The organism is Comamonas sp. Z1 (assembly GCF_008121555.1).
In the GTDB taxonomy this organism is placed as follows: Bacteria; Pseudomonadota; Gammaproteobacteria; order Burkholderiales; family Burkholderiaceae_C; genus Comamonas; species Comamonas thiooxydans.
In genome coordinates this window covers 340,910-395,797 of record NZ_VOQT01000002.1, presented here as the reverse complement: position 1 = coordinate 395,797, position 54,888 = coordinate 340,910, and the positions used below count along the sequence as shown (strand labels likewise).

Genomic DNA, 54,888 nt, shown 5'->3' with positions numbered 1-54,888 from the left:
CGCTGGTTTGCCGTCCAGGCCCTGGTGCTGTGCCCCACGCGCGAACTGGCCGACCAGGTCGCCACCGAAATCCGCCGCCTGGCGCGTGCGCAGGACAACATCAAGGTCGTCACCGTCTATGGCGGCGTGCCCTCGCGCAACCAGATCGCTTCGCTGGAAAACGGCGCGCACATCGTCGTCGGTACACCCGGGCGCGTGATGGATCTTATGGAGCGCGGCAAGCTCGACATCGGCAACCTCAAGACCCTGGTGCTGGACGAGGCCGATCGCATGCTGGACATGGGCTTTCTCGGCGACATCGAAACCGTGGTGCGCCAATGCCCGGCGGATCGTCAGACCTTGCTGTTCTCGGCGACCTACCCCGAAGGCATTGCCTCGCTGGCCAGCCGCTTCATGCGCGATCCTCAGACCGTCAAGGTCGCGACCCAGCACAGCGCCGGCAAGATCGCACAGCGCTGGTACGAGGTTGGCGCTCGTGACAAGGTGGACACCGTTGCCAAGCTGCTGGCGCACTTCCGCCCCGAGTCGAGCATTGCCTTTTGCAATACCAAGCAGCAATGCCGCGATGTGGTGAGCGAGCTGCAGGCCCAGGGCTTCAGCGCTCTGGCCCTGTTCGGCGAGCTGGAGCAGCGCGAGCGCGACGAGGTGCTGGTGCAGTTTGCCAACAAGAGCTGCAGCGTGCTGGTCGCTACCGATGTGGCGGCGCGTGGCCTGGACATCGCCGACCTGTCTGCAGTCATCAATGTAGATGTCACGTCCGACCCCGAGGTCCATATCCACCGTATCGGCCGCACGGGCCGTGGCGATGCCGAAGGCCTGGCGCTGAATCTGGTCAGCATGGACGAGATGGGCAGCGTGGGAAAGATCGAGCAGCTGCAAGGCCGTGCTTCGCAATTCTTCCCCGTTGACGAACTCACGCCTGCCGCCGGTGGCGAGCTGCTGCCACCCATGATGACCATCCAGATCATTGGCGGGCGCAAGGAAAAGATCCGCGCCGGCGACGTGATGGGCGCCATGTGCGCGGACTTCGGCTACAGCCGCGAGCAGATCGGCAAGATCAGCGTCAACGACTTTTCCACCTATGTGGCCGTGGATCGCAAGATTGCCTCGGCGGCCTGCGCCAGGCTCAATGCAGGCAAGGTCAAGGGCAAGACCGTCAAGGCGCGGCTGCTCTAAGCACGTCAACACGTTCTAAGCACCGTCCATCAAATTGATCTCCAGCGCTTTCCCACAAAGCGCGGGATGCTCACAAAAAAGCCTTCTCGGTCACGAGAAGGCTTTTTGCTTTGGACGCCGCTTCAGCCTTTGGCGAAGAACAGCCCTGCCATCACGAGTCCCGTGGCCACAATGCCCCAGCGCAGGACATGGGGCGCAATCTTGCGCGCCACGCGCGCTCCCAGATAGCCGCCCAGGGTGGCGGCCGCCATCATGACCAGGGCCAGCTTCCACTCCACAATGCCGCCCACGGCGTAGATCACCACGGCAATCGCCGTCAGCAGGGCCGAGACCAGGTTCTTCATGCCGTTCATGGCGTTGAGCGAGGTCTGGCCCAGCAGGCCGAACAAGGCCAGCAGCAAAATGCCCAGGCCGCCGTTGAAGTAGCCGCCATAGATGGCCACGATCAGCATGCCTGCAGCGGCCTTGGCCATCGATGGGGTGGCATGAGCGGAATTCTTGCCCGCAGCCCAGGCGCGCAGCTGCGGGCCGAAGGCGAACATGGCGGTGGCGGCCAGCAGCAGCCAGGGCACGACCTTGCGGAAGGTGGCGTCGGGCGTGAACAGCAGCAGCGCCGCACCGGCGGAGCCGCCGATCAGGGACAGAGCCACCACCTGCTTCATGGACAGTCCAGGCGGGGATTGCATATCGTCCTTGAAACCCCAGGCGCCCGCCATATAGCCTGGCAGCAGGGCCACGGTTCCCGTGGCATTGGCAATCACGGGTGGCACGCCGGTGAAGACTAGTGCGGGAAGGGTCAGAAAGCTGCCGCCACCGGCGACGGCGTTGAGCGCGCCGGCCGTGAAAGCGGCGGCCAGCAAAAGGGCGAGGTGGCCCAGGTTCTCCATGTTCTTGTCTCCTGATTTTCTCTATCGGCATTGCGCCTTGTGGTTGGGGTCGATCTTAGGCGCTGGCTCGCGTCACCTCTTTTCTTTTTCTTGCGTAGTTAATTATTTTTGGAAATAAAAGAATGTGAAAACAGTATTTTGAGGAATAAGTGATTGTTTTGACAATCAACTCCTTAGTTAAGGAGTTTTGCCGTGAATCTGCCCCGTTTCTTCTCCCGCACCGCCTGGGCCATGCTGGCTGCAAGCTGTGTATCGGGCGCAGCCATGGCCCAGCAGCCGGAGTTTCCGGCGCGCTCCGTCAAGCTGGTGGTGGCCAACGGTCCGGGCAGCGCTCCGGATCTGCTGGCCCGTCAGGTGGGCAATCTGGTGGGCAGGGACTGGAAGCAGGCCATCGTGGTGGAAAACAAGGGCGCGGCCGGCGGTGTCTCGGCCGTGGATGCCGTGGTCAAGGCCCAGCCCGACGGCTACACCCTGCTGGTGGGCGGCGACAGCGCCATCACCATCATGCCCAATGTGCAGCGCAATCTTCCCTATGACGTCAAGAACGATCTGGTGCCGGTGACCAAGCTGGGCCAGTCCGACTTTGTGCTGGTGGCCAATCCCAGGAAGGGCTTCAAGACCTTGCAGGACTTTGTGGCTTATGCCAAGACCCACCCGGGCAAGATCAACTACGCCTCCTCGGGCACGGGCGGCGCCCAGCATCTGGCCATGGAGCAGTTCAAGCAGCGCGCAGGCTTTTTCGCCACGCATATTCCCTATCGCGGCGGTCCTCAGGGCCTGCAGGATGTGCTGGCCGGCCAGGTCGATGTGATGCTGATTGCGATTGCTCCGGCGCTTACCCAGATCCAGAGCGGCAAGCTCACGGCGCTGGCCGTGTCCGGCCTGCAGCGCCATGCACTGCTGCCCCAGGTGCAGACCCTGGCCGAGAGTTACAAGGGCTTTGAGGCCGGTGCCTGGTTCGGTTTGTTCGCACCCAAGGGCACGCCCGCTGCCGTGGTTCAGGCCATTGCCCAGGACACGGACAAGGCGCTCAGGGACCCCGAGCTGCGCAAGAGTCTGCTGCAGCAGGGCATCACCCCCGTGGGTGAGGGCCAACAAGTGTTTGCCAAACAGATCAGGACCGAAGATGTGCGCGTTGCCCAACTGGTGCGCAGCATTGGCCTGAGCGTCGAGTAAACGGCTTTAGGCACCAGCAGAAAAAGCGGCCGAGGGCCGCTTTTTCTTTGCTCTAGAGGACTGGGTCAGAAGCTGTAACGCAGGCCGATGGAGATTTCGCTGGCCGTCAGCTTGGCACGCATCTGCTCGTCTTGCAGGCCGCGGACGTTGGCGAAGTTGTTGGCACCGCTCTTGGCCTTGCCCATGTCGACATAGCGCCAGCCCAGATCGATGCTGAGCTTCTGGACGGGCGAATAGCTGACGCCAAAACCCACGGAATACGCCAGATTGTTCTGGGTGTCGCTGATGTACTGACGGCCCGGATTGCCCTGCCAGCCGCTGGACTCCAGACGTGCCAGGCCCAGGCCGGCCATTCCGTACAGCGAGAACTGGGAGTTCAGGGGGAAATCCTTGTATGCATTGACCATCAGGCGCTGCGAGCGGATCTGGTGGTGGTTGAAGCTGGTGGGGAAGCGGGTAGAGCCGCTGGTGAACTCGTTGTTCTTGGGCAGGGTGTACTCAGCTTCCACGCGCCAGTTCGACGGGAGCTGATAACCAAGGGCCAGAGAGCCACCTGTGGCGGTATTCGACTCGTCGCCAGGCACGAACTGGCCCAGGCCGGGGCGGGCGCTGGAGTCCATGTCGTGGGCCTGGTAGCGTGCGGAATTGATCCGCAGGGCGCCGTAGTAGCTATCGTCGGCAAAAGCGCTGCCTGCGGCAGCCAGGATCAGCAGGGGGGCAAGGCGTTGAAATTTCACGAAAAATCCTAGATCCGATTACTTCAGCAGGTCCTGCACCTTGGCCAGGGCGGCCTGTGCGCATTGGTCGTCTAGATGACCGCCGGGCGCACCGGCCACGCCCACGGCACCGATCACCTCATTGCCCACCTTCACGGGCACGCCGCCGCCCAGCAGCAGGAAGCCGGGGATGTCCTTGAGGTTGGCTGCGCCGGCGTTCTTCTGGGAGTTTTCCATGATGGCAAGCGTTGGCGCCTTGGCCGATGCCGAGGTGAAGGCCTTTTCGCGGCTGGCTGCCACGGTGTGTGGGCCGGCGTTGTCGGCACGCTGCACGGCGCGCACGCCGCCGGCGCGATCGACCACGGTGGCGGTCACGGCATAGCTGCTGGCGGCGCAGGCCGAGACGGACTGGGTGGCGATCTGGTTGGCCAGCTCCAGCGACATATTCTTTTCCGTGCGCACGGCCTGGGCGTTGGCGGTGCCGGCGGTCAGCATGGCCAGAGTCAGGGCGGCAAGTGTCAGAGTGTGTTTCATACGTTTTTCCGGGGGATGGGTATGAACGCAACTGTAGAAAAACGCCACTCGGGCGTCCATGCGGCAGGCTACGCGCCTACCTCCGTAGAACTACGGAGCGGCGTCCTCGACCAGGGCCGCGTAGCGCCGGATGAGCATGGCCAGCGAGTCGGTCTCCAGCTTGGCGAAGAGGTTGGCGCGGTGGGTCTCCACCGTGCGCGGCGAGAGCGACAGCGCGCGGCCGATCTCCTTGTTGGTGAGCCCCTCCACGATCAGGCCCAGCACCTCGCATTCGCGGCTCGAGAGCTGTGCATAACGCTCGCGAGCCTGCCGGTCGGCCTGGTGGCGCTCGCGCGAGCGCACATGCTGGCGCACGGAGGCCTGCAGCGCCTCGATGAGCAGCTCGTCATCGACCGGCTTCTCAAGGAATTCCGCAGCCCCGGCCTTGAAGGCGCGGCGGCACATCTCCACGGTTCCATGGCCCGTGAGCATGATCACAGGCTGATCCACCCCTTGCGCCACCAGCCTGTCCAGCACCGCCAGCCCGCTGGTGCCGGGCATGCGCACGTCGAGCACGATGGCGCCCACGTCGCTGCGGTCGAACTCGGCGAGAAAGACATGCGGGTCGGACCAGGTTTGGACGCGCAGGCCTACCGTGCCTATGAGCAGTGCCAGGCTGTCGCGCACGGCGGCATCGTCGTCCACAAGGTGAATCAGGGGCGAGAGGGAAGAGGTCATGTCGCGTTCAAGGCAGGTGTGCCAGCGGGAGCTGCAGATGGAATTCGGCCCCAGGCCCGTCGGCAGGCGAAGGAGAGGGGGGCGCCAAAGTGAGCTCGCCTCCCATCGCCTGCGCCAGGCTTTCCGACAGCGACAGGCCCAATCCCAGGCCGCCGGAGCGTGTGGTGTAGAACGGGGTGAACAGGCGCGCTCGCGCCTCGGGCGCCACGCCGGGGCCGGTGTCGCGCACGCTCAGCAGGACTCGCGCGCCCTGGGGGCTAAGCGTGAGGCGCAAGCGGCGCTGGCCGGGCTCGGTCTGCTCCATGGCCTGCAGCGCGTTCATCACCAAGTTGTGGATGATCTGCTGCAAGGCCACAGGCTCGGCGCGCACGGCCGGCAGGTCTGCGGGAGCATCCACCTGCACGGCAATGCTGCGGCGGCGCAGCTCGGGCTCCAGCAGGTGCAGTGCATCATGCACGGCGGTGGACAGGGGCAGAGCCTGGACCTGGCCCGACAGATCGGGCCGCTCGACCACGCGGCGCAGGCGCCCCACGACGGCACTGGCGCGCCTTGCCTGGGCCACGGCCTGACTCATGGCATGGCGCGCCATGTCCAGATCTGGCTCCTCATCGCCCAGCAGGCGCTGTGCCGCCTGGGTATTGGCCAGCAGCGCGGTCAGCGGCTGGTTGAGTTCATGCGCCATACCCGCGGCCAGTTCGCCGAGCTGGTTGAGACGGGCGACCTGGCCCAGACGCAGCAGCTCTTCTGCCCGGCGTGCGGCCACGCGCTGGCGCAGCAGGGTGCGCAGTGCGGCCAGTGCTGCAGCGCTGGCCGCCACCCAGGCCAGCATGGTGGCCCAGGGCAGCTCGCTCCAGCCCACGTCGCGCTCCAGCACCACATCGAAGGGCTGGCTCTGCGAGGCAAGCAGCTTGTGAAAGTCGTAATTCCAGCCATGCTCCAGACGCCGCCCGGCCTGCACGGTAAAGGCTTGGCCCTGATACTTAAGCCGCACGCGCACTGGACTGGTCTGGGCATCCATGGGCCACTCGTCCCAGGGAATGGTGGCATGCAGATCCAGCAGCAGGGCGTGGTCGGCGGCTGGGCCGGCAAGCGCCAGCCATACCCGGCCTTTGGGCAGGTCGGCCCAGGCCAGTTCGGCATGGCCGCTTTGCAGCGAGCGGGCCTCTGCCATATCCAGCGCGGCACCCAGGTCATGAGGCCAGTCAGCCGGCCAGCTGCTGTCCGGCAGGCGGCGCAGTACCTCGATGATCTGCGGATAGGCGGCTGGCAGGCGCGGCAGCGGCAAGGCCGCCTTGGCACTGCGGCCTTCCGCAGGTGGCTGTAGCAGGGGCAGCATGGCCATCACCGCATCGTGTTGCACGGCACGCTGGCTCAGCAGCCGATGCACGATGCGTGCATCCGTCACGAATGCATCCTCCAGGGCCAGCAACCGCGCATGCATGAGCCAGCCTGCGCCCGCAATGGCCACCAGGGCCCAGGCTAGCAGCCAGGCCAGGGGGCGGCGCCAGTGGGGGATGATCATGATGGCCGGTGTTGTCGCGGATTATTTGGCGTAAGGGTCTTCGTAACCCATCTCCTTCATGATGTCGGTCTCGTAAGCCTCCATCTCTTCGGCGTCTTCCTCGCTGGTCTCGTGGTCCCAGCCCTGGGCATGCAGCGTGCCATGCACCAGCAGGTGGGCGTAATGCTCTTCCAGGCTCTTGTTCTGCTCCTGGGCCTCGCGCTCCACCACGGGGGCGCAGAGCACCAGATCGGCCATCACGGTCGGCTCCTGCTGATAGTCGAAGGTCAGCACATTGGTCGCGTAGTCCTTTTTGCGGTACTCGCGATTGAGCTTGCGGCCTTCCTCTGTATCCACGATGCGCACCGTGATCTCGGCATCCACGGCCAGCGCATGGCGGATCCAGCGCGTGACGCGGCTGCGGCTCAGCAGTTCGCGATGGGCGGCGGCCTCGGCGCTGGGGCCGAATTGCAGCGATAGTTGCAGTTGATTTAAGGTCATTTTGGCTTTTAGCCCTTATGAGGTAAGCGCTAGTAGCTATTGATTTTGATTAAAGTTCGTCTGCCGTTGGCAGCGGGCGGGCCGAACGGGGGCTGCTGCGGTGCTTGGGCGCCGAAGTGCCTTCGGACACGCGGCCGCGTGCGTCATAGGCGTCCACAATGCGGGCCACCAGCGGGTGGCGCACCACGTCGGCGCTGGTGAAGTGGTTGATGGAGATGCCCTTGACGCGTTTGAGGACGCGCTCGGCATCGACAAGTCCGCTGGGTGCTCCCTTGGGCAGGTCGACCTGGCTCACGTCGCCTGTGACCACGGCCTTGGCGCCAAAGCCGATGCGGGTCAGAAACATCTTCATCTGCTCGGGCGTGGTGTTCTGCGCCTCGTCCAGGATCACGAAGGCGTTGTTCAGCGTGCGTCCGCGCATGAAGGCCAGCGGCGCGATCTCCAGCGCATTGCGCTCGAAGGCCTTCTGCACTTTCTCGTAACCCATCAGATCGTAGAGCGCGTCGTACAGCGGGCGCAGATAGGGGTCCACCTTCTGCGTCAGGTCGCCGGGCAGAAAGCCCAGGCGTTCGCCGGCTTCCACGGCGGGCCGGGTCAGCACGATGCGCTGCACGGCGCTGCGCTCCAGCGCGTCCACGGCGCAGGCCACGGCCAGATAGGTCTTGCCCGTGCCGGCCGGGCCGATGCCGAAGCTGATGTCGTGATTGGCGATGTTTTCCAGATACAGCGCTTGGTTGGGCGTGCGGGCGCGCAGATCGGCACGGCGCGTAGTCAATTGCGGAGCCGTCAGGTCGGCCTCCAGCATCTCGACATCGCCGGCCAGCATGAGCTGCAGCGTATCTTCTGCAATCACGTAGTCGGCGATCTCATAGAGAGCCTGAAGCAGCTCCAGCGCCTCATTGGCCTTGGCCTTGGGGCCGTCGATCTTGAACTGCTCGTGGCGGTGAGCGATCTTGACGCCCAGCGCGATTTCGATGGTGCGCAGATGCGCATCTGCCGGGCCGCAGAGATGGGTCAGGCGCGTATTGTTATGGGGTGTGAAGGTATGGCGCAGGATCACGCGGATAATTTCTCAAAAGAATCGCCGCACGGTGCGGCAAAGGATTTCAATGATAGGCAAATTGACTGGAACGCTGCTGGAAAAAAACCCGCCCGAAGTCCTGGTGGACTGTGCCGGTGTGGGCTATGAGGTGCAGGTGCCCATGAGCACCTTCTACAACTTGCCTGCCAATGGTGCCAAGGTAGCCTTGCTGACCCATTTCGTGGTGCGGGAAGACGCCCAGCTGCTGTTCGGCTTCGCAACGGCCCGCGAGCGCCAGACCTTCCGCGAACTCATCAAGATCACCGGCATAGGACCGCGCATGGCACTGGCCGTGCTCAGCGGCATGAGCATCGATGATCTCGCGGACGCGGTATCGCAGCAGCAAGCAGGGCGATTGGTCAAGGTGCCCGGCATCGGCAAGAAGACCGCCGAGCGGCTGCTGTTGGAGCTCAAGGGCAAGATCGGCGCGGATACCGGTGCGCAGTCGCTGTTTGCCAATAACAACGACCAGAACGATATTCTGCAGGCACTGATGGCGCTGGGCTACTCGGACAAGGAGGCCTCGGCCGCCCTCAAGAAACTCCCACCCGATGTAGGGGTGAGCGAGGGCATTAAGCTCGCGCTCAAGGCTTTGACCAAATAGCTTCGCTGGCCCTGTGCCAGTCTGATCGTGAACTGCAGGAGAACACGATATGCATTGGTGGATACAGGGCAGGCGCATTCCCTCTCTATGCGCAAGCCTGATGCTGGTGGTGCTGACCGCTTGCGGCGGCGGAGGGGGCGGAGGCAGTGTTCCGGACCCAGGCCCTGGCGGCGCAGGTGTCGGTAACGGCGGCGGCAATGGTGCGGGCGTCGCAGAGACCAGTCCTCCGCCGGGTCCGCCCACGGCCTATGTGCTGGATTCGCTGATAGTGCCTGCCGCCCAGACTGCGGCTTCGGCCAGAGGCGTGGCCGTGGCATCCGTGGCCGTGCGACCCAAGGCCGTCGATTTGGCATTGCCGCAGTGGAACGACGCGCCTTTGCCGGTCATGCCCATGCCTGGTGTGCCCATGCAGATCGGGGCGCCGCGGGCGCTGTCTTCGCTGCAGTCCGCAGGCGACATGGCACGTACGTTGCGATGGGCCGGGGCACCGGACGGCGGACAGGTGGCGGCGATCAGCATCACATCGACCGGCGCCCATGGCCTGCGGCTGGGGCTGGTGGTCGATGCCATGCCCGATGCCGCCGAGCTCAGGCTGTACCGCAAGGATCGCAGCAAGACCGGGTTCGAGACCACGGGCAAGGCCATCAACGAGGCCATTGCGCGCAACCGTCGCGCCGACGGCGACACCCGGGCGGCTGGCATCTGGTGGACCCCCGACCTGGGCGCCGATGAGGTCACGCTGGAGATCGCACTGCCTGCGGGGCTGTCGACATCGCAGCTGCGCATTGCCATACCCACGCTCACCCATGCCTATGTCAACCTGGCTTTGCCCGTGGAGCTGGAGCTGCGCGATAGCCTTGTGCCCAGAAATGTGGGCGATGCCGCGGGTTGCGAGCTCGATGCCAGCTGCGCCGATCAGTACGCGGTCGAGCGCAATGCCGTGGCGCGCATGACCTATGTGGGCCCCGACAACCGCTACTACTACTGCACGGGCTCCCTGCTGAACAATACCAAGCGGGACTACACGCCGTATTTTCTATCGGCCAGTCACTGCATCTCGACGCAGGCAGCCGCCACTTCGCTGCGCACGGACTGGTTTTTCCGTTCGGCAAGCTGCAATAGCTTCGAGCCGAATGCAAGCACCTTGGCGCTGCAGCGCGGTGCCACGCTGCTGTATTCGACCGCTGTGACCGATGCCACGCTGATGCGACTCAATGAGGTGCCACCTGCCGGTGCGACGCTGGCCGGCTGGGATGCGAGAGGAACGGCGGTGACGGGGACGGCCATCTACGGACTGCATCACCCGCAGGGCGACTTGCTCAAATACAGCGAAGGCCAAGTGCAGAGCTACAGAAACTGCAGCCTGGGCGCCGGCAGCATCACCTGCAGCCCGGGCAATGCCCAGAGCGATTTTGTGAACGTCGGCTGGAGCAAGGGCGTGACCGAAGGCGGCAGCAGTGGCTCGGCCATGTTTGCGGGCGGACGCGTCGTGGGCACGTTGTCCGGCGGTAGCAGCTCGTGTACGGTCAGCGGGGGCTCCGACGTCTACAGCCGCTTCGACCGGACCTTCAGCAGCCAGATCGGAAACTGGTTGGCGCAGTGACCGAGGGCCGGGCAGGGCCTATTTCCCCTGCAACTGCCTGACGGCCGCCTTGGTCTGCTCCACATGGGCCAGCGGGTCGCTGCTGACAAGGGCGAACTTCACCTTGCCGTCCTGGCCCACCACATAGGAGATGCGGTCGGCCCTGGCAGGGTTGGCGGCAGCACCCGCGTCATAGGCCTTGATGGTGACGGCCCGAGGGTCCGATGCCACGGCGAACTGGTCGCGGCAGGCCTCGGTGGAAAAGCGCTTGAGGGTGTCGATATCGTCATGTGACATGCCCACCACCGTGGCTTTCATGGCCGCGAACTGGGGCGTGGCTTCGGCAAAGGCATGGGCTTCCAGCGTGCAGCCCTGGGTGAAGGCCTTGGGGAAGAAATACAGCACCACCGGCCCTTTCTTGAGCGCCTCGGCCATATCGAAGTCAAAGGCCTTGCCGGCAACGGCTGCGGGCGTCTTGAAGCCAGGTGCTGCATCGCCGGCCTTGAGCGCAGCCTGGGTAGCGACGGACAGGCAAAGCAGGGCGGCCGTACAGGCCAGGGTGTGAATACGCATGAAAAAGCTCCTCGGATCTTTGCCGTCATTGTGCGCAAAGCCAGGGGCCGGCCGTCAATGTGGAGCACTACAACTGTGGGATTTTGTTTTCCCCTGTATTTTTAATCAGTGTCCCTGTCATGCTTGGGGCACAATTGCCGCCATGACGATTCATGTGGACGAATTTGCGGCCAGCCCCGCACCTGCACGCAAGGCCAGAAGCGCGGCCGCCGACCCCGAGGCGGCTGCGCCGCGCATGGTCTCGGCCGGGCATTCGTCCCAGGGCGAAGAGGCGCTGGAGCGTGCCCTGCGCCCCAAGCAGCTCGACGAATATGTGGGCCAGGCCAAGGCGCGAGAGCAGCTCGAGATCTTCATCGGCGCTGCCAAGAAGCGCAGCGAGGCGCTCGATCATGTGCTGCTGTTCGGCCCGCCGGGCCTGGGCAAGACCACGCTGTCCCACATCATCGCTGCCGAGTTGGGCGTGAACCTGCGCCAGACCAGCGGCCCGGTGCTGGAAAAACCCAAGGATCTGGCGGCGCTGCTCACCAATCTCGAGCCCAACGATGTGCTGTTCATCGACGAGATTCACCGCCTGAGCCCGGTGGTCGAGGAAATCCTCTACCCGGCGCTGGAGGACTATCAGATAGACATCATGATCGGCGAAGGTCCGGCTGCACGCTCCATCAAGCTCGATCTCCAGCCATTCACGCTGGTGGGCGCGACCACGCGCGCCGGCATGCTCACCAACCCGCTGCGCGATCGCTTCGGCATCGTGGCACGGCTGGAGTTCTATACCTCGGAGGAGCTCTCGCGCATCGTCAGGCGCAGCGCCGGACTGCTCAATGCGCCGATTGACGCGGAAGGCTGCTTCGAGATCGCGCGTCGCTCGCGCGGCACTCCGCGCATTGCCAACCGTCTGCTGCGCCGCGTGCGCGACTATGCCGATGTCAAGGGCGACGGCCGCATCACGCGCGAGATTGCCGACAGGGCGCTGGCCATGCTCGATGTGGACCCCCAGGGCTTTGACATCATGGACCGCAAGCTGCTCGAAGCCGTGGTGCATCGTTTCGATGGCGGCCCGGTAGGTCTGGACAATATCGCCGCCAGCATTGGCGAGGAGTCGGGCACCATCGAGGACGTGATCGAGCCCTATCTGATCCAGCAGGGCTTTTTGCAGCGCACGCCGCGCGGGCGCATGGCGACCCAGGCGGCGTACCGCCATCTCGGATTGCCGGTGCCGGGCGACGACGCTTCCTGAGCGTCGCAGGCCTGTTGTCTCATTCCTCCGTGCCGGCGTTCCAGAAGGCCTGGAGCACGCCGGGCAGGGCCTCGATGGCGGCTATCACGCTGTCCAGCTCGTCGGAGTCCACCGAGGTGGCGTAGAGCATGGCCTCGATCTCGGTGTCCTGCGGGCCGAAGGCATGGGTTTCCACGCCGCGCACGGGGTAGCTGGCGTTCTCCAGCAACTCCAGCATCTGCTCGCGCACATCGCCCTGAGCCCCCCGGTGGCAGATGGCATAGACGTAGTAGGTCGATTCCGTCGATTCGTCATTCACCGGGCGGCGGTTGATGCGGTTGACCACGGGACGCAGCAAGGTGTTGCTGGCCAGCACGAACAGCGTGGCCAGGCCGGCCTCGGCCACCAGGCTGGCGCCCGCGCAGGCGCCCACGGCGGCGGAGCCCCAGAGCGTGGCCGCCGTGTTCAGCCCGGTGATGTTGGCCCCTTCCTTCATGATGGCGCCCGCACCCAGGAAGCCCACGCCGGAGACCACGTAGGCCACCACGCGCGTGGCGCCCTCGGCTCCGCCCAGGCGCACGGCCAGGTCAACGAAGACGGCCGCGCCCACGGCAACCAGGGTGTTGGTGCGCAGCCCCGCCGTGCGCTGGCGCACCTGGCGCTCCAGGCCGATGAGGGCGCCGAACACGAAGGCCGTGGTCAGGCTGACGAAGGTGTCCAGCATGGCGCCGGGGTTGAAGTTCTGGAGGGCCTGCATGGGGTTCCGGGCTTTCCTGGTGAATGTGTTGAAGGGGGCATCACTGCCAGCCGTAGCGGCGGATGTAGACGCGCTTGAGCAGCGTGGCCAGGCAAGCGTATCCCAGCAATATGGCAATCATCCACGGAAAGTAGGTCGGCGGCAGCGCCTCCAGCTTGAAGTAGCCGGCCAGCGGCCCCATCGGCAGGAAGATGCCGGCCGCCATCACGGCCGCCGTGGCCAGCAGCAGCGGCCAGGACGGGCGGCTTTGCAGGAAGGGGATCCTGGGCGTGCGGATCATGTGCACGATCAGCGTCTGCGTGAGCAGCCCGATGACGAACCAGCCCGACTGGAACAGCGTCTGCTGCTCGGGCGTGTTGGCCGCGAAGACAAACCACATCAGCGCGAAGGTCAGGATGTCGAACAGCGAGCTGATGGGCCCGAAGAAGAGCATGAAGCGACCCAGGTCCTGAGGGTTCCAGCGCAGCGGCTGGCGCACCAGCTCGTCGTCCACGTTGTCGAAGGGGATGGCGATCTGCGAGAGGTCGTACAGCAGGTTCTGCACCAGCAGGTGCAGCGGCAGCATGGGCAGGAAGGGGATGAAGGCCGAGGCCACCATCACCGAGAACACGTTGCCGAAGTTGGAGCTGGCCGTCATGCGGATGTATTTCAGCATGTTGCTGAAGGTGCGCCGGCCCTCGATCACGCCCTGTTCCAGCACCATCAGGCTTTTCTCCAGCAGGATGATGTCGGCGGCTTCCTTGGCGATGTCCACGGCGCTGTCCACGCTGATGCCGATGTCGGCCGCACGCAGGGCCGGAGCGTCGTTGATGCCGTCACCCATGAAGCCCGTGATGTGGCCGTTGGCGCGCAGCGCGTGCACGACGCGCTCCTTGTGCAGCGGCGTGAGCTTGGCGAACAGCTGGAACTGCTCCACTGTCTGGCGCAGCTTCTCGTCGCTCATGTGCTCGATCTGTGTGCCCAGGATGATGTGGTCTGCGGGCAGGCCCACATCGCGGCAGACCTTGGCGGCCACCAGCTCGTTGTCGCCGGTCAGCAGTTTGACGGCAACGCCGTGCGCGGCCAGGGCGGCCAGCGCCTCGGCCGTGGTTTCCTTCGGTGGGTCCAGGAAGGCGATGTAGCCGATCAGGGTCAGCTCCGACTCGTCGGCCACGCCGTAGTCGCTCTTCTGCGGTGGCACTTCTTTCATGGCCACGGCGACCACGCGCAGGCCCTCTCGGTTGAGCTCGCGCGTCACGCGGCGCACGCGGGCCAACTGCTCCTCGTCCAGCGGACGTGTGCTGTCGCCCTCGCGCAGGTGGGTGCAGGCGCCCAGGATTTCCTCGACCGCGCCCTTGCAGATCAGCTCGTGGTGGTGGTTGCGCTCGGCCACCACCACGGACATGCGGCGGCGTTCGAAGTCGAAGGGGATTTCGTCCACCTTGCGGTAGTCCTCGGCCACGCGCATCTGGGTGTGCAGTTCCACATGCTCGAGCACGGCCCGGTCCAGCAGGTTCTTCAGGCCGGTCTGGTAGTGGCTGTTGAGGAAGGCAAAGCGCAGCGTCTCGTCGCAGGGCTGGCCAAAGGCGTCGGTGTGACGTTCCAGCACGATGCGGTCCTGGGTCAGCGTGCCGGTCTTGTCGGTGCACAGCACGTCCATGGCGCCGAAGTTCTGGATGGCGTCCAGCCGCTTGACCACGACCTTGCGGCGCGACAGCACCACGGCGCCCTTGGCCAGGGTGGAAGTCACGATCATGGGCAGCATCTCGGGCGTCAGGCCCACGGCCACGGACAGCGCGAACAGGAAGGCCTCGGCCCAGTCGCCCTTGGTGTAGCCGTTGATGAGCAGCACCACGGGCACCATCACGGCCGCGAAGCGGATCAGCAGCCAGCTGACGCTGTTGACGCCGGTCTCGAAGGCCGTGGGCGCACGCTCATTGGACGTGACCCTCGTGGCGATGGTGCCGAAGTAGCTGCGGTTGCCCGTGCTCAGAACCACGGCCAGCGCCGTGCCCGAGACCACGTTGGTGCCCATGAACAGCAGGTTGCTGGCGTCGAGCACGCCTGCGCCATTCGAGGCTCCCGCGTCGGCGCGCTTTTCCACAGGCAAGGATTCGCCGGTCATGGCGGACTGGCTCACGAACAGGTCCTTGGCGCTGAGCACGCGGCAGTCGGCGGGAATCATGTCGCCGGCCGACAGCACCACGAAGTCGCCGGGCACGACCTCGCACAGCGGCACCTCGTAGCGACGCGCCTGCTGGCCGAAGCCGCTGTGCTGGGCGTCGGGGGCCTCGGCGTCGGCTGGCAGATGGGTGCCGCCGTTGCGGCGCAGCACCGTGGCCGTGCTGCTGACCATGGCCTTGAGCCGCGCGGCGGCGCGGTTGGAGCGGCCTTCCTGCACAAAGCGCAGCAGCGTGGATAGCAGCACCATGGAGGCGGTGACCACCGTGGCCTTCATGTCCTCGGTGACATAAGAGACCACGGCCAGCAGCGTCAGCAGCAGGTTGAAGGGGTTGCGGTAGCAGTACCACAGGTGCAGCCAGGCGGGCAGGGGCTTTTCGTGCTCCACCTCGTTGGGACCGAAGCGCGTGAGCGCAGCACGGGCCTGCTCGCGCGTCAATCCGTCCTCGCTGGAGCCGGTGCGCGCCAGCACGGTGGAGATGTCGTCGCGCGAGGCGCGCAGCAACTCCCGCGTGAGGGCGGGAGACACCGAGCGGTGCACAGCCGTGCCCGAGGGCAGGGCGTTGCGCCGAAACAGCCCCAGGGCGTGGCGGCTGCGCAGAAAGGCTTGGAACAGGTGCTTGAGGTTTTTCATGGCGACCTCCCCGGTGGCTCAGGCCTGGCTCGAACGAAGGGTGGTGCGCAGCCAGTGCCAGTTGCGCTGGCAGGCGCACAGCAGGCGGCGGCGCAGTGGCAGGCGGGCCACGGTGGCCGACTGCAGCCATTGGCGCCGGGCATGGGCGGGCAGATGGCGGTACACCTCGGCGCGCTCCTGCGCCGCCAGCAGGGACAGAATGTCGGCCTGCTGGCGCTGCGTGAGCGCCACGAGGGCATGGGCGAAGAGGTCAGGACCGTGCTGCTGCAGCAGGGTGTGCAGTTGTCCGGTGTGGCGTGCCGCAATGGCGGCTTGCAGTGCCAGCTGCAGTGTGCTGGTGCGGGACGTGCTGGCGCGTGGGGCGGCGGGAGTGGCGCGCAGCGGGGTGATGATGTGTTGCATGGCGGGCTTCTTTCATTGCGGCCGAAAGAAGCCCGGCACTTGTCCGTCAATGGACGTGCACGGGCCTCCCGGCCGGGGCCTTGGGAAGGAATGGACAGGCCGCAGGCGTGCGCGGCCGGACATCAGGGACGAAGTCAGGGCAAGATCGACTCGGATCAGGGTCCATGGCGGAACTCCTTTCTGACGGATGGGCGGGGAGGGCGGCTGCGCGCGCTCAGCGTGGCTGCAGGCTCAGGAAGCTGCGGATGCGGTGCGTGGGCCAGCTGGTCTGTAGGTCCAGGTGCATGGCATGCTCCATGGCAGATGGGGCCTGTGCCTGCATCTGTGCCTGGGGCGCAGCCATGCACGGGCCGGCGGCGCCAGGGCGAGGTGCGGCCGCAGCAGGCTGCAGGCGATGCATGGCGGGGCGAACGAACGGTGTGGTCATGGCTTTCTCCTTGGCGAACCAGGAGGACCGCCGTGAAGCAGGGCCGTCAAGCGGCGTGGGCAGGGGCAGCATCAAGGCAGCCACTGACACGCGGTCAGTGAAAAGCAGCGCCTGGAGTCTGAGGTGCATGAGCGGCATGCTGTAGGCACGCGCCATGACCCTGATGCGCCGGCCGGGCGCAAGGATCCAAGGGGAAACGCAGCAATGGATGAGAGCCGACCGACATGGCCGCCCCCATCACGGGAGTCGGTCAGTCAGCCTGCAGCGAAGCCATTGCGGCGCGCTGTTTGTCACTGGTTGAACTGGCACTGTCCACGGGGGACTCCTGAAATTGCGATCTGGCAATTATCGGCCCAGACCGGGTTCAGGGTCAACCCTAGGTGGTTTTCAGTTGCAATTGCGGCTGGGCCTGGCGGCTTGCAGGCTCGGCCCATTGGCGCACACAGCCCCAGACGATCAGGGCCTGTGCGGTGTAATAGCTGCCGAGCACGCTCACCGACGACCAGGGCAGAGGCTGCACAAAACGATTGATGGCCAGGATGGAGTCGCTGAGCATGAAAAAGCTGGCGCCCAGTGCGGTCAGTAGCGCGGGACGGCTTTGCAGGAGTTGGTAGCGTCCCCAGGCCTGCGTCGCCATCAAGGCGATGACGCCGACATAGGCGGCCACGGGCAGACGCAGGGCGGCAGGCAGGCCATGGGTCCAGAGAAAGACATACATGGCTGCGCCGATTGCAGCCACCAGCAGTAGAGCGCGGCGGTCGGCAAACCAGGGCATATCGAACTTGAATAGCGCAACGTAGCAGACATGGGCCAGCAAAAAGCTGACCAGACCGGGAATGAACAGACTGGATGGCAGCTGTCCGTCCAGCATCAGGAAGACATCGCCAGCCATGGAAAAAACAATAGCTGCCAGCAGCAGTTGAACATGCTTTTGAGGCAGGTTTTGCATTGATCTCATTGTCTGAATTGCGCAGGAAGCTATGTATGTAAGAGCAAAAACCATGGTGGCAGGCTTGAACAGCCAATGCCATTGCTGCAGACCGAGCGCTGCCGTGGCCGTGGCCAGTGCGCCGCTTTGCAGCATCAGTGCCAGCCACAGACTGATGCGTCCCTGCATGGCAGCGCCCAGAGCCCATTGCCCGGTGAGGAGCACGCCGAACCAGATCAGATTGGCGGCCGGCGGTGACTGGTCGGCATGCCAGAGAAAGACCGAGGTGCCCGCAACCAGTGCTGCAAACTGCAGGCCGGCAAACCAGCGCAGCGCAGTGCTCATGGGAGGCGAATAGATGATTCGGTGCTCGTCCAGATCGAAGACGGGCCTGGGAAATCGCTGAGCCACATCGGCTGGCCGCCAGCCCGGCGGCTTGAACCAGACGCGAAGCTTGTCCAGCCAGCTGCGTGCATGCCAGCTGTCATGCGCCAGCTGGCGGTAGACGCTGAAGTTGGCCCAGAGCGGGTCCCAGCTCTTGAGCAGGCCGCGTGTGCCGTAGACGCAGGGCTCCTCGTCGTCCTCGGTCTTGTAAGTGCCGAAGAGCCGGTCCCAGACGATGAGAATGCCGCCGTAGTTCCGGTCCAGATAGCGCTCGTTGACGGCATGGTGCACGCGGTGATTGCTGGGCGCGCAGAACCAGCGGTCGAACCAGCCCAGCTTCCTGACCTGCTCGGTATGCACCCAGAACTGGTAGAGCAGGTCGATCAGCCCGACCACGGCAAACACCAGTGGCGGCACGCCTGCCAAGGCCATGGGCAGGTAGAAGATCCAGCCCAGCAGCGCGCCGGAGCTGGTCTGGCGTAGCGCGGTGGAGAGGTTGTAGGCCTGGCTTTGGTGGTGCACGGCATGGGCGGCCCAGAGCACGCCCACTTCGTGGCCCATGCGGTGCAGCCAGTAGTAGCAGAGGTCGTAGAACAGCAGGGCCAGCAGCCAGCCCGGCAGGCTGAGCCAGAAGGCATCGGCCTCGATCAGAGCCACATGGCTGGCCACGACGGTGTAGATGCCCAGCGTCAGCAGCTTGGTGAAGACGGCGCTGGTCTGGCTCAGGATGCCCAGGTTCAGCGAGCTGATGGCATCGGCCAGCGCATAGGCATTGCGCCCGCGTCTGAGGCTGATGATCCATTCCACGGCAATCAGTGCGAAAAAGACCGGCGTGGCCAAAACGATGACTTGGCTGGGGGAGAGCATGGTCATCGATTGTGGGCAGGGCGTGGCGCACGGCGCCTCGCATCTTCCCTAGTTGCGGCTCTTGGCGCGGGCGCTCACAACCGTATGCCGCGCTTGTGGATCAACGCGCCCCAGCGCCTGGTCTCCACGGCGATAAGCTCGGTGAAGCGTGCCGCATCCAGCGCCAGGATTTCCGCATCGGTGGCTGCCAGCCGCGCGCGCACTTCAGGCATCGCCAGCGCGCGCTGGAACTGCTGGCTCAGCCACTCGACCACCGGTGTGGGCGTCTTCGCCGGTGCGGCAATGCCGTACCAGGACTGCACCAGAATATCGGGATAGCCGGCCTGTGCGATGGTGGGCACCTCGGGCAGCGAGTGCGTGCGCGCTGCGGCGTTGACAGCCAGAGCCCGTACCTTGCCGGACTGGATCAGCGGCAGCACCAGACTCTGCGAGATCAGCGCGAACTGCAGCAGGCCGGAGCCCAGGTCCAGCAGCGCCGGCGGCTGGCCCTTGTAGCTTACGTTGGTCAAGCGGATTCCGGTGCGCTCGAAGAACAGTTCCTGTGCCAGGTGGATGGAGCTGCCGGTGCCGGGGTTGGCTGCGTTGAACTCGCCCGGTCTGGCGGCAGCCAGCGCGACGAACTCCTTCAGCGTCCTGGCAGGCACCGTGTCGTGCACCACGAACACCGTCGGCGGCGCGGCCACGCCGCACACTCCCACGAAGTCCTTGCTGCGCGCCTTCATCTCAGGCATCAGGTGCTCGCCCACCGCGAGGATCGGCGCTACGCCCAGCAGCGTGTAGCCATCGGCCGGGGCCTTGGCCACCGCATCCAGGCCGATGCGGCCATCGGCACCGGGACGGTTCTCGATCACGATGCGTTGCGGCAGTGCGTTGGACAGCGGGTCGCAGACGGCGCGCAGCACCACGTCGACGACGCCGCCTGCGGGGTAGGGCACCACGATGCGGATCGGTCGATCGGGGTAGCCGTCCGGGCTCGGAGCGGTGCCGGCGCGGGCCATGCCGGGCACCAGGCCGGCCAGCAACAGGTGAAGGTGGAATTGCCGACGGTCCATGCTTGTCTCTCCGGTTCTAGGCGATGTAACTCGCCATTGATTGCAGGGCCTGGCGTGTCTCGGTCACCAGGCGGTCCATCACGGCTGCCACGGGCTCGATTCCGCGCAGCCAGTGCACGCTCTGCCCCGCAGCCTCGTACATCAGCGGCCCGATCTGGTGCTGTTCCACCGCCGCCAGCAGATCGCCGGTGAGAGCCTGCTGGTAGGGCATGGACAGTGGCTCGGGTGCTCCGGGCTGTGCCCAGGCGTCGCTGAACGCGCTGCGCAGCACGCGGCAGGGCTTGCCGCTGTGGGCGCGCGTGATCACCGTGTCTTCGCTGTCGGCCGCGATCAGCTTCTTCGCCAGCGCCTGCGGCATTTCGTGCTCGCGCGTGCCCAGCCATAGCGTGCCCAGCCAGGCACCCTGCGCGCCCAGTGCCAGCGAGGCAGCCACCTGTGCCCCGGTACCGATGCCGCCGGCCGCGATGACTGGCCGGCCCTCGGCTGCCGCCACGATCTGCGGCACCAGCGTGAAGGTGCCGATGGGCCCTGTGTGGCCGCCCGCGTCATAGCCCTGGGCCACCAGGATGTCGGCCCCGGCTGCGATCGCCTTCTGCGCATGGCGCACGCTGCCGACTAGGGCGATGGTGTGCAGGCCGCGCGCCTTGATGCGTGTCAGCGCCTCCACCGGCGTGCCGACGCCGGCGGCAAATACATCGATATCGCTGCCCGCAATGGCGTCCACCTGCTCCTCGAACAAGCTTTGCGAGCGTACGTATTGCGAGAAGAAGTTGCCCTCGGTGGCCGGCGGCACGTCGTATTGCCTGAACAGGCCCTGCACGAAATCCCTGTGCTCCTGCGGCAGCGCGGCATCCACGGCTACGCGGTCGTCGTGTTCGGGCAGGCCGGTGGGCAGCAGCAGGTCCACGCCTACCGGGTGGTCGGGGCACAGTTCGCGCAGCTGGCGCAGCTTCTTCTGCAGCTCGTGCGGGCCGTCACGCGCGGCGGCATAGACGCCCAGCCCGCCGGCCCGCGAGATCGCGGCGGCCACTTCGATGCGGTGGGCCAGACCAAAGATGGGCAGGCGTATGCCCAGCCGGCGACAGAGGTCGTTGGTCAGTGCATTGTTCATGTCCACAGCTCCGGCTCCATGTCCAGGCAAGGGTGCTGCGGCAGCGCGGCGGCGCGCCGCAGCACATGGCGGCCGATCAGCGTCTTGTGAATCTCGCTGGTACCTTCGCCGATCTGGTTCATCTTGGCGTCGCGCAGGAAGCGCTCCAGCGGGAAGGCCTTGAGGTAGCCGTTGCCGCCCAGCAGTTGCAGGCAGTCGACCACGATACGCATGCACAGGTCGGTGGCATGCAGCTTGGCGATCGATGCATGGATGGCCACGTCGGCATCGCCTGCGTCGTAGCGCTGCGCGGTGCTGTAGACCAGACAGCGTGCGGCCTCGATCTGGGCCGCCATCTCGGCTACCATCCACTGGATGCCCTGGTGCGCACCCACCGGCTGCCCGAAGACCTGGCGCTGGTTGGCGTACTGGGCGGCAATCTGCAGCGCACCTGCGGCGCGGCCCAGCGCGATCGCAGCGTGGCCGATGCGTGCGCGCAGCAATGTGTCCTGAGCCAGCGCCATGCCTTCGCCTTCCTTGCCGAGCAGGTGCTCCGGCGCGATGTGCACGTCGTCGAAGCTGACCAGCGCAATCGGCACGCCGTACCAGCCCAGCTTGGGAATCACCGGCGATACCGTGATGCCGGGCGTGTCGCACGGCACGACGAAGGCGCTCAGTCCGCGGCCGCCGCCGGGTCCGTCGGCCTGGCGCGCCACCACCACGAACATGTCGGCTACGTTGGCGCGCGTGATGAACTTCTTCTGGCCATTGAGCGTCCAGCCGCCCTGCGGCGCTGGCGCATAGTGCGCTCCCAGCCGCGCCACGTCGCTGCCTGCGCCGGGTTCGGTCAGTGCGAAGGCCGACTGGCGTGCGCCGCTGGCCAGGTCGGGGATCAGCGCGCTGCGCAGCGCCTCGCTGCCGCCGGCCACGATGGGGCGCGAGGACAGGTCGGTGCCTGTGACCAGAGAAGCGGCCGTCGAACACACAGACGCTACTTCCTCGATGATGCGCACGCGCAGCATCATCGACGCCTCGCTGCCGCCGTGCGCGCGCGGGAACGCGGTGGCGACTATGCCTTCGCGACATAGCAGCCGGAAGGTATCCCAGGCGAAGACGTCCTGCTGCGCCACGCGGTCGGCGTCCGGACCGATGCGCTCGGTCACCAGAGTTTTCACGCGCTCAAGCAGAGCGGCTTCATCGGGCGATAGGCGCACAAGCGGGTGGTGGGGTTCGGGAATCGACATGGGGTCTCCTTTGTTTCAGATCTGCCTCAGATGACGCCTGCCTCGCGCAGGCGGGCCAGTTCGGCGGCAGGCATTGCCAGCTCGCCCTGGTAGAACGCTTCGTTGTCCTGCCCCAGTGAACCGCCGGCGTGGCGGATGCTGCCGGGCGATTGGGCAAACCGCGGCACGACATTGGCCATGCGCACGCTGCCGAAGTCCCGGTCGGGCACGTCGCAAAGGGCCTGGCGAGCGCGCATGTGCGGGTCGGCCTCGATCTGGTCAATGCCGTAGACCGGGGCGATGGTGCCCTGCGCCGCTTCGAAGGCGGCCAGTACCGCCGCCAGCGGATGTGCTGCGCACCAGGCCGCGAAGATGCCGTTCAGCTCCTGGGCATGCTGCACGCGGTTACGGTTGTTGGCGAAGCATGGCTCGTCTATCAGCTCGGGCCGGCCTATGGCGCGGCAGTTGTTGGCAAACATGGCATTGGTGCTGCCCGACAGCGATACCCATTGCCCGTCTGCAGTGCGGTAGACCGCGGCCGGTGCAGAGTACTGGTTGGCATTGCCCGAACGCTGATACACGGTGCCTAGCTGCTCGTGCTGGATGGGCAGGAACTCGAGCAGCTTGAGCGTGGCCTCGGTCAGCGATAGGTCGATTTCCTCGCCCGGGGCCTGCGGGTCGCGGGAGCGGCGCCACAGCGCAGCCAGCACGCCTACTGCGCCGAACAGTCCGCCGACGTTGTCGGCCAGTGGGTAGCCTGAGTGCATGGGCGCTCCCTGGGCTTCGCCGCTGATGTAGGTCAGGCCGCCCATGGCTTCGAACAAGCGTGCAAAGCCCGGCCGGTCGCGGTAGGGGCCGCTCTGGCCGAAGCCCGTGGTGCGCAGTATCACCAGGCTGGGCTGGGCCTGCCACAAGGCCTCTTTGGTCAGGCCCCAGCGGTCCAGCGTGCCGGGGCGGAAGTTTTCGATCAGCACATCGAACTGGGGCAGCATGCGCAGCAGCAGCGCGGCGCCCTCGGGCTTGCGCAGGTCGAGCGTGACCAGGCGTTTGCCGCGGTTGGTCACTTTCCACCACAGAGGCTTGCCGTCCTTGTGCGGTGGGAAGTCGCGCATGCCGTCGCCTGCGCCGGGCAGCTCGGCCTTGACGACGCTGGCGCCGTAGTCGGCAAGGAGGGCCGCAGCCGAGGGCGCGGCAATGATGGTGGCGATGTCCAGGACGCGCAGTCCGGTGAGAGGTCCGTTCATGGTGTGCATGTCTCCTGAAGGTCAATGTAGAAAACAGCTAGCCGCGAGCCAACCAGAAATATGAGAATCAGATATCTCGCTTTCAGATGGATGCAGAAGCTGCCATGACCCACGCCACCGAAGCCCTGGAGTTGCTGACACTGAAGTCGCTGAGGACGCTGGCCGCCGCGATCCAGGGCGGCAGCCTGACACGCGCGGCCGTCGAGCGTGGACTGGCGCAGTCGGCCGTGAGCCGGCAGATCGCCGAACTGGAGCGCGCGCTGGGTGGCGCGCTCTTCTATCGCACGGGACGCGGCGTCAAGCCCACGGCACTGGCCGAGCAGATGCTGCCGCGCGTTTCGGCTTTGCTGTCCGAGGCCGAGGCGCTGGTGCGCCTGGGCAAGGAGCTGACCGGTGTGCCCAGCGGCCTGGTTACGCTGGGCCTGGTGCCGGGTGTGGCCGGCTTCATGGCTGCGGCACTGTATGGCGAGGTGGCGCAGCGCTTTCCCGAGATCCGGCTGCGCGTCATAGAGGGCTATAGCGGAGACATGGAGGTGGCGCTGAGCCAGGGCCGCATCGACATGGCGATCCTGAACCGCTACCGGGCCAGAGGCAGCAACAGCTACCGCAAGCTTGCCGATGCGCAGATCTGCGTGGTGGCCCGCCAGCGTGTGCTGCAGCGCATGCTGGCGCCGGCGGATACGGCCCTGCCGGTCAGCATGGCCCTGCAGACGCTCGAGCGCCTGCCGCTGGTGCTGCCGGTGCCTCCCAACGCCATCCGCAACCTGCTCGATGAGCACGCGGGCCGACATGGAGTGCGCCTGAACGTGATCCTGGAGGCCAGCTCCTCGGTGATCCTCAAGAGCATGCTGGCTCGGCACGACTGCGCCACGCTGCTGCCGCGCCATGCCGTCAGCGAGGAGCTGGCCTGTGGCAGCCTCGCCGCCGTTCCGCTGGCGGAGCGGGTATTTCGTCAGCATGTGGTGCTGGCTACCAGCAGTCAGCGTCCTTTCACTCTGGCAGGCAAGGCGGTGGCGACCCTGGTAGCCGAGACCGCCGGTGCCTTGATGGCCCGACAGGCAGTGCTTTGAGGTCGTGGATCAGAGGTTTCCAGGGGTAAGCATCGATTGCTAAGTAGTTTTATTTATGAGATTTCGCGAGAAGCGAGCCGATAATTTCGCGCATCTCCCCGGTCGGCAAGCTGTCTTGACCCGCCGGCCTGCACGGGCACTCTGCCGTCCGCATGCTGCGGCAAGGTGCTCGTGACCCACTGCTGCCTGTACATGTCCATACCACGCCGCTCTCTTGTCGCGACCGCCGCCCTGATGGCGGCGGCCGGTTTTTCCGCTCCCGTTTTTGCCGCCGCCGATGCCTGGCCCGCCACCAAGCCCATCACGCTGATCGTGCCGTTCAGCGCCGGTGGCAATGTGGACACCACGGCACGCCTGATCGGCCAGAAGCTGGGCGAGCGCCTGCACCAGTCCATCGTGGTGGACAACGTGCCTGGCGCCGGCGGTGTGCTCGGGGTGAGCAAGGCCGTCAAGGCACCGGCCGACGGCTACACCTTGCTCATGGGCTTTGACGGCCCCATCAGCATTGCCCAGCTGGTGAATTCCGCCGTCAAGTACGACGCAGAAAAGGATCTGACCCCTGTGGGGCTGACCACCATCGCCCCCGTGGTCGCCGTGGCCCGTCCCGGCCTGCCGGCGCACAATCTCAACGAGCTGATTGCGCTGGCGCGTTCCAAGCCTGGATCGCTGACCTACGCCACTTCGGGCGTGGGCACCATGCTGCATCTGGCCATGGAAATGCTGCAGGAGCGTGCCAAGATCAAGCTGGTGCACGTGCCCTACCGCGGCGGTGCCCAGATCACCAGCGACGTGATGGGCGGTCAGGTCGATGTGGGCATGCTCACCACCGTGAGCGCCGTGCCCATGATCCAGCAGAAAAAGCTCGAAGGTCTGGGTGTGACATCGGCCAAGCGCATCGATGCCATCCACGCCGTGCCCACCTTTGGCGAGACGGCCGAACTCAAGGGCTTTGACCTCAACACCTGGACGGGGCTGTTCGTGCCCGCCAAGACGCCTCAGGCCGTGGTCACGCGCCTGGCTACCGAACTCGATGCCGTGCTCAAGATGCCCGATGTGCGCAAGCGCCTGGAAGACGGCGGCGCCACGCCCGGCTCCGGCACCCAGGCCAGCTTCGTCCAGTTCCTGAAGAAGGAAAAAGCCGGCTATGCCCAGATCGTGAAGTCGGCCAACATCCAGGCGGAATAAGCCATGGCTGCGCCGCTGAACCCTGTCCACGCCGAAATCCATCCGCCCGTGTTGCCCGAAGTGGCAGCCATTGCGCAGGAAATGCTGGTCCTGCGTCACGATCTGCACGCCCATCCCGAGCTGGCCTACGAAGAGCATCGCACCGGCGATATCGTGGCGGCCAGGCTGGCCGAATGGGGCTACGAGGTCCATCGCGGCCTGGGCGACACCGGCGTGGTGGGGACGCTGCGCTGCGGCGATCACCCGAATGGCAAGCACATCGGCAAACGTCTTGGCCTGCGCGCCGACATGGATGCGCTGCCTATCCGTGAAGCCACGGGCCTGTCCTATGCCAGTCGTCACGACGGCAAGATGCATGCCTGCGGCCACGACGGGCACACGGCCACGCTGCTGGCCGCGCGCAAGGAACAGCTCCAGGGCACGCTCAATCTGATCTTCCAGCCCGCCGAGGAGGGCCATGGCGGCGCGCAGAAGATGGTGGAGCAGGGCCTGTTCGAGCTGTTTCCCTGTGATGCGCTCTATGCGTTTCACAACGAGCCCGGCTACCCGGCCGGGCAGTTCGGCTTTCGCTCGGGCGTGATGTATTCCAGCTCGGACACGGCCATCATCACCATCCGCGGCAAGGGCGGCCATGGCGCCATGCCCCATGTGGCCGTGGACCCCATCGTCGTGGCTTCGCATCTGGTGCTGGCTTTGCAGACCATACGCTCGCGCGAGATCGACCCCAACGACATGGCCGTGGTCACCATCGGTGCCATCCATGCGGGCGATGCGCCCAATGTGATTCCGGAAACCTGCGAGCTGCGCGTGACCATTCGCGCGCGCTGCCCCGAGGTGCGTCAGCAGCTGCGCGAGCGCATCACGGCCATGGCCCATGCCCAGGCCGCAGTCCACCGCGCCACGGCCGAGGTGGACTACAAATGGCGTTATCCGCCCGTCATGAACGACAAGGCGGCTACCGATTTCGCAGTCGGTGTGGCCCGCGAATTCCTCGGCGAAGCATGGTTGATTCCCGATCTGCAGCCGCTGCAGGCCAGCGATGACTTCGCCATCATGCTCAACCAGGTTCCCGGCAACTATTTCATCGTCGGCAATGGCATGGGCGAGGGCGGTTGCATGGTGCATAACGCGGCCTATGACTTCAACGACAACCTGCTGCCCGTGACTGCCTCGTATTGGGTGAAGCTGGCCGAGAGCTATCTGGGCCGCGACTGAGTTTTGTATGAGTGAAATCAACCTCTCCGGCCAGGATCTGCCCGGCTTCGATGCCACGACCGACTACTGGCAAGCCACCGTCACCGAGGCCGAGCTGAGCCAGTCGCCGCTGCCGCCCTATGCGAAGAGCTATCCGGCCCGATTGCCCGACGGCCGCTATCTGCTGCTGCCGCTGCGCGGCATGCCCACGGCCGACGGTTCCGCCCCCGACCGCTGCGTGGCGTCGCTGATTGCCAACCAGGCTTCCATTGAAGTGGTTGAGCAACTGGCGCAGCACATGGCGCAAGGCGCCGGGGCGCATGACTTCGATGTGGTTGTCGGTCTGCCTACGCTGGGCCTGGCCTTTGCGCCGCTGGTGGCGCGCCACCTGGGCCGCAGCCGCTATGTGCCGCTGGGTTACTCGCGCAAATACTGGTATCGCGACGAGCTCTCCGAGCCCGTCAGCTCCATCACCACGCCGGGCAAGGGCAAGCTGCTCTATATCGACCCCAATCAGCTGAGTCTGATCACTGGCAAGCGCGTGCTGGTGGTGGACGATGCCGTGAGTTCGGGCACGACCATGGTGTCCGGCCTCAAACTGCTGGAGCGTTGCGGCGCCAACGTGACCGCCATTGCCGTGGCCATGCGCCAGGGCACGCAGTGGCAGCAGAAATTGGTGCGTGCCGATGACAGCGCCATCCCCGTGGTCGCGGCCTACGACTGCCCGCGCATGGAGCGCCGTGCCGACGGCTGGTGGCCTGAAGGCTCATAAAAAGAGAGCTTCTGGCGCCTTTCATATATGAGTTTCAGGCTGTTTATGCCTTGAAATCATTTTATGAAATGCGTTGTAAGCTCTTGTTTATATAGCAATCAAGGCCCGGAGCAGGAGCGAATCAGGTCAGCGCACCGCGCCCGTCGACGGTGAAGATGCGCTCGACCACGCCCTTGAGCCGGCCGCCGCGCACGCCGATCAGATGATCGTGCAGATTGACCGTGGGGTCGCAGTGGCCGGGAATCAGCCACAGGCTCTCGCCCAGTGCAGGCAGCCAGCCGCTGTGGTTGCCCGCGTCGGCATCGGGGTGCAGCACGCCATGCTCGTCGCCGCCGTTGGCAAAGCGCAGCGCATTTTCGGGCGCCAGCGCATGCAACCGGGGCAGGCCGGAGTCTATGGCATGGGCCTTGTGGCCGGCGTCGCAGACGGCGTGATCGCCGCTGAGCGACATGACCTGGGTCTTGACGTAGAGCGCATGCTCGAACAGGGGCTGGGCCGCATCGCGCTGGTTGGCCGCGTAGTCGGCGTCCATGAAGAGGAAGGAGCCGGGCTGGATTTCGCCATAGATGCCGCTGGCGGCTTCGTTGACCATGGTGCCCGTGCCGGCACCCGTGATCAGCGGAATGGCCAGGCCGGCGCGGTCGAACTCATGGCGCGTGCGGTTGACGAGCTTGAGCACCTGCTCGATGGCGGTCTTGCGCTCCTCGGCGCTGCGCAGATGCTGGGCGCCGCCGTGATAAGCCTGCAGGCCCGCAAAGCGCAGCACGGGCTGGGCTGCAATCGCCTGTGCCAGAACCAGGGCGGCTTCGCCGGGCTCTGCGCCGCAGCGGTTCTGGCCGACATTGATTTCCACCAGCACATCCATGGCGGCATCGCCGGCCTGCGCATCCTGCAGGGCCCGTGCCAGCTGCGTGATGCCTTCCTCGCAATCGACGGCCAGGGCCAGCCGGCCGCCCTGGGCATTCAGTGCCCTGGCCAGAGTCGCCACGCGCGCCAGCTTGGTCTGGGAGATGACTTCGTTGCTGATGAAGATATTGGTGATGCCGCCCTGGGCCAGTGCCTCGGCCTCGCTGACTTTCTGCACGCAGTGGCCGCAGGCGCCGGCATGTTCGAGCAGATGGGCGATATGCGCGCTCTTGTGCAGCTTGGCATGCGGGCGCCAGAGCACGCCATGCTGCTGGGCAAAGCGGGCCATGCGCTCGATATTGCGGTCCATGGCGTCCAGGTCAATGACCAGGGCGGGCGTGTCTATGCGTTTGACGGCCTGGCCGACCAGGGTCTGCAGATGCTCAGGAATGTGCTTCATCTCGGCTGCCTTGCTGAAGGTGTGCGGTATCTGCCCAGCCTACCAAAGACAGGCCGTCGGGCGTCCAGAGCAGGCGATTGATGGCGCAGTTGCTCAGCTCCCAGGTGCGTGGCGTCTGGAAATCCTGGCGCGTGGCCAGGCGGTACAGCACATCCATCACGCCGCCATGGGCGACCAGCACGATCTGCTCGCCCTCGTGCTGGCGTGCAATCCGGTCCACGGTGGCAAAGATGCGTTCGCGCAAGGCCTGCAGCGAGTCGCCGCCGCCGGGCGGGGCATAGGCCGGGTTGCGCGTGCGCCAGAGCTGGGCGTCCTCGGGCTGGGTGGCTTCCACATCCTTGAAGGTGCGGCCCTGGAAATCGCCGAAGCAGCGCTCGCGCAGGCCGGCGGTGGTGTGCAGAGGTGCACCGGATCTCTGGGCAATCGCCTGCGCAGTGACATGGGCACGCTGCAGGTCGCTGCTGTAGATGGCGGCAATGCTCTCGTCGGCCAGCGCCTGGGCCGCCTGCTCGGCCTGCCACAGGCCGGTGTCGTTCAAGGGGATATCCAGATGCCCCTGGATGCGTCCATCGACATTCCAGGTTGTCTCTCCGTGCCGGATGGCAATGATGCGCGTGGCGTGCATGTCTTGGCTCGTTCAGCGTAGGTTGTTTTATTGAACAGTCATTGTCTTGCAAACAAAGTGTGCCTGTACCCCGGTCTGTTGTTACAGACTTTTCGACGCTCGGCCTGCATCGTGGCGCAGCCGGCAAGAAAAAAGGCCTGCAACCATGGTTGCAAGCCTTTAGCTATTGCAGCGCTTGCGCTTCAAGCGCCGGCTGCCATGTCTTTCGGTGTCAGATCAGCGATTTGGCATTGTCCAGCACAAAGTCGCAGGCCTTCTCCTTGAGGTTGCTCTTGACCTTGTCCAGGCTGAAGCTCTTGCCGTCGGCGCCCGTGACCATGCCCATCAGCCCGTTCTGGTAGCCCTGGTCCTTGGGTTCTTCCTTCTGGCCCAGACCCAGCTTGCCCAGCAGCTGATTCTTGACCTGGGCGGCCTTGTCGGCGTTCAGGTAGTTGTTCTTCATGCAGTAGGTGAGGACGCCTGCGGCATTGCTGGCCGTGCCGGAGCTCAGATTGCCCAGGCCCAGGGCGGACAGTGCCGAAGAGCCTCCGGAGCCGCCGAGCATGCCGCCCAGGCCCGAGGCGCTGGAGCTGCTCTCGGCCGCGCCGCCGCCCAGCTGACCGCGCAAGGCGTCGCCGAGGCCGCTGGCATGGGCGCTGAAGGCACCCGCGGCCACGGAGGCGCAAAGCAGGCTGGAGAGAGCAAATTTCTTCATGACTTCATCCTTTTCATGGCGAGGGCTCAGGGAAGACACCCTGGTTCAAAGCGAGCTGCACGTTAGCACGCGGCAGGCCGGGCAACTGTTGAAGATTGCAAATCAACGTGCAGGCGCCACGGTGGCCGGTGCCACGTTGGCCGGGGTGGCTGGCGTGACCGGTGCGGCGGGCTGCGCGGGGGCTGCAGGCGCGCCGCTGGCAGGCTGCGCCGCCGGCGGCTGGATGACGGTGCGCACATTGCGCGGGCCCTGCGGCGGCTTGGGGAAGCCCGTCAGCGCCGCATCAAACAAGATGCCGAAGATGGCCGGGTCGTCGGTCCACACATCCTGGCGCTGGGCCGAGGTTTCGTAGACGATCTGCTGGGTCTTGATGTCGCGCATGACGATGCTCACGGCGCGGTAGTACTCCAGCGGCGGCTCGTTGAACATCATGCTGCCGCCGAAGCCCCAGCCGAAGCCGCGCCCGTAGCTCATGCCCCAGCCCCAGCGCGGGCCCCAGTAGGGGTCGTAATAGGGCCAGCTGGCCCAGTCGCGCGCATAGCGGGCCATGGCGCTGATCTGCACCACCAGGCTGGCACGCGAGTCATCGCGTGTCAGGCCGACGCGGGCCAGCGCATGCTGGGCCTGGGCTTCCACGGCTGCGAAGTTCACCTGGCCCTGCTGCGAGGGCAGGGTCTCCAGCCGGTAGGTGGCCGGCACAGGGATGGTGTTCAGTGCGGAAAAGCTCTGCACCGTGCTGTTGACCTCGCGCACCGTGCTGCAGCCGGCCAGCAGAGCCGTCGCAGTCAGGGCCACAAGGCCGATCCAGCGTAAGGAGGTTTTGCGCAGGTTCATGATGATTTCTCTGAAAACGACAAAGGCCCATGGAATGGGCCTTTGATTGGACAGCAGGGTCCGGTTTTAGTTCAAAAGTCCGCTCAGGACAGTTGTACCACTTGTACTCCGCCGGGCAGGGCTGCCATGGTTGGCAGCTCTTCATGGTCAAAGGCCATGTCGCCGTTGGGATCGGCAATGCCCGTGGCCTTGGCGTTCCTGAAGTCGTGCAGCTGGGGATCCATCATGTGCGTGGTCACGATATTGCCCATGGCGCGGAACATGCTCTCGATGCGGCCGGGGAACTTCTTGTCCCACTCGCGCAGCATATTGCCCACGGCCACGCGCTGCAGGCCGTCCTGGCTGCCGCAGAGGTTGCAGGGAATGATGGGGAAGTTCTGGTACTGGGCCCAGCGCGTCGTGTCCTTCTCGGGCACATAGCACAGGGGGCGGATCACCACATGCTTGCCGTCGTCGCTGACCAGCTTGGGCGGCATGCCCTTCATGCGGCCGCCGTAGAACATATTGAGCATCATGGTCTGCACGATGTCGTCGCGGTGATGGCCCAGAGCCACCTTGGTGCAGCCCAGCTGGTCGGCCACCTTGTACAGGATGGCGCGGCGCAGGCGCGAGCACAGGCCGCAGGTGGTCTTGCCTTCGGGCACGACGCGCTTGACGACGCTGTAGGTGTCCTGGTTCTCGATGTGGTAGTCCACGCCGATGCTCTGGAAGTACTCGGGCAGCACATGCTCGGGGAAGCCGGGCTGCTTCTGGTCCAGGTTCACGGCCACGATGTCGAACTTCACGGGTGCACGCTTTTGCAGCTTGCGCAGAATGTCGAGCAGGGTGTAGCTGTCCTTGCCGCCGGACATGCAGACCATGACCTTGTCGCCTTCCTCGATCATGTTGTAGTCGAGGATGGCCTTGCCCACTTCGCGGCACAGGCGCTTCTCGAGCTTGATCTGTTCGCGCTCGATCTTGATCTTGCCGGGCTTGGCGGCTTCTTCGCCGTTGGCGTTCTCTGCGGCCGCAGCATCGGCGGCTTCTGCCTCTTCGGCAATCCAGGGGTTGTCGTTTACTGCATTCATGGGGTTCACCATTGTCCGGTTTCGATGCGAATGGCTACTTCGCAGTCGTCAAAAATTTCCAGCTTCGCAATTTTCACACGCACGCCGCGCACGCCGGGCAGCTGCAGCAGGCGCTGGGCCAGCTTGCCGATCAGGCTCTCGAGCAGGTTCACATGCTCTGAGGTGCATTCGTCGATGATGATCTGGCGCACCTTGCGGTAGTCCAGCACATGGAGGATGTCGTCATCGCGCGGAGCCAGGGGCTGGGGGCCGAGATTGAGTTCGGCGTCGACCTGAATCGGCTGAGGCTCTTGTTTCTCATGCGCAAGAATCCCCAGGCTCGCGTCGAAGCGCAGCCCGGTGAGCGTGAGAATCTGTTGTCCGGAAGTGGATGTCATGGAAAAGGGTGCGGCCTCGACGGGCTCACATCATCGAAAAATCGCGCTCGAAGCGCTGTAAATGTTGGCCGCCGTCCACCAGCATGGTGGTACCCGTCATGGATCGGTTTTCCAGTGCAAAGCACACGGCGGCGGCAATGTCCTCGGACGAGGAGGAGCGTCCCAGCGGGCTCATGGCGTGCAGGGCCTCGAACTTTTCCTGGCTCAGCATATGGCTGGTCAGTGTCAGGCCCGGCGCCACGCCCACCACGCGCACGCGTGGAGCCAGCGCCAGGGCCAGCATGGTGTTGGCGGCTTCCAGAGCCGCCTTGGAGAGGGTGTAGCTCAGGAAATCGGGGTTCTGGTTCCAGAGCTTCTGGTCCAGCACATTGACCACGGCGCCCTGGGCCGACTCTTCGCCCGCCGCCACGCGCTCCTGCACATGGGCGTGCAGAGCCTGGGACAGCAATATGGGCGCACCCGTGTTGCTGCGCAGATGCGCTTCCAGCGCCACATAGCTGAAGCTCTGGGCATCGTCATGCTCGAACAGCGAAGCGTTATTGACCACGGCGTCGATGCGGCCAAAGCGCTCGACCACACGCGGCACCAGCGAGCGCACGGATTCCTCGTCAAAGAAGTCCGCGTCAAAAGCCGCGCTGTCGCCCGACAACTGCGCGCAGGAAGCCACGGTCTGCATGGCTTGCTCGCGGGAGTCGCGATAGTGCACAGCCACTTGCCAGCCCGCGCGGGCCAGGGCCAGGGCCATGTCACGTCCAAGGCGACGGGCGGAACCGGTCACCAATACTGTGCGTGGTCGGGCGGGTGAGGACATTCGTGGAAAATGCGGGTTGTGACGACAGAACCCTCAAGTTTAACGAGCGCCTTGCAATCCCGCATTGCCAAGGAGATTGCCGCCGTGGGCGGCTGGCTGCCTTTCGACCGTTTCATGGAGCTGGCGCTCTATGCGCCGGGCCTGGGCTATTACGCCAATGAAACGGCCAAGTTCGGTGCCATGCCGGAGTCGGGCAGCGACTTTGTGACGGCGCCGGAGATTTCGCCTATTTTTGGCCAGCTGGTGGCGTCCCAGTTACGGGAGGCGCTACAAAAAACGAATACCCGCGAGATCTGGGAGTTTGGCGCGGGAACCGGCGCGCTGGCGCTGCAGATCCTCGACGAGCTGGCGGCTCAGGGTGCGTTGCCAGAGCGCTACACCATCGTCGATCTCTCGGGAACGCTGCGCGCGCGCCAGAAGCTGGCGCTGGCCAAGTACGAACATCTGGTGCGCTGGGTGGATGCGCTGCCCGAAGCCATGGAAGGCGTGATCATCGGCAACGAGGTGCTGGATGCCATGCCGGTGCAACTGCTGCAGCGCACCGCAGGCCAATGGCATGAGCGCGGCGTGGTGCTCGGCGCAGGCGGCGATGAGGCGGCTTTTGCCTGGGAAGACCGTCCCACCGAACTGCGCCCGCCTGTGGATATCGGTGGCCCGCATGATTTTCTGACCGAAATCCACCGCCAGGGCGAGGCATTTATCCACACCCTGGGCGAGCGTCTGGTTCGCGGTGCCGCCTTCTTTATCGATTACGGCTTTGGCGAGAGCGAGTACTACCACGAGCAGCGCCATATGGGGACCCTGGTCTGCCACTACCAGCATCAGGTGGACAACGATCCGCTGGTGCTGGTCGGCCTGAAGGACATCACGGCTCACGTCAATTTCACGGGCACGGCCGTGGCGGCCCAGGATGCGGGCTTCGACGTGCTGGGCTATACCAATCAGGCGCACTTTCTCATCAACTGCGGACTTGCGCCCAAGCTCGATGCGGTCGGCATCAAGGCCAGATCCATGGCCTCCAAGCTGGTCATGGAGCACGAGATGGGCGAGCTGTTCAAGGTCGTTGCCCTGTCCAAGGGCGTGGAGCCCTGGACGCCGCTGGGCTTTGTGCAGGGTGACCGCACGCACCGGCTATAGCGTCTGCGTGCCCGCCGAGCTCACTGCTTTTCGAGCTTGGCGGCCTGGATGATGCTGCCCCAGTGCTTGTACTCGGTGCGCGTGAAGTCGCGGAAGGCGGTCGAGCCGAGCAGGCGGGGCTCGCCGCCCAGGGCCGCGACTCTGGCCTTGAACTCGGGGCTGCTGGCCACCTTGAGCGTGGCCGCTTCCAGGCGCTGGACCACGGCGCGTGGTGTCCCCTTGGGGGCCAGCACGCCGTTCCAGGTGGCGGTGACAAAGGACGGAAAGCCGCTTTCCTTCATGGTCGGGACCTGGGGCAGCTGCGGCAGACGCTCGGCCGAGGTCACGGCCAGCGCCTTGAGCTTGCCGCCCTGGATGAAGGGTAGTGCCGGCGTGATGTTCTCGAAGATGAAATCGATCTGGCCGCCGATCAGATCAGTCAGTGCCGGAGCGCTGCCCTTGTAAGGCGCGTGAACCAGGTCCAGTTTGGCGGCGCTCTTGAGCAGCTCGCCCGAGAGATGCACGGTGGAGCCCATGCCCGGCGAGCCATAGCTCATGCCGGTGCGGCGCTCGCGCGCGTAGCTCACCAGCTCGGCCACCGATTTGACCGGTGTTTTTGATTCGTTGATCACCAGCACATTGGGAATCGAGGTCACCAGAGCTACGTACTCGAAGTCGTCCAGGCTTTTCTCGCTGAGATTGCGGTACAGGCTGGGATTGATGGCCTGCGTGCCTGCCGTGCCGAACAGCAGCGTGTAGCCGTCATTGGCGGCGGCTGCGACGCGGCTGGCTCCGATGGCTCCGTTGGCGCCGGGGATGTTCTCCACCACGACCGGCTGGCCCAGGGCCTCGGCCAGACCCTGGCCGACCAGGCGTGCCACGACATCGGTGTTGCCGCCGGGCGAGAAAGGCACGACCAGCTTGAGCGGGCGATTGGGGAAGCTGTCGGCCGCGGCCGGCAGGGCCAGGCTGGCGCCTAGCAGCGCCACGGTCAGGAGAAACTGTTTGCGTGAAAAGGTCTGGGGCACGGTATGTCTCGTTGTTTGTAGTTGGCGGGCCGTGACGGCAGACGCATGGGCCCGATCCCTGCATGGCGCAGGGCTTGGACATCATGGGCAGAGGGGGGAATTGAGGTCAATCAATCTTTGGGAAGCATGTCATGCATAAACGGAATGGCTGCCTGACAGCATGGGCGCGCAGGTAGCCAGGGCGGTGCGCCCCTATACTTGCAGTCTCATGATTCGCTGGTTGATCGTCATTTTTCTGGCCCTGTTGCTCGTCAACGGGCTGCACGGCTGGCTGCAGCGCATAGGGCTGGGGCGTCTGCCCGGCGACTTCCGCTTTCGGCTGTTCGGCAAGGAATTTTTTCTGCCCGTGGCCAGTACGGTGCTGCTCAGCATGGTGGCGGCGCTGATTGCCCGCTTTGTGAAGCTCTGAGATCGTAAATACGTTCTGAGGCTGGCCGACTTGAATCTGCAGGCTTTGGCTGCACATACGGACCTGAGCCCGAGCAGTGCCTGCTGGCACCGTCAGGCATTGCCAAAGAAAGTACGACTTACGCAAAGCGGGTTCAGGCAAGGCGACTGTCCCAGAAGGCAGGCCGTTGTCGCATTCTTGTTTGCGTAAATCCTAGAAAGGTTGCCCCTGTGTCCGAATCCCTGCACTACGTCTGTCCTCATTGCCACACCACCAATCGCATTGCCAGCGACCAGCTGGGCAATCAGCCCGATTGCGGCAGCTGCCACCAGGCGCTGGTGACGGGCGAGCCCGTGGCGCTGGACAACGACAGCTTTGCCCGGCACACCGGCCGCAGCCAGTTGCCCGTGGTCGTGGATTTCTGGGCCCCCTGGTGCGGCCCCTGCCGCATGATGGCGCCGGCCTTTGCCCAGGCGGCCCAGCAACTGGCGGGGCAGGCGCAACTGGCCAAGCTCGATACCGAGGCTTATCCACAGGCTGCAGCACCGCTGGGCATTCGCAGCATTCCGACCATGGTGGTCTTCAAGGAAGGCAAGGAACTGGCACGCATCTCCGGGGCACTGCCTGCCTCGGAGATCGTGCGCTGGGTGCGCTCGGTGATCTGAGCGGCGGCTTCGCGCGAGCCGGCCCGCTCACCCGGCCCCGGTTCGGGGCCGGTTAGCCTTGCTCAGGCGGCGATGTCCAGCACCACGCGGCCTTCGATCTTGCCTTCGTGCATGCGGGCAAAGATGTCGTTGATGTTTTCCAGCTTGTCGGTGGATACGGTGGCCTTGACCTTGCCCTGAGCGGCAAAGTCCAGCGACTCCTGCAGGTCCAGGCGCGTGCCGACGATGGAGCCGCGCACCGTGATGCCCTTGAGCACCATGGAGAAAATCGGCAGCGGAAAATCGCCAGGTGGCAGACCGTTGAGCGAAATCGTGCCGCCGCGACGCACCATGCCCAGAGCCTGCTCGAAAGCCTTGGGCGACACGGCCGTGACCAGCACGCCGTGGGCGCCTTCGATCTCTCTTTGCAGATAGGCCGCCGGGTCGGTGTTCATGGCGTTGACGGTGACGGTTGCGCCCAGCTGGCGCGCCAGCGCGAGCTTGCTGTCGTCGATGTCGACCGCCGCGACATTGAAGCCCATGGCCTTGGCATATTGCACGGCCATATGGCCCAGGCCGCCGATGCCGGAAATCACCACCCAGTCGCCTGGCTTGGCGTCGGTGACCTTCAGGCCCTTGTACACCGTGACCCCGGCGCAGAGCACGGGAGCGACGTCGATAAAGCTCACATTGGACGGCAGATGGCCCACATAGTTGGGGTCGGCCAGTGCGTAATCGGCAAAGCCGCCGTTGACCGAATAGCCGGTATTGGTCTGAGATTCGCACAAGGTTTCCCAGCCGCCTATGCAGTGGCGGCAGAAGCCGCAGGCGCTGTGCAGCCAGGGCACGCCCACGCGATCCCCTTCCTTGACATGCTTGACGTTCTTGCCCACCGCAGCCACATGGCCCACGCCCTCATGGCCGGGAATGAAGGGCGGATGAGGCTTGACGGGCCAGTCGCCTTCGGCCGCATGCAGATCGGTGTGGCAGACGCCGGAGGCGGCAATCTTGACCAGGATCTGATCGTCTGCCGGTCGAGGCACCGGCATTTCTTCGATCGTGAGCGGCTTCCCGAAGGAACGCACCACGGCGGCTTTCATGGTCTGGGGTAAGGACATCAGAGCACCTCCTTGAAGCAAGAGGGCAAGGCCGTGGCCTGTGGGCCGGACACTTGCCCGTCAAAGAACCATACCGGTATGGAATGGGTGTTGCAGCGGGCTTCGTGACCCGCTGCATGGCCCGGGCGGAGCGAACCGCCGCAGCCGTCTCGTACTGTGCAATGGCTGCAGCATACCTTCTTTGACTTAACTCAAGCCGTGCTCATCCCTGCCTTCTGGACCTCGGCGCGCGGACGGCTAGGCGCCGCCTTCCAGATAGGCGGCAATCGCCTGCTCGCGCGCCTTGCTCACTGCGTCGCCGATGGCCTTGCCCTTGAGGCCGCGCTGCGCTGCGGCCTGGGCGATCGGGCCGGTTTCCACGGCCAGAGCCGCTTTCAGGGCATTGCCCAGGCGCTGGCGCTGCGGATAGGCCGCATCTTCAAAGCCCAGCCGGCCGCGCGCGTCGCATTCGCAGGCCTGCAGGGCTTCCTCGAAGCGCTGGGGCTTGCGTATGGCATCGCAGCGCTCGAGCAGCCGCAGCAGGGCGGCGGCATTGAGTTCGTGGCTGCGGTGGATGTTGCCATGCTCGCGCGCCACGACCTCGGCCAGCTCCTTGCAGTCGTTGGGCACGCGCCAGCGCTCGCAGACCTGCAGCAGCAGGCGGGCGCTGCGCTGCTCATGGCCGATATGGCGGGGCAGCACATCGGCCGGAGTGGTGCCCTTGCCGAAGTCATGGCAGAGGCAGGCAAAACGCACGGACAGCGGTGCCTGCAAGCGGGCCGACATGTCCAGCACCATCATGGCATGCACGCCGCAATCGATCTCGGGGTGGTATTCGGCGCGCTGGGGCACGCCCCAGAGCTTGTCGAGTTCGGGCAGCAGCCGGACCAGCGCCCCGCATTCGCGCAGGATCTCGAACATGCGCGAGGGCCGCTCCTCCATCAGGCCGCGGCTGATTTCCTGCCACACGCGCTCGGGCACCAGGGCATCGACCTCGCCGGCCGCCACCATCTCGCGCATGAGTTCCATGGTCTCGGGCGCGACGGAAAAATCGGTGAAGCGCGCCGCAAAGCGGGCCAGACGCAGAATGCGTACCGGGTCTTCGCGGAAGGCATCGGTCACATGGCGCAGCACGCGATTCTTCAGATCCTGCTGGCCGTGGTAGGGATCCACCAGATCTTCGAGGTCGCCGTTGCCTGTCCAGTCTGCGGGAGCTGCGATGGAGTTGATGGTGAGATCGCGCCGCGCCAGGTCTTCTTCCAGCGTCACATCGGCGGCGGTGTGGACCACAAAGCCGCGATAGCCCATGCCGTTCTTGCGCTCGGTGCGTGCCAGCGCATATTCCTCATGGGTCCGGGGGTGCAGAAACACCGGAAAGTCGCGCCCCACGGGCACGAAGCCGCGCGCGCTCATCTGCTCCGGCGTGGCGCCAACCACCACCCAGTCCGTATCGTTGACGGGCAGGCCCAGCAATGCATCGCGCACCGCACCGCCTACCTTGAAAACCTTGAATTCACTCATGCTGCAATGGTAGTGGCTGCGAGCCGGCCTGCAGATACCGCAATCGCGGCAGCCAGGCCTCAGCGCTGCTGGCGATAGGGCTCTTCAAACTGCAGAAAGTCCTGCTCGGCCAGCGCGGCCTGAATCCATTCCTGGGTGGCTGGCAACTGGGTGACGCGCTGCACATAGGCGCGCACGGGGGCCGAGGTCGGCAGGCCGTAGCTGTTGATGCGCATGCACACCGGCGCAAAAAACGCATCGGCAATGCTGAACTGGTCGAACAGCATGGGGCCGCTGGCAGCGCTCAGCAGCGGGGTCCAGAGCTCTTCGAGTTGCTGGACATCGCTGCGCAGATCGGCATGCTCGGCCCAGAGCCGGGCGCCGGTTTCCTGCAACTGGGCTTCGATATTCATGGGGCAGAAGCTGCGCAGCGCGCCGAAGCCGCTGTGCATTTGCGCCACCAGGCTGCGCGCGCGGGCGCGCTGGGCCACGGTTTGCGGCCACAGATGCTTGTCGGGAAAACGCTCGGCCAGGTATTCGCAGATGGCCAGGCTGTCCCAGATGATCAGTCCCTCGTCGACCAGCAGCGGCACCTTGCCGGTCGGTGCGAGTGCCAGCGCCTGCAGCTTGAAGCTGGAGTCGGGCGCAAAGCTGTCAAAGCGCAGTGTGAGCTCTTCGAAGCTGATGCCGCTTTGGCGCATCAGCACCCAGGGGCGCATGGACCAGGACGAGTAATTCTTGTTGCCGATATAGAGCTTCATGGCGGACTCCTGTGTGGTTTGTCGAGCAGCTTATCAAGCTTGGGCCTGACGGTCTGTGTGTTTTGATTCCACAGTCATGTCTCGGCGGCGCGGCGGATGATGTAATTGCAGCACTATGGCAAATACTTCGACTTCTTCTGCAAGCCCGGCCGCTCAGGTGGCCGGGGCCGGTCACCACAAGGGCGCGCTGGTGCTGTTCTCGGGCGGCCAGGACTCGACCACCTGCCTGGCCCAGGCCCTGGCCATGTTCGAGCGCGTGGAGACGCTGGGCTTTGACTACGGCCAGCGCCACAGCGTGGAGATGCAGGTGCGCGCCGGCGTGCGCGAGCAGCTGGCTGAGCGCTTTCCCCTGTGGGCGCCTCGTCTGGGCGAGGACCATGTGCTGTCGCTCGACGTGCTCAAGCAGATCGGCGGCTCGTCCCTGACCGAGGATGTGGCTTTTGCCATGCAGGCCGACGGCCTGCCCAACACCTTTGTGCCGGGCCGCAATCTGCTGTTTCTGACGCTGGCCGGCGCGCTGGCCTATCGCCGCGGGCTGACGGTGATCGTCACCGGCGTCTGCGAGACCGATTACTCGGGCTACCCCGATTGCCGCGACGACACCATGAAGGCCCAGCAACTGGCGCTGAACCTGGGCCTGGAGCGCCGGCTGCGCATCGATACGCCGCTGATGTGGCTGGACAAGGCCCAGACCTGGCAACTGGCCCAGGACCTGGGCGGCAGCGAACTGGTGGAGCTGATCCGCACCGAGACCCATACCTGCTATCAGGGCACGCGCGATGCGCTGCACGAGTGGGGCTATGGCTGTGGCAGCTGCCCGGCCTGCGAGCTGCGTGCATCGGGCTGGCACAACTGGCGTGCCAGCCAGTCGGCTTGAAATTGATAGCTTCTTGCGCTTGATAAAAAAGGACTTCAGGCTGATAAAGCTATGAAGTCCTTTAATTGAATTCAGTAAATGCTCCTTAATAAGGAGCATTTTTTCGATGAACGCGATCAGGCGCTGGGCCGCGTGGCGATCTGCCCGGCCTGAATCTGCGCCGTCATCTGGCTGAGCCAGGCCTGGCTCTCGGGGCGCTCGAACAGAAAGTCCCAGATGGCATCGTGCTGGCGCGGTGTCAGGCCAAGCGCGCCATGGCGGCGCATATGTGCTTGCAGCCGCAGCACCTCGGGGTGCGTGAGCGGCAGCTGCATCACGGTCAGTGGCGGGCGCTGGCGGTAGCGGCGCTGGGGAATGTTCTTGCGGGGACGACTCATGGCAAAGCGATTCAAAGGTTAGACGGGCCAGACCACGCCGTTGTCGTTGAGGATGGCGTCCAGCGGCTGGTCATGGGCCTCGGGCTGGAAGTCATCGACATAGCCATTGGTGTAGCCCAGGCCCACGGTGAAGGGGCGCGGGCTCAGCTCGGCCAGCGTACGGTCATAGAAACCGCCGCCATAGCCGAGACGGTAGCCACCAGCCGCATAACCTACGCAGGGGACAAACAGCAGCGTGGGCACCAGCAGTTCGGTATCCTTGGGCTTGGGAATGCCATAGGCGTCCTCCTCCATCGGGCAACCGGGGTACCAGGCGTGAAAACTCAGCGTCTTGCGCTGTTTGTCTATCACCGGCAGCCCGATCCTGCGCCTTTGTGGAGTACCCTGTAGCTCGCCATCTTCCTTCCAGCGATGCAGGGCTGGCAGCGGATCGAATTCACCCTTGATGGGCCAGTAGGCACCAATCACGGTATCGGGCCGCTCCATCAGCCAAAAGCGCATCACCTGCTGCAGCGCATCGGCGCGTTGCAGGCGATCTGGAAGGTTGAGGCGCAGTTCAATCAACTTGCGGCGTAACGCTGCTTTGTCCATCGGATAATTTCCTCCATGCACTGGCTGAAGATTTTGACACCGCTTTGTGCGGCTTCCCTGTTGACTGTAGCTGCTCCCTTTGCGCAGGCACAAAACCCGGGCGACGCCGTGTTGCTGGATATGCAAAAAGCATTCCGCAGTCGCAATCAGACGGCGCTGACCCAGCTCCTGCCTCAGGCTGCCGGTCACCCCCTCGAACCTTGGGCCGCTTACTGGGAACTCAAGAACCGTCTGGAAACCGCCTCGCCCGATGAAATCCAGGGCTTTCTGAACCGCTATGCCGGCACCTATCAGGAAGACCGCTTGCGCAACGACTGGCTGCTGCTGCTGGGCAAGCAGCGCGACTGGAACACCTTCAGCCAGGTCTATCCCAAGTTCCGCATGCGCGACGACAAGTCCGTCACCTGTTACGCCCTGCTCGCCGATGCCTTGCAAGGCCGGGGCGCGCCCAATGTGGGCCAGCAGGTACGCGATCTGTGGCTGGCACAGAAGGATGCCGATGACGGCTGCACCACGGCCGCCGGCCAGCTGTATGCGAACAAGCTGATCACCGACGCCGATGTCTGGCGCCGTGCCCGTGTGGCTACCGAAAACAATCGCCAGAAGGCGGCCCGTGATGCGGTGGCCATCGTCGCCCCCGAGGCCGCCGACCAGGTGGCGCAGGTCTTTGCCTCGCCCGTCAAATACCTGGCAGGCCAGAGCAAGGCACGCGGCCGCGAACGCAAGGAGCTGGCCCTGCTGGCCCTGATCCGCATGGCGGCCAGCGACCCCGATGCGGCAGCCACGCAGATCGACGGCGGCTGGGGCGCCCAGCTCAACGGCGAGGAGCGCAACTGGGCCTGGGCTGTGGCCGGCAAGCAGGCTGCCTTCAAGCTCTCGGCCGATGCCAATAGCTATTTCGGCAAGGTGCGCCGCAACGAAGACCTGAGCGACGACCTGCTGGGCTGGAAGGCCCGTGCCGCCTTGCGTGCCGGCGACTGGAAGGCCGTGCGTCGCGCCATCGACGCCATGGGCCCGGAGCGCACCGACCCGACCTGGGCCTACTGGAAAGCCAAGGCCATGCTGGCGGGCCGCCCCAATGCCGAGGAAAAGGCCGAAGCCCGCCAACTGCTGGAGGACACGGCCGGCAGCCACAGCTTCTACGAGCAGCTGGCGCTGGAGGAAATCGGTCAGCGCATCACCGTGCCGCCCGCGCCCGCACCGTTGACGGCGCAGGAAAAAGCGGCGGCGCGCAGCAACCCCGGCCTGAGCCGTAGCCTGTATGCGATTGGCATGGGGCTGCGCAGCGAAGGCGTGCGCGAGTGGAACTATTCCACCAATCTGCACCAGCCCGGCGGCATGGAAGATCGCGAACTGTACGCGGCGGCCGATCTGGCCTGCGAGCGCCAGGTCTGGGATCGCTGCATCAACACCAGCGAGCGCACCAAGACCTTTGCCGACTGGAAGCAGCGCTTTCCCATGCCCTATCACGATACGGTGCTGGCCAAGTCGCGCAATATCGGGCTGGACCCGGCCTATGTCTACGGCCTGATCCGTCAGGAGAGCCGCTTCATCATGGATGCACGCTCGGGCGTGGGCGCTTCGGGGCTGATGCAGGTGATGCCGGCCACGGCGCGCTGGACGGCTAAAAAGATCGGCATGACGGGCTTCACTCCCGACATGATCAACGACCGCGACACCAATATCACCATCGGCACCTCCTATCTCAAGCTGGCGCTGGACGACTTCGAGGGTTCTATGGCGCTGGCTGCCGCGGGTTACAACGCCGGCCCGGGCCGCCCGCGCAACTGGCGCAACGGCCCCACGCTGGATGCCGCCATCTGGGCCGAAAACGTGCCCTTCAGCGAGACCCGCGACTATGTGAAGAAGGTGCTCTCCAACACCACCAACTATGCGGCGCTGATCACCGGCCAGCCTCAGTCGCTCAAAAGCCGACTGGGCACCATAGGCCCGCGCCCGGCCAATGATCCCGAGACCATGAAGGACTTGCCATAAGCGGGTGTTTCGATGAGCTGATTGCTCATTTATTAATAGTAAAAAGCGCTCTACCCGAAAGGTGTAGAGCGCTTTTTTATTGAACTCTTCAAGTGCTCAAACAAAGCCCGCGCCGAGGCGCGCGTGAAATAGCATGCAAAGACCCATGTAGGTGAATAACCTACAAACAGATGGCGAATGAGACTGGTTTGCGTTTACAAAAGTACATAATTGCAACCGTCAGAGCCCATAACGTCACATACAACCTCGGCTTTGTCTCCCTTTAGCTGCCTGCCAGCTGTCCAGAAGGCCCACCGGGCCGCCGCTTCCTACCCGTATCTGTGAACGACCTGCCCGAGGCAGGCCGAGGAGTCATCATGTCCAACGCAGCTCTCAGCCGCGCCCGCCATATTCGCTGGCAACCCCGTTTACTGGCCCTGGCCGCTGCCGCCGCATGCGCGGGCAATGCTTTTGCGCAAGCCAAGGAGTCCACCATGGAGGAGGTGGTGGTCTCGGCCTCCGGCTTCGAGCAAGAGCTGAAAAATGCCCCGGCCTCCATCTCCGTCGTGACGCGCCAGGAGCTTGAGACCAAGAACTTCCGCGATCTGGCCGAAGCCTTGCAGGGCGTGGAAGGCATCGATGTGATGGGCGGAACCGGCAAGACCGGCGGCCTCGACATCAGCATCCGTGGCATGCCCAGCGACTACACGCTGATCCTGATCGACGGGCGCCGCCAGAACGTGGCGGGCGACGTCACGCCCAACGGCTTCGGCGCCGCACTGACCAGCTTCATGCCGCCCATGTCGGCCATCGAGCGTATCGAAGTCATTCGGGGCCCCATGTCCACGCTCTATGGCTCGGACGCCATGGGCGGCGTGATCAACATCATCACGCGCAAGGTCAGCAAGGAGTGGGGCGGCGAAGTCAGCGTGGGCGCCGGCATTCCGCAAGACAGCGAATGGGGCAACCAGTACAAGAGCAGCTTCTACATCAACGGCCCCATCAAGCAGGATCTGCTGGGTCTGGCCGTGCGCGGCAGCACCTTCAACCGCGATGCCGCCGACTGGGTGCTGGCTCCTGGTGCCGCCCAGCCTGCACAGGCGCGCAACCCCGCGCCTGCGCAAAGCCGCCAGCACAGCCTGGGTGCCAAGCTGACACTGACGCCCAGCCGTTATCACGACATCTGGCTGGACGTGGACCAGGCCCGCACCTGGTACAACAACGAAGATGGCCGTCTGGGCAGTCGTGATGCGGTCATCACTGACCCCACCAAGCTGCCCGGCTACCGCGACGCCCTGCGCTTCAACCGCGATCAGGTCAGCATCGGCCATACCGGCCGCCTGGGCTTCGGCACGCTGGAAAGCAGCCTGATGCATACCGAAACCGAGACCATTGGCCGCACCATCCCCGGCGCGTCGGTGCCCAAGGGCGACCCGCGTGCTGGCGCCGATCGCGAGCTCAAGACCACCAATCTGGTGCTGGACAGCAAGCTGGTGGCCCCCGTGGGCGATGCCCATATGCTGACCGTGGGTGGCCAGTTCTGGGATGCCAAGCTCAAGGACGGCCTGCTGCCGCAAAGCCACAAGCAGACCATGTGGTCGCTGTTTGTCGAGGACGAATGGCGTCTGCGCCAGGGTCTGGCCGCCACGCTGGGCGGCCGCTATGACCACCATGATGCCTTTGGCGGCCAGTTCAGCCCGCGCGCCTATCTGGTCTGGGATGCGACGACGAACTGGACCTTCAAGGGCGGCGTGAGCCAGGGCTTCAAAGCCCCGCGTTTGAATCAGCTGATCGACGGTGTCAGCGGCGTGACCGGCCAGGGCCAGACCATCAGCATCGGCAACCCCAACCTCAAGCCCGAGACCAGCACCAATGTGGAGCTGTCGGCCCTGTTCGACAACAAGGCGGGCTGGACCAGCGCGGCAACCTTCTTCCACAACGATGTCAAGGACAAGATCGCCTCGGGCGGCTCTTGTGATCCTAAAAAGCCTGGCTCAGTCTACATCTCCAGCTGCGCTTACAACCCCACGGCCGATTACTCCATCAATGTGGACAAGGCCAAGACCTGGGGTCTGGAACTGAGCAGCCGCGCCCAGCTGGCCAAGGACTGGGCCGTCAAGGCCGGCTACACCTGGACCAACAGCGAGGTCATCGAAAAAGGCGTCAAGAACGGCCAGTTGGCCAACACTGCCAAGCATATTGCCAGCGCCCAGCTGGACTGGACGCCGAGCAGCCAGTGGCGTCTGTGGGCACGCGGCGAGTACCGCGGCAAGAGTCCGCGCTTCAGCGGCTCTTACGACAACTTGAGCAAGGCCAACAGGGACGTGTATGACGCCGTGGGCGATATCAAGGGCTATGCGCTGTTCCATCTCGGAGGCAGCTATCAGGTCAACAAGAGCCTGAGCATCAACGCCAGCATCTTCAATCTGTTCGACAAGGACTTCCGCAAGTATCAGCAGGTGAGCGTCAACGGCACGCCGACCTGGGTGAACAGCTATTTCCAGGGCGGCCAGAGTGTGTCGGGCGTGACCCAGGCCGGTCGTACCTTCTGGATCACGGCGAACATGAAGTTCTGAGGCTGAGCGCTTTACAAGCGGCATGAGCTTCTGAATCAGGAGCTGTCAGCGCAGTTCACTCATCGGTTTCAAACTGTTTTATGTCTGAAACCATGGGCGAAAAAGCGCAGGCAGCTCCTGTTTTCATATTTCTGATTATTGTTTACACTTCTTTACAAATGCCGGTTCTGCGCATGGCAGGCCAGCACTGAGTGAGGAGAAGTCGTAATGTCAGCAGCAAAAGGCCGCGTGCTCATGGCCACGCTGGGACTGGTCTGGGCCGGTGCCCTGGTGGCACAGCCCGTCTACAAATGGGTGGATGCGCAAGGGCAGACGCATTACGGCTCGCAGCTGCCGCCACAGCAGGCGGATGCATCGCAGGTCAAGGTCTCGCCCAACGGCAGCTCCGGTGCGGGCGCGGGGCGCTTTGGCGAAGGGCCGGAGGCCCGCAATCCCGACGGCACCAGGAAGCTGCCCAAGGGCGCTCAGGAAATGGCCGACGGCCTGGCCCAGGGCCTGAGAAAGGTCGACGGCAAGGAGGTGGCGCTGAACTGCGCGCTGGCGGTGGACAACATCCGCAGCCAGATCGAGACCATGCTGGAAAACGGCCAGAAAAACCTCAGGGGCGGCTATATCACCCAGGCTCAGTACGACAGCTCGGCGGGCAACTTCGTGAAGTTGCGCTCCCAGGCCACGGTCAGCGACTGCAAGGCCGCCACGGGCCGCTCGCGCGATATGTACCAGTGCATGACCAGCATGCACAACCACCTGGTCGGCTGCGCCGAAAAGCACAGACCCTGAGCAGCTCGGCCGGTTTCAGAACACTTCTCAGGTCTCGGCCCACATGCGCAGCAGGTTGTGATAGTGGCCGGTCAGGCTGACGGTTTCCTCGGTTTCGCCGAACTTTCCGCGCAGGCCAGTGATGGCCTGATCCATCTCGAACAGCATGGCGCGGCGTGCATCGTCACGCACCATGCTCTGGGCCCAGAAGAAGGAGCAGACCCGCTCGCCGCGTGTCACTGGCTCGACCCGGTGCAGGCTGGTTGACGGGTAGAGAATGAGATCGCCCGCAGGCAGCTTGACCTCGTGCGTGCCGTAGGTGTCAACCACGACCAGCTCGCCGCCCTCGTAGTCCTCGGGCTCGCAGAGAAACAGCGTGCAGGACACATCGGTGCGCAGCCACTGCTCGGAGCCAGCGACGCGGCGTGCCGCGCCGTCCACATGCAGGCCGTAGGTTTCGCTGTCGCTGTAGCGGTTGAACAGCGGCGGCATGGTGCGCGCGGGCAGGGCGGCGCTGAAGAACAGCGGGCTGGCGGCCAGCGCCTGCAAGATGATGCGGCCCTGCTCCTGGGCCACGGGCGAATGCTCGGGCAGTTGCCGGTTGCGCTTGACCTGGGCGCCCTGGCTGCCCACGGTGGCGCGGCCGTCGACCCAGTCGGCGGCAGCTATGGCGACACGCATGCTGGCGACCTGCTCGCGGCTCAGGACCTGGGGGATATGCAGCATCATTTCTTGAATTTCCTTGGACGGGAAAGCCCCGCAGGCGCGGGGCTGAAAGCGTAAAAAGAGGGCACAGCCTTCAAGCTGGCATGGCCCAAGCCAGGGACATCAAGCAAGGGCCGCCCCGCAGCGAAGATGTCGTCCCCCTCCGGCGCTCAGCGCCAGAGAGGGGGAAGGCGCGGAGCGCCTCAGGGGGAGAACTTCCAATCAGAACTTGAAGTTTGCCGTCAGACGGGCCGAGCGTGCAATGCCGGGGAAGTAGCGGTAGCCGCTCTTGTTGATGGCCGCCACATAGTCCTTGTCGAACAGATTGAAGACATTGAGCTGGATGTCCAGATTCTTGTTCACGCGGTAGCTGGCCATGGCATCGAACACCCAGTAGGCGTCCGTGTGGTTGGGCGTGCCCACGGCACCGTCCGTGCCGCGCTTGAGGCCGCCCGCATAGCGCGCGCCGCCGCCAATCGTCAGGCCGAAGGGCAGCTGGTAGGTGCTCCACAGGCTGAAGGCATTCTTGGGCGTATAGGTCAGGCCGTTGCTGGCGTCGGCTGCCACCAGGGCGCCGGTGTCGACCTTGGTGTTCTGCACGGTGTAGCCCGCGCTCACGCCCCAGGCCTTGTTGATCTGGCCGATCACGCCCAGCTCCAGGCCCTGCACGATCTTCTTGCCGGTCTGGCCCACGGTGCCGTCGGAGTTGGTGACGATCTCGTTGGTCACCTCGGTACGGAACAGCGCGCCGCTGAGCATCAGATTCTTTTCCGCCAGCTCCCATTTGCTGCCCAGCTCCAGCGTCTTGGCCTTTTGCGGGTCCATATTGGGGTTGGCGGCATTGTTCACCGCAGCCGACAGCGCAAAGTTGCTGCCGCCCGGTGGCTGCTGCGAGAGCGCGTAGTTCAGATAGACGCTGCCATTGGGCGCGGGCTTGTAGAGCAGGCCGGCCTTCCAGCTCAGCAAGGTGCCGGATTTGCTCAGACCGTCGGACGTGGTGGGCACCACGGTGCCCACGGGGTTGCTGCCGCAGGGCTGGGTGGTCGAGGTGGCCGCGCAGACCGCCATGGCGTTGTACGAGGTCTTGTAACGGTCCAGGCGCAGACCCAGATTGGCCTGCCACTGGTCGTTGAACTTCAGCGTGTCGAAGGCATACAGCGCCACGGTGTCGGTCTTGCCCTTGCTGTCGGCACCGTTGCGTACATAGGCAGGCAAAGTGACGCTGGCGTCGGGGTTGTATACGCTGACCCGGCTGGGTACCGAGCCTGAGGTGGCCAGGCCGTAGTTGGTCTGTTCCTCGCGCGTCAGCTCCAGGCCCAGGCTCAGATCATGCTGCACGCTGCCGGTGGCAAGGCTGGTGTTCAGATTGGTCTGGTTGGTCAGGATGCGGTTGACCTGATCCTTGGTGTTGATGAGGCGCGCCATCGACCATGTGGATGGATCGGCGGGGTTGGGAGTCTGCAGACCATTGCTGCCCAGTACTCCACTCGCAGAATAGCCTTGGCCCATGATGGCCGAGAGCAGATAGTCCTGCTTGGTCTCGCCCCAGCGCGTGGTGTTGCGCAGCTTGGTGGTGGACGAGAAGTCATGCTCCACCTTCAGCGTCGCCATATTGGCCGTCACATCGTCGTGATCGGAGGCCGTGCCGTAGAAGTTCTTGCTGTTGACGCGTGCTGCAGAATCCAGAAAGGCGCGGCGGCCTGCATAGCCTGCAGCGTCGGGCGAGGTGTAGCCGGGCAGGCCGATGGTGGCGACGCCGCCGTCGGGCACATTGCTTTGCTTGATGTGCAACAGGTTCACGAACACGCGGGTGGGCGAGTTCAGACCGAAGGCAAACGAGGGTGCAATGCCCCAGCGGTTGTTCTCGATGCCGTTGCGGCCCGCCACATTGGCGTCCTGGGCCGTGGCGTTCAGGCGCACGGCCGTGCCGGTCTCGGCATTGATGACGCGATTCAGGTCGATGCTGGCACGCTTGTAGCTGGCCGAGCCCAGGCCCAGCGAGCCGCCGAAGCTGTTGTTCAGATTGGCCTGCTTGCTCACCAGGTTGATGGCCCCCGTGGGGGCGCTGCGGCCGTAGTCGGTGCCGGCCGGGCCCTTGGTGACTTCGACCTGGTCGATGTTGAACATATCGCGCGAGATCGAGCCGATGTCGCGCACGCCGTCCACGTAGATGCTGCTGGAGCTGTCGAAGCCACGCATATAGACGGCGTCGCCCGTGCTGGTATTGCCGTTCTCGCCTGCGTAGAAGGTGCCAGCGCCGGGCACATTGCGCAGCGCCTCGGTCAGCGTGGTGGCGCCTTGCTCCTGCAGCAGTTGCTCCTTGATGACGTTGACGGTCTGCGTGGTGTTGACCAGCGGCTGGGTGAACTTGGGCGAAGACAGCTGGCCGGGCGTGTAGCCGGTGTCGGCATTGCCCTCCACCTTGACTTCCTTGAGTGCGGTTTCTGCAGTCTGGGCCATTGCTGGCATTGCCAGCGTGGCGCCGGCCAGCACGGTGGCGCAGGCGACCAGACCGGCGGAGGAGGGCAAGCGGCCCGCGGAATGCTTGCGGCTTTGGATATAGATGTTGGATTGAGCCATGTTGAAAGGACTGGAAGTGAAGACAGTTGGCTGGCTGGTACGGGCTGTCTGCACTTGTGATGCGAGCGCGGACGAGGGTGGCGTCCGGGCGAAGTCCTGGCTGGCTAAAGCGTACTCGGGTACGAATGCAGTGGATGATAATGATTCTTAATATAACTTTGCGAAAGTTTACGGAGAATCATGTCTGGCGTTGTTGCATAGCAACATGGTCGGGATAGGCGGGCGCTCGCTTCACTTCAGATATAAGAGCATCCACCGCTTCTTAAATAAGCTTTTCTTGCGGATATGTCATTGAAATCAATGAGTGACGTGCGCTAGCTGCTACTTTTTTAAGAGTTCTGGTCGGCTTGAGGTCTGGGCGCTGTCCCTGGCCTGCAGCAGCAGCCCGTGCAGCAAGCCCTGCTGGGCTTCGGGAAAGTCGCTGAGCAGCTCGGTGGCTATCTGCTCGCGCCGGTGCCTGAGCTGATCGAACAGCTGCTGTCCCCGGGCGCTGAGCTGCAGGCAGCGTACGCGCTTGTCGGCTTCGCTGGCCGAGCGCTCCAGCCAGCCCTTGTCCTGCAACTGGGCCAGGGTGCGCGCCATCTGGGCCTTGTCGGTGTGGCTGTGCTCGACCAGTTCCTTTTGCGTGATGCCGGGGTGGCGGCCGGTGTGCATGAGGATGCGGAATTCGTTGAAGGTCAGCCCCGGTTGCACCGCTTCAAGCGACTCAAGCAGGCGCGCGCGAAACAGGTGCAGCAGATCGTGCAGCACCTCGAACACATCGGCGGCGATGGATGAACTCATGGTGGGAAAGGTTGTTTGTTGACTTAGTCAACTTATTAATGGATATTTCGTGGACTTTATCAACTTAATGAAAATCATGTCCAACACCGAGACAGTGTCCATCATGCAGCGTGTACGCCACGAATTCCGCTCGCGCCATGTGCAGTTGCTGGCGCGCGAGCAGCTCAGCCCCGGCTTTATCCGCCTGACTGTGGGTGGCCCCGAGCTGGCAGGCTTTGTCAGCGCGGGCTTTGACGACCACACCAAGCTCATCCTGCCCCAGGCCGGGATGGACAGGCCCAATCTGCCGCAGATGGTCGACGGTCGCCCCCATATAGCCGGCGAGCGCCCCACCATGCGCGACTACACGCCGCTGAACTACGACGCGGCCCGCCACACGCTGCAGCTGGAGTTCGCCGAGCATGGCTCGGGCCCGGCCGTGGAATGGGCGCGCACAGCACCCATCGGCCAATGGCTGGGCCTGGCCGGCCCGCGCGGCAGCCTGGTTGTCCCCGCCGATCTGGACTGGCATGTGCTGCTGGGCGATGAAAGCGCCATGCCCGCCATGGAGCGCCGCCTGGCGGAACTGCCGGCCGGCAGCAGCGTCATCGTCCGGGTGCAGATCGGCAATCAGCTCGATCAACGCCACTGGAGCAGCGCTGCAGCGCTGGACCTGCAGTGGGTGAGTTCGCTGGCCGATGCGGTGGATGCGCTGGAACTGCCCGAAGGCGAGGGCTTTGTCTGGGCCGCAGGCGAGAATCGCGCCATGGCCGATCTGCGCAAGCGCATTCTGGCCAAGCCCGGAGCCAATCCCAAGCGCATGCGGATTGCTTCCTACTGGAAGCAGGGCGAGGCCGCCCACCACGAGGAACTGAGCGCGAATGACTGAAGAGACAGGTCCGCCTTCACGACTCACTGCAATACTGCGTCGCAAGCTGCACAAGCGCTACACCCCCCTGGTGTTTGCCTTCTACATGGCGCTGATCATGGCGTTTCTCATGTGCTGCATCATCGTGGCTGCCAGCGGCGGCCTGGGCGCAGGCTATGGGTGGCGGGTGCTCAAGGCCTATGCGCTGGCCATGCCTTCAGCCTTTGCTTGCGTGGTGTTGGTGCGTCCGCTGGTCATGCGGCTGGTTGCAGCCACCGTGCAGCACTGAGCGTTCCTCACTGATTGAGCAGGACGGGGGCGCCGGTTGCATCGCGCCGCAGCTTGGCTGCGCCGCTGGCCACCAGGCTCTCGATCAGGCTATCCAGCCATTGCTGTGCCGTTTGCGCGCCAAAGTAGCTCTGGTGCAGAGTGCCGAAATAGGGAGTGGCATGAACCCAGCTCTGCAGCTCCTGCACCCTGATGCTTTGCCATTCCAGCAGCTTGTATTTGAGCAGCACCTTGGCGGCATAGCTGGCATGGCGCTCCGGCGCCTGGACAAAGCCGGCCAGCCGCTTGCGGGCAATGCCCAGAGCCATCTGAACATCGCCAAACAAGCCGCCGTGTCCGGGCACGACAAGCCGGGGCTCCAGGCGCTCGATCACGTCCAGGGTCGCGGCGACCTCATCGAAGGCGGCAATGCCTTCGATCTCGGGGAAGACCACGCCAAAGCCGTTTTCCCATAGCGCATCGGCAGAGATCAGGATGCGGCTGTCAGGCTCGAACAGAATCACAGAATGCGGATCATGGCCGGGGGCTGCATGGATCTGCCAGTCGCGGCCCGACAGGCCTATCGTGCTGCCTGGCTGCAGCAAGCCCGTGATGGCAAAGCGCGGGCATTCCTGGCCCGTGGGGGCGTAGCTGAGGGCGGCTTCGTCCCAGTTGCGCACCTGCTCGGCCTGGCCTGGTGCGATAAAGGTCTGCACCTGTGGATAAGCCTGCTGTAGTGCAGCATTGCCTCCGCAATGGTCGCTGTGCAGATGGGTGTTGAGAATGCGCGCCAGCGGCTGACCTGCCAGCGTGCTTTCGATCAGCGCCAGTGTTTGTGCGGAGTGCGTGACATAGCCGGTGTCGATGACGGCAGCACCTTCGGCATCGCCGGCCTGTGCGGCAAAGACGATATTGTTGGCTGACAGCCAGCCGCGCTCCAGCACGGTCATGCCGGGCGGCAGTGGGACATGCATTGCCGGGGATGCATTCATCGGGCTGGTCTCCTGTGCGGTGCTTTGTTTGCACAAGCCTAGCAGACCGCTCATCACGCAGCTGTCGCGCGGGCGAGCTGCTCAGTGCTGCTCAGTGCGATTCGGCCGAAGACAGGATGTTGCGGCGAATCACCACGGGCTTGCCGCCAAAGCGTTGCTTGGACAGCCAGTGCGCCAGGGCCGAATCGAGATGCGTGGCGTGGCCGGGAAACCAGTCCACCAGGGCCTTGGTCAGATCGCGGCAAAGGGCTACATTGCCTTCGGCGAGCTTGACGCGGACCTCTGCCACCGACTTGAGCACGGCCGCATGTTCGTCGATATGGCAGTCGCGCGGCGGGAAGCCGGTGCTCAGCATCCACTGGTCCTCTTCGGCAAAGTGGTGCTGCAGATGGGTCTGCATGGCTTGCAGCAGACTGGGCAGCTCGCTGTCTTCGGCGGTTTGCAGCAGGGCAATCAGCTCGACGAATTCCTCGTGCAGCTCGTCCATGGGCCCGTGGCCCATGAGCAGATGGTCTCCCCAGACCAGGGTGGCGGTGTGGCTCATGGCAATGTCTTCTTGTGAATGCTTCGGAGTGTGCGCAGCTTGTCTCTGAAGACCATTATGCAAGCCGTATCGGTGGGCAGGCATCCTCCAAAAGAGGGGGCGGTCTGCCGTGCGGGCAAAGAAAAAGCCTCTTGAACCGAAATCCAAGAGGCTTTGTCTGGTGCGCGATACATGGATCGAACATGTGACCCCTGCCGTGTGAAGGCAGTGCTCTACCGCTGAGCTAATCGCGCTTTAACTGGTGGGTGATACATGGATCGAACATGTGACCCCTGCCGTGTGAAGGCAGTGCTCTACCGCTGAGCTAATCACCCGAAGACCGCAATTCTAGCAGCAACTTTGGAAGTCTTCGGGAAAACTCGTAAATTTTCTGAAAAACTCAGTTCGAGCGCAGCTCGCGCCGCAGGATCTTGCCCACATTGGTCTTGGGCAGTTCGTCGCGGAACTCGATATAGCGTGGCCGTTTGTAGCCGGTCAACTGCTCCTGGCAGTAGCGCATGACTCGATCCTCCGTCAGCGAGGAGTCGCTGCGCACCACATAGACCTTGATCGATTCGCCCTGCTGATCGTCCTTGACGCCCACGGCTGCGCATTCGAGCACGCCGGGGCACATGGAGATGACGTTCTCCAGCTCGTTCGGATAGACGTTGAAGCCGCTGACCACCATCATGTCCTTCTTGCGGTCGATGATGCGGGTGTATCCCTCGTCGTCCAGCACACCGATGTCGCCGGTGCGCATATAGCCGTCGGCCGTGAAGGCCTTGGCGGTCTCTGCAGGCTGGTTGTAGTAACTGTGCATGACGTTGGGGCCCTTGATGCAGAGCTCTCCCGCCTGGCCGTTCGGCAGGTCGTGGCCTTCATCGTCCTTGATGGCGATCGAGATGCCGGGCAGAGGCAGGCCTATGGTGCCGGTGAACTCCTTGTTGGTCACGGGATTGTTCGTGCCTATGGCACAGGTCTCGCTCATGCCCCAGCCTTCAATCATGGCGCAGCCCGTGGTCTGTTGCCACTGACGCGCCGTGCCTTCGGACGCCGCCATGCCGCCTGCCTGGGAGATGAACAACTGCGAGAAATCGAGTTGGCGGAACTCCGGGTTGTTGAGCAGCGCATTGAAC

Annotated in this window: 54 protein-coding genes and 2 tRNA genes (2 of these 56 only partly in view); 18 read left to right on the top strand and 38 right to left on the bottom strand. The window is 64.5% G+C overall.

Annotated features, from left to right (window positions below; genetic code table 11):
- A protein-coding gene (gene dbpA / locus FSY45_RS05210; protein WP_046460520.1) for an ATP-dependent RNA helicase DbpA crosses the window boundary here: on the top strand, positions 1-1,176 show its 3' portion. Its footprint begins 234 nt before the window's first position; the window shows 1,176 of its 1,410 coding nt (coding positions 235-1,410); its start codon lies off the left edge, out of view; its stop codon occupies positions 1,174-1,176.
- Positions 1,177-1,298: 122 nt separating this feature from the next.
- Here dbpA and FSY45_RS05205 read toward each other — a convergent pair whose 3' ends face one another.
- Positions 1,299-2,063, bottom strand: coding sequence for a sulfite exporter TauE/SafE family protein (locus FSY45_RS05205; RefSeq protein ID WP_046460521.1), 765 nt, complete (start codon positions 2,061-2,063; stop codon positions 1,299-1,301).
- Between the two features lie 192 nt (positions 2,064-2,255).
- Between FSY45_RS05205 and FSY45_RS05200 the strand changes: the two genes are divergently transcribed.
- On the top strand, positions 2,256-3,239 hold the full coding sequence (locus FSY45_RS05200) for a tripartite tricarboxylate transporter substrate binding protein (protein ID WP_046460522.1): 984 nt from the start codon (positions 2,256-2,258) through the stop codon (positions 3,237-3,239).
- Positions 3,240-3,304: 65 nt separating this feature from the next.
- On the opposite strand, the gene FSY45_RS05195 is transcribed toward FSY45_RS05200, so the two are convergent.
- From FSY45_RS05195 to FSY45_RS05170, 6 genes are all read right to left on the bottom strand, one after another.
- Positions 3,305-3,976, bottom strand: coding sequence for an outer membrane protein (locus FSY45_RS05195; protein WP_046460523.1), 672 nt, complete (start codon positions 3,974-3,976; stop codon positions 3,305-3,307).
- Between the two features lie 18 nt (positions 3,977-3,994).
- Entirely contained in the window at positions 3,995-4,489 is a 495-nt protein-coding gene (locus FSY45_RS05190) for a heme-binding protein (protein ID WP_046460524.1), read from the bottom strand.
- 90 nt (positions 4,490-4,579) lie between these two features.
- Entirely contained in the window at positions 4,580-5,206 is a 627-nt protein-coding gene (locus tag FSY45_RS05185; protein WP_003068724.1) for a response regulator transcription factor, read from the bottom strand.
- A 7-nt stretch (positions 5,207-5,213) separates the two neighbouring features.
- On the bottom strand, positions 5,214-6,728 hold the full coding sequence (locus FSY45_RS05180) for a sensor histidine kinase (protein WP_046460525.1): 1,515 nt from the start codon (positions 6,726-6,728) through the stop codon (positions 5,214-5,216).
- A 21-nt stretch (positions 6,729-6,749) separates the two neighbouring features.
- Positions 6,750-7,208 carry an rRNA maturation RNase YbeY gene (ybeY, locus tag FSY45_RS05175; RefSeq protein WP_046460526.1) on the bottom strand — a complete coding sequence of 153 codons (459 nt, stop codon included), beginning with the start codon at positions 7,206-7,208 and terminating at the stop codon, positions 6,750-6,752.
- A gap of 49 nt (positions 7,209-7,257) precedes the next feature.
- Complete coding sequence (locus FSY45_RS05170) at positions 7,258-8,268, bottom strand: PhoH family protein (RefSeq protein ID WP_003068731.1); 1,011 nt, start codon at positions 8,266-8,268, stop codon at positions 7,258-7,260.
- A 49-nt stretch (positions 8,269-8,317) separates the two neighbouring features.
- On the opposite strand from FSY45_RS05170, the gene ruvA reads away from it, so the two are divergent.
- Positions 8,318-8,893, top strand: a complete 576-nt coding sequence (ruvA, locus tag FSY45_RS05165; RefSeq protein ID WP_003068733.1) for a Holliday junction branch migration protein RuvA — start codon at positions 8,318-8,320, stop codon at positions 8,891-8,893.
- A gap of 49 nt (positions 8,894-8,942) precedes the next feature.
- Positions 8,943-10,496 carry a serine protease gene (locus FSY45_RS05160; RefSeq protein WP_003068735.1) on the top strand — a complete coding sequence of 518 codons (1,554 nt, stop codon included), beginning with the start codon at positions 8,943-8,945 and terminating at the stop codon, positions 10,494-10,496.
- Between the two features lie 18 nt (positions 10,497-10,514).
- On the opposite strand, the gene FSY45_RS05155 is transcribed toward FSY45_RS05160, so the two are convergent.
- Positions 10,515-11,048 (bottom strand): peroxiredoxin, encoded by a 534-nt coding sequence (locus FSY45_RS05155; RefSeq protein WP_046460527.1) that lies wholly within the window; start codon positions 11,046-11,048, stop codon positions 10,515-10,517.
- A gap of 142 nt (positions 11,049-11,190) precedes the next feature.
- On the opposite strand from FSY45_RS05155, the gene ruvB reads away from it, so the two are divergent.
- Positions 11,191-12,285 carry a Holliday junction branch migration DNA helicase RuvB gene (gene ruvB, locus FSY45_RS05150; protein WP_003068741.1) on the top strand — a complete coding sequence of 365 codons (1,095 nt, stop codon included), beginning with the start codon at positions 11,191-11,193 and terminating at the stop codon, positions 12,283-12,285.
- Between the two features lie 19 nt (positions 12,286-12,304).
- On the opposite strand, the gene FSY45_RS05145 is transcribed toward ruvB, so the two are convergent.
- The 9 genes from FSY45_RS05145 to FSY45_RS05105 all read right to left on the bottom strand — a co-directional run bounded on the left by FSY45_RS05145 (position 12,305) and on the right by FSY45_RS05105 (position 23,432).
- The gene (locus FSY45_RS05145; protein ID WP_003068744.1) at positions 12,305-13,021 is read right to left on the bottom strand and encodes an MgtC/SapB family protein; all 717 of its coding nucleotides are present in this window, start codon (positions 13,019-13,021) and stop codon (positions 12,305-12,307) included.
- A gap of 40 nt (positions 13,022-13,061) precedes the next feature.
- Entirely contained in the window at positions 13,062-15,815 is a 2,754-nt protein-coding gene (gene mgtA, locus FSY45_RS05140) for a magnesium-translocating P-type ATPase (protein ID WP_148747954.1), read from the bottom strand.
- An 18-nt stretch (positions 15,816-15,833) separates the two neighbouring features.
- Positions 15,834-16,217, bottom strand: coding sequence for a hypothetical protein (locus FSY45_RS05135; RefSeq protein WP_046460529.1), 384 nt, complete (start codon positions 16,215-16,217; stop codon positions 15,834-15,836).
- 214 nt (positions 16,218-16,431) lie between these two features.
- On the bottom strand, positions 16,432-16,644 hold the full coding sequence (locus tag FSY45_RS05130; protein ID WP_034362932.1) for a hypothetical protein: 213 nt from the start codon (positions 16,642-16,644) through the stop codon (positions 16,432-16,434).
- 376 nt (positions 16,645-17,020) lie between these two features.
- Positions 17,021-18,823, bottom strand: coding sequence for a lysoplasmalogenase family protein (locus FSY45_RS05125; protein ID WP_046460603.1), 1,803 nt, complete (start codon positions 18,821-18,823; stop codon positions 17,021-17,023).
- Between the two features lie 74 nt (positions 18,824-18,897).
- Entirely contained in the window at positions 18,898-19,875 is a 978-nt protein-coding gene (locus tag FSY45_RS05120; protein ID WP_046460530.1) for a tripartite tricarboxylate transporter substrate binding protein, read from the bottom strand.
- A 16-nt stretch (positions 19,876-19,891) separates the two neighbouring features.
- Positions 19,892-20,986, bottom strand: coding sequence for a nitronate monooxygenase family protein (locus FSY45_RS05115; RefSeq protein ID WP_046460531.1), 1,095 nt, complete (start codon positions 20,984-20,986; stop codon positions 19,892-19,894).
- Entirely contained in the window at positions 20,983-22,209 is a 1,227-nt protein-coding gene (locus FSY45_RS05110; RefSeq protein ID WP_046460532.1) for an acyl-CoA dehydrogenase family protein, read from the bottom strand. Before FSY45_RS05110 ends, FSY45_RS05115 begins: the two co-directional genes overlap by 4 nt.
- Positions 22,210-22,235: 26 nt before the next feature.
- A complete protein-coding gene (locus tag FSY45_RS05105; RefSeq protein ID WP_046460604.1) occupies positions 22,236-23,432 on the bottom strand; it encodes a CaiB/BaiF CoA-transferase family protein in 1,197 nt (398 codons plus the stop codon).
- Between the two features lie 104 nt (positions 23,433-23,536).
- On the opposite strand from FSY45_RS05105, the gene FSY45_RS05100 reads away from it, so the two are divergent.
- From FSY45_RS05100 to FSY45_RS05085, 4 genes are all read left to right on the top strand, one after another.
- Complete coding sequence (locus FSY45_RS05100) at positions 23,537-24,502, top strand: LysR family transcriptional regulator (RefSeq protein ID WP_223305617.1); 966 nt, start codon at positions 23,537-23,539, stop codon at positions 24,500-24,502.
- 192 nt (positions 24,503-24,694) lie between these two features.
- Positions 24,695-25,687 (top strand): tripartite tricarboxylate transporter substrate binding protein, encoded by a 993-nt coding sequence (locus tag FSY45_RS05095; protein WP_034362878.1) that lies wholly within the window; start codon positions 24,695-24,697, stop codon positions 25,685-25,687.
- A 3-nt stretch (positions 25,688-25,690) separates the two neighbouring features.
- Positions 25,691-26,902: a M20 aminoacylase family protein gene (locus FSY45_RS05090; protein WP_046460534.1), complete on the top strand. Its 1,212-nt coding sequence runs from the start codon at positions 25,691-25,693 to the stop codon at positions 26,900-26,902.
- A 7-nt stretch (positions 26,903-26,909) separates the two neighbouring features.
- Positions 26,910-27,653: a phosphoribosyltransferase gene (locus FSY45_RS05085; protein ID WP_046460535.1), complete on the top strand. Its 744-nt coding sequence runs from the start codon at positions 26,910-26,912 to the stop codon at positions 27,651-27,653.
- Between the two features lie 121 nt (positions 27,654-27,774).
- On the opposite strand, the gene FSY45_RS05080 is transcribed toward FSY45_RS05085, so the two are convergent.
- From FSY45_RS05080 to FSY45_RS05050, 7 genes are all read right to left on the bottom strand, one after another.
- Positions 27,775-28,959, bottom strand: a complete 1,185-nt coding sequence (locus tag FSY45_RS05080; protein WP_046460536.1) for a DSD1 family PLP-dependent enzyme — start codon at positions 28,957-28,959, stop codon at positions 27,775-27,777.
- Positions 28,943-29,584: a histidine phosphatase family protein gene (locus FSY45_RS05075; protein ID WP_003068775.1), complete on the bottom strand. Its 642-nt coding sequence runs from the start codon at positions 29,582-29,584 to the stop codon at positions 28,943-28,945. The genes FSY45_RS05080 and FSY45_RS05075 overlap by 17 nt, the downstream gene beginning before the upstream one ends.
- A 211-nt stretch (positions 29,585-29,795) precedes the next feature.
- On the bottom strand, positions 29,796-30,278 hold the full coding sequence (locus FSY45_RS05070; protein ID WP_046460605.1) for a DUF2501 domain-containing protein: 483 nt from the start codon (positions 30,276-30,278) through the stop codon (positions 29,796-29,798).
- Between the two features lie 102 nt (positions 30,279-30,380).
- Entirely contained in the window at positions 30,381-31,112 is a 732-nt protein-coding gene (locus FSY45_RS05065; RefSeq protein ID WP_039050081.1) for a DUF4136 domain-containing protein, read from the bottom strand.
- A gap of 83 nt (positions 31,113-31,195) precedes the next feature.
- On the bottom strand, positions 31,196-32,191 hold the full coding sequence (gene ttcA, locus FSY45_RS05060; protein ID WP_003067973.1) for a tRNA 2-thiocytidine(32) synthetase TtcA: 996 nt from the start codon (positions 32,189-32,191) through the stop codon (positions 31,196-31,198).
- Positions 32,185-32,556: a dihydroneopterin aldolase gene (locus FSY45_RS05055; RefSeq protein ID WP_003050921.1), complete on the bottom strand. Its 372-nt coding sequence runs from the start codon at positions 32,554-32,556 to the stop codon at positions 32,185-32,187. Before FSY45_RS05055 ends, ttcA begins: the two co-directional genes overlap by 7 nt.
- Positions 32,557-32,581: 25 nt before the next feature.
- Positions 32,582-33,367 carry an SDR family oxidoreductase gene (locus FSY45_RS05050; RefSeq protein WP_003067974.1) on the bottom strand — a complete coding sequence of 262 codons (786 nt, stop codon included), beginning with the start codon at positions 33,365-33,367 and terminating at the stop codon, positions 32,582-32,584.
- A 9-nt stretch (positions 33,368-33,376) separates the two neighbouring features.
- Between FSY45_RS05050 and FSY45_RS05045 the strand changes: the two genes are divergently transcribed.
- Positions 33,377-34,504, top strand: a complete 1,128-nt coding sequence (locus tag FSY45_RS05045; protein WP_187427529.1) for a class I SAM-dependent methyltransferase — start codon at positions 33,377-33,379, stop codon at positions 34,502-34,504.
- 20 nt (positions 34,505-34,524) lie between these two features.
- On the opposite strand, the gene FSY45_RS05040 is transcribed toward FSY45_RS05045, so the two are convergent.
- Positions 34,525-35,511 carry a tripartite tricarboxylate transporter substrate binding protein gene (locus FSY45_RS05040; RefSeq protein ID WP_046460537.1) on the bottom strand — a complete coding sequence of 329 codons (987 nt, stop codon included), beginning with the start codon at positions 35,509-35,511 and terminating at the stop codon, positions 34,525-34,527.
- Between the two features lie 208 nt (positions 35,512-35,719).
- Here FSY45_RS05040 and FSY45_RS05035 point away from each other — a divergent pair, with 208 nt between their 5' ends.
- Together FSY45_RS05035 and trxC are read left to right on the top strand one after the other, a co-directional pair.
- A complete protein-coding gene (locus FSY45_RS05035) occupies positions 35,720-35,920 on the top strand; it encodes a DUF2905 domain-containing protein (RefSeq protein WP_003067977.1) in 201 nt (66 codons plus the stop codon).
- A gap of 209 nt (positions 35,921-36,129) precedes the next feature.
- Complete coding sequence (trxC, locus tag FSY45_RS05030; RefSeq protein WP_003067978.1) at positions 36,130-36,564, top strand: thioredoxin TrxC; 435 nt, start codon at positions 36,130-36,132, stop codon at positions 36,562-36,564.
- A 62-nt stretch (positions 36,565-36,626) separates the two neighbouring features.
- On the opposite strand, the gene adhP is transcribed toward trxC, so the two are convergent.
- From adhP to FSY45_RS05015, 3 genes are all read right to left on the bottom strand, one after another.
- The gene (gene adhP / locus FSY45_RS05025) at positions 36,627-37,661 is read right to left on the bottom strand and encodes an alcohol dehydrogenase AdhP (RefSeq protein WP_034354660.1); all 1,035 of its coding nucleotides are present in this window, start codon (positions 37,659-37,661) and stop codon (positions 36,627-36,629) included.
- A gap of 237 nt (positions 37,662-37,898) precedes the next feature.
- Positions 37,899-39,161 carry a multifunctional CCA addition/repair protein gene (locus FSY45_RS05020; RefSeq protein WP_148747953.1) on the bottom strand — a complete coding sequence of 421 codons (1,263 nt, stop codon included), beginning with the start codon at positions 39,159-39,161 and terminating at the stop codon, positions 37,899-37,901.
- Positions 39,162-39,220: 59 nt separating this feature from the next.
- A complete protein-coding gene (locus tag FSY45_RS05015) occupies positions 39,221-39,901 on the bottom strand; it encodes a glutathione S-transferase family protein (RefSeq protein ID WP_003050937.1) in 681 nt (226 codons plus the stop codon).
- A 115-nt stretch (positions 39,902-40,016) separates the two neighbouring features.
- Here FSY45_RS05015 and queC point away from each other — a divergent pair, with 115 nt between their 5' ends.
- Positions 40,017-40,778, top strand: coding sequence for a 7-cyano-7-deazaguanine synthase QueC (gene queC, locus FSY45_RS05010; protein WP_003067983.1), 762 nt, complete (start codon positions 40,017-40,019; stop codon positions 40,776-40,778).
- A 116-nt stretch (positions 40,779-40,894) separates the two neighbouring features.
- Here queC and FSY45_RS05005 read toward each other — a convergent pair whose 3' ends face one another.
- Positions 40,895-41,155, bottom strand: coding sequence for a hypothetical protein (locus tag FSY45_RS05005; protein ID WP_012839944.1), 261 nt, complete (start codon positions 41,153-41,155; stop codon positions 40,895-40,897).
- Positions 41,156-41,173: 18 nt separating this feature from the next.
- Positions 41,174-41,746, bottom strand: coding sequence for a 5-formyltetrahydrofolate cyclo-ligase (locus FSY45_RS05000; protein WP_003067985.1), 573 nt, complete (start codon positions 41,744-41,746; stop codon positions 41,174-41,176).
- A 15-nt stretch (positions 41,747-41,761) separates the two neighbouring features.
- On the opposite strand from FSY45_RS05000, the gene FSY45_RS04995 reads away from it, so the two are divergent.
- The 3 genes from FSY45_RS04995 (at position 41,762) to FSY45_RS04985 (ending at position 47,076) form a co-directional block, all read left to right on the top strand.
- Positions 41,762-43,741, top strand: a complete 1,980-nt coding sequence (locus tag FSY45_RS04995) for a lytic transglycosylase domain-containing protein (protein WP_148747952.1) — start codon at positions 41,762-41,764, stop codon at positions 43,739-43,741.
- Positions 43,742-44,097: 356 nt separating this feature from the next.
- On the top strand, positions 44,098-46,296 hold the full coding sequence (locus FSY45_RS04990; protein ID WP_003067987.1) for a TonB-dependent receptor domain-containing protein: 2,199 nt from the start codon (positions 44,098-44,100) through the stop codon (positions 46,294-46,296).
- 207 nt (positions 46,297-46,503) lie between these two features.
- Positions 46,504-47,076, top strand: coding sequence for a DUF4124 domain-containing protein (locus FSY45_RS04985; RefSeq protein WP_148747951.1), 573 nt, complete (start codon positions 46,504-46,506; stop codon positions 47,074-47,076).
- Positions 47,077-47,103: 27 nt separating this feature from the next.
- Here the strand turns inward: FSY45_RS04985 and FSY45_RS04980 are convergent, their stop codons facing one another.
- The 3 genes from FSY45_RS04980 to FSY45_RS04970 all read right to left on the bottom strand — a co-directional run bounded on the left by FSY45_RS04980 (position 47,104) and on the right by FSY45_RS04970 (position 51,123).
- The gene (locus FSY45_RS04980; protein ID WP_148747950.1) at positions 47,104-47,784 is read right to left on the bottom strand and encodes a Fe2+-dependent dioxygenase; all 681 of its coding nucleotides are present in this window, start codon (positions 47,782-47,784) and stop codon (positions 47,104-47,106) included.
- Positions 47,785-47,982: 198 nt separating this feature from the next.
- Positions 47,983-50,340: a catecholate siderophore receptor Fiu gene (locus tag FSY45_RS04975; protein WP_148747949.1), complete on the bottom strand. Its 2,358-nt coding sequence runs from the start codon at positions 50,338-50,340 to the stop codon at positions 47,983-47,985.
- Positions 50,341-50,661: 321 nt separating this feature from the next.
- Complete coding sequence (locus FSY45_RS04970; RefSeq protein WP_057093653.1) at positions 50,662-51,123, bottom strand: MarR family winged helix-turn-helix transcriptional regulator; 462 nt, start codon at positions 51,121-51,123, stop codon at positions 50,662-50,664.
- Positions 51,124-51,190: 67 nt separating this feature from the next.
- Here FSY45_RS04970 and FSY45_RS04965 point away from each other — a divergent pair, with 67 nt between their 5' ends.
- Positions 51,191-51,991 (top strand): siderophore-interacting protein, encoded by an 801-nt coding sequence (locus tag FSY45_RS04965; RefSeq protein ID WP_148747948.1) that lies wholly within the window; start codon positions 51,191-51,193, stop codon positions 51,989-51,991.
- Positions 51,984-52,259: a DUF2798 domain-containing protein gene (locus FSY45_RS04960; RefSeq protein WP_148747947.1), complete on the top strand. Its 276-nt coding sequence runs from the start codon at positions 51,984-51,986 to the stop codon at positions 52,257-52,259. Before FSY45_RS04965 ends, FSY45_RS04960 begins: the two co-directional genes overlap by 8 nt.
- Positions 52,260-52,266: 7 nt before the next feature.
- Here FSY45_RS04960 and FSY45_RS04955 read toward each other — a convergent pair whose 3' ends face one another.
- The 5 genes from FSY45_RS04955 to FSY45_RS04935 form a co-directional block, all read right to left on the bottom strand.
- Positions 52,267-53,229, bottom strand: coding sequence for an MBL fold metallo-hydrolase (locus FSY45_RS04955; RefSeq protein WP_148747946.1), 963 nt, complete (start codon positions 53,227-53,229; stop codon positions 52,267-52,269).
- A 91-nt stretch (positions 53,230-53,320) separates the two neighbouring features.
- Entirely contained in the window at positions 53,321-53,773 is a 453-nt protein-coding gene (locus FSY45_RS04950) for a bacteriohemerythrin (RefSeq protein WP_148747945.1), read from the bottom strand.
- Positions 53,774-53,931: 158 nt separating this feature from the next.
- Positions 53,932-54,006: transfer RNA gene (locus FSY45_RS04945), tRNA-Val, on the bottom strand.
- Between the two features lie 6 nt (positions 54,007-54,012).
- Positions 54,013-54,087: transfer RNA gene (locus FSY45_RS04940), tRNA-Val, on the bottom strand.
- Between the two features lie 65 nt (positions 54,088-54,152).
- A protein-coding gene (locus FSY45_RS04935) for an AMP-binding protein (protein ID WP_148747944.1) crosses the window boundary here: on the bottom strand, positions 54,153-54,888 show its final stretch. 974 nt of this gene lie beyond the right edge of the window; only the last 736 of its 1,710 coding nucleotides appear in the window; its start codon lies off the right edge, out of view — the gene reads right to left on this strand; its stop codon occupies positions 54,153-54,155.

What these genes read in the sequence shown, in the direction of transcription:
- FSY45_RS05205 (WP_046460521.1), bottom strand. Translation starts at nt 2,063, where the DNA reads ATGGAGAACCTGGGCCACCTCGCCCTTTTGCTGGCCGCCGCTTTCACG.
- FSY45_RS05005 (WP_012839944.1), bottom strand. Translation starts at nt 41,155, where the DNA reads ATGAGTCGTCCCCGCAAGAACATTCCCCAGCGCCGCTACCGCCAGCGC.
- FSY45_RS04960 (WP_148747947.1), top strand. Translation starts at nt 51,984, where the DNA reads ATGACTGAAGAGACAGGTCCGCCTTCACGACTCACTGCAATACTGCGT.
- FSY45_RS05015 (WP_003050937.1), bottom strand. Translation starts at nt 39,901, where the DNA reads ATGAAGCTCTATATCGGCAACAAGAATTACTCGTCCTGGTCCATGCGC.
- ruvA (WP_003068733.1), top strand. Translation starts at nt 8,318, where the DNA reads ATGATAGGCAAATTGACTGGAACGCTGCTGGAAAAAAACCCGCCCGAA.
- FSY45_RS05080 (WP_046460536.1), bottom strand. Translation starts at nt 28,959, where the DNA reads ATGAAGCACATTCCTGAGCATCTGCAGACCCTGGTCGGCCAGGCCGTC.
- FSY45_RS04985 (WP_148747951.1), top strand. Translation starts at nt 46,504, where the DNA reads ATGTCAGCAGCAAAAGGCCGCGTGCTCATGGCCACGCTGGGACTGGTC.
- FSY45_RS05090 (WP_046460534.1), top strand. Translation starts at nt 25,691, where the DNA reads ATGGCTGCGCCGCTGAACCCTGTCCACGCCGAAATCCATCCGCCCGTG.
- ttcA (WP_003067973.1), bottom strand. Translation starts at nt 32,191, where the DNA reads ATGGTGAACCCCATGAATGCAGTAAACGACAACCCCTGGATTGCCGAA.
- FSY45_RS05085 (WP_046460535.1), top strand. Translation starts at nt 26,910, where the DNA reads ATGAGTGAAATCAACCTCTCCGGCCAGGATCTGCCCGGCTTCGATGCC.
- FSY45_RS05070 (WP_046460605.1), bottom strand. Translation starts at nt 30,278, where the DNA reads ATGAAGAAATTTGCTCTCTCCAGCCTGCTTTGCGCCTCCGTGGCCGCG.
- FSY45_RS05050 (WP_003067974.1), bottom strand. Translation starts at nt 33,367, where the DNA reads ATGTCCTCACCCGCCCGACCACGCACAGTATTGGTGACCGGTTCCGCC.
- FSY45_RS04970 (WP_057093653.1), bottom strand. Translation starts at nt 51,123, where the DNA reads ATGAGTTCATCCATCGCCGCCGATGTGTTCGAGGTGCTGCACGATCTG.
- ybeY (WP_046460526.1), bottom strand. Translation starts at nt 7,208, where the DNA reads ATGACCTTAAATCAACTGCAACTATCGCTGCAATTCGGCCCCAGCGCC.
- FSY45_RS05035 (WP_003067977.1), top strand. Translation starts at nt 35,720, where the DNA reads ATGATTCGCTGGTTGATCGTCATTTTTCTGGCCCTGTTGCTCGTCAAC.
- FSY45_RS05095 (WP_034362878.1), top strand. Translation starts at nt 24,695, where the DNA reads ATGTCCATACCACGCCGCTCTCTTGTCGCGACCGCCGCCCTGATGGCG.
- FSY45_RS05105 (WP_046460604.1), bottom strand. Translation starts at nt 23,432, where the DNA reads ATGAACGGACCTCTCACCGGACTGCGCGTCCTGGACATCGCCACCATC.
- FSY45_RS05120 (WP_046460530.1), bottom strand. Translation starts at nt 19,875, where the DNA reads ATGGACCGTCGGCAATTCCACCTTCACCTGTTGCTGGCCGGCCTGGTG.
- FSY45_RS05020 (WP_148747953.1), bottom strand. Translation starts at nt 39,161, where the DNA reads ATGAGTGAATTCAAGGTTTTCAAGGTAGGCGGTGCGGTGCGCGATGCA.
- FSY45_RS05075 (WP_003068775.1), bottom strand. Translation starts at nt 29,584, where the DNA reads ATGCACGCCACGCGCATCATTGCCATCCGGCACGGAGAGACAACCTGG.
- FSY45_RS04955 (WP_148747946.1), bottom strand. Translation starts at nt 53,229, where the DNA reads ATGAATGCATCCCCGGCAATGCATGTCCCACTGCCGCCCGGCATGACC.
- FSY45_RS05125 (WP_046460603.1), bottom strand. Translation starts at nt 18,823, where the DNA reads ATGCTCTCCCCCAGCCAAGTCATCGTTTTGGCCACGCCGGTCTTTTTC.
- FSY45_RS04980 (WP_148747950.1), bottom strand. Translation starts at nt 47,784, where the DNA reads ATGATGCTGCATATCCCCCAGGTCCTGAGCCGCGAGCAGGTCGCCAGC.
- FSY45_RS05190 (WP_046460524.1), bottom strand. Translation starts at nt 4,489, where the DNA reads ATGAAACACACTCTGACACTTGCCGCCCTGACTCTGGCCATGCTGACC.
- FSY45_RS05160 (WP_003068735.1), top strand. Translation starts at nt 8,943, where the DNA reads ATGCATTGGTGGATACAGGGCAGGCGCATTCCCTCTCTATGCGCAAGC.
- adhP (WP_034354660.1), bottom strand. Translation starts at nt 37,661, where the DNA reads ATGTCCTTACCCCAGACCATGAAAGCCGCCGTGGTGCGTTCCTTCGGG.
- queC (WP_003067983.1), top strand. Translation starts at nt 40,017, where the DNA reads ATGGCAAATACTTCGACTTCTTCTGCAAGCCCGGCCGCTCAGGTGGCC.
- FSY45_RS05055 (WP_003050921.1), bottom strand. Translation starts at nt 32,556, where the DNA reads ATGACATCCACTTCCGGACAACAGATTCTCACGCTCACCGGGCTGCGC.
- FSY45_RS04990 (WP_003067987.1), top strand. Translation starts at nt 44,098, where the DNA reads ATGTCCAACGCAGCTCTCAGCCGCGCCCGCCATATTCGCTGGCAACCC.
- FSY45_RS05065 (WP_039050081.1), bottom strand. Translation starts at nt 31,112, where the DNA reads ATGAACCTGCGCAAAACCTCCTTACGCTGGATCGGCCTTGTGGCCCTG.
- FSY45_RS05180 (WP_046460525.1), bottom strand. Translation starts at nt 6,728, where the DNA reads ATGATCATCCCCCACTGGCGCCGCCCCCTGGCCTGGCTGCTAGCCTGG.
- FSY45_RS05115 (WP_046460531.1), bottom strand. Translation starts at nt 20,986, where the DNA reads ATGAACAATGCACTGACCAACGACCTCTGTCGCCGGCTGGGCATACGC.
- ruvB (WP_003068741.1), top strand. Translation starts at nt 11,191, where the DNA reads ATGACGATTCATGTGGACGAATTTGCGGCCAGCCCCGCACCTGCACGC.
- FSY45_RS05185 (WP_003068724.1), bottom strand. Translation starts at nt 5,206, where the DNA reads ATGACCTCTTCCCTCTCGCCCCTGATTCACCTTGTGGACGACGATGCC.
- FSY45_RS05155 (WP_046460527.1), bottom strand. Translation starts at nt 11,048, where the DNA reads ATGCGTATTCACACCCTGGCCTGTACGGCCGCCCTGCTTTGCCTGTCC.
- FSY45_RS05000 (WP_003067985.1), bottom strand. Translation starts at nt 41,746, where the DNA reads ATGGACAAAGCAGCGTTACGCCGCAAGTTGATTGAACTGCGCCTCAAC.
- FSY45_RS05100 (WP_223305617.1), top strand. Translation starts at nt 23,537, where the DNA reads ATGACCCACGCCACCGAAGCCCTGGAGTTGCTGACACTGAAGTCGCTG.
- mgtA (WP_148747954.1), bottom strand. Translation starts at nt 15,815, where the DNA reads ATGAAAAACCTCAAGCACCTGTTCCAAGCCTTTCTGCGCAGCCGCCAC.
- FSY45_RS04950 (WP_148747945.1), bottom strand. Translation starts at nt 53,773, where the DNA reads ATGAGCCACACCGCCACCCTGGTCTGGGGAGACCATCTGCTCATGGGC.
- FSY45_RS05145 (WP_003068744.1), bottom strand. Translation starts at nt 13,021, where the DNA reads ATGCAGGCCCTCCAGAACTTCAACCCCGGCGCCATGCTGGACACCTTC.
- FSY45_RS04975 (WP_148747949.1), bottom strand. Translation starts at nt 50,340, where the DNA reads ATGGCTCAATCCAACATCTATATCCAAAGCCGCAAGCATTCCGCGGGC.
- FSY45_RS04965 (WP_148747948.1), top strand. Translation starts at nt 51,191, where the DNA reads ATGAAAATCATGTCCAACACCGAGACAGTGTCCATCATGCAGCGTGTA.
- FSY45_RS05110 (WP_046460532.1), bottom strand. Translation starts at nt 22,209, where the DNA reads ATGTCGATTCCCGAACCCCACCACCCGCTTGTGCGCCTATCGCCCGAT.
- FSY45_RS04995 (WP_148747952.1), top strand. Translation starts at nt 41,762, where the DNA reads ATGCACTGGCTGAAGATTTTGACACCGCTTTGTGCGGCTTCCCTGTTG.
- FSY45_RS05130 (WP_034362932.1), bottom strand. Translation starts at nt 16,644, where the DNA reads ATGACCACACCGTTCGTTCGCCCCGCCATGCATCGCCTGCAGCCTGCT.
- FSY45_RS05135 (WP_046460529.1), bottom strand. Translation starts at nt 16,217, where the DNA reads ATGCAACACATCATCACCCCGCTGCGCGCCACTCCCGCCGCCCCACGC.
- FSY45_RS05045 (WP_187427529.1), top strand. Translation starts at nt 33,377, where the DNA reads ATGCGGGTTGTGACGACAGAACCCTCAAGTTTAACGAGCGCCTTGCAA.